A 57671-nucleotide genomic window follows, 5' to 3' on the forward strand; every position below is an offset into this window, starting at 1 on the left:
CCTCAGCCCTCATCTTTACTCGAACCCAGAGGTTACTCGAAGGGTGAGTACACGGACTTTTAGAGTATCAGTTCTCAATTGAGCTTCGAGAGCCTCAGCCCTCTTGAGCTAGATGCCAAACAAAAACCAGAATTATCTTTATCCTGAAGGCCGATGAGATTTTGTCTTTGTATTTGGGTAATCACGAAGTGACTGTGACAGGCACAGGTATTACTTCGACTTGCTGTTCTTTCAATTGTTTTTTGGTAAGATCACGGGTTAGCCATCCGCTTCTGCCTGCGGTTGCAATGGCGTAAGGAGTAATCCAAAACAATGTAAAAGCATAAAAGATACTGTAAGGATATGCCCAAAGTGACTCGGATAGACTATGCTTTTTTGCATAAAAGAAAGCCTGTATGCTCGAAAATACTAATATACTTACTAATGTAGAACTAAGGAATAATAATGGATATGTAAGAATAAAGAATACCATTAATGCTGCAGCCGGATACGCCATAATCATTTTTAACCACTGGTTTAATAGTAATATCCTGGTTCCGGTTTTAGCGCCTTCTCTAAAGTCGGTGAACGCAAATTTACTCATGGCTATATTCTCTCGAATGTTACTTCGCTCCCAACGAATAAACATTTTGGACAAATTTTTATACCGCTCAGGGATGTTGGTATATACATAAGCTTTACGCTGAAACAATACGTTATATCCTTGTTTTAAAATCATATTGGTCATGGCTCTATCCTCGCCAATTTTTGAGACCTGGCCCATAAAGGTTTGGCTAATCCAGTCTTCAAGACAATTAAAAACAGCTTCTCTACGATATGCAGATAAAGCACCCGGAGTACATAACACAGACCCTAACGAACTTTGCGCAGAACGTATAAATTCAAAACTAAAGGCAAAACTCACATTAAGCATTCTAGGTATTAATGCTTTTTCTCTATTTAAAACGCGAACATTTCCTGCCACCGCTCCGCAATTTTGATTGACTACAAAAGGCGATGCCATGATGCGCAGGGTATCCTTTTTAACAATAGAATCACTATCCACTGTGATAAATACGTCTCCCATGCCTAGATTAAATCCACGGTATAAAGCATGTCTTTTCCCCTTATTTTCTGGTTGTTGATATATGGAAACACGATTACCTAATTCATCTTTAGCCTTTTTCATCCATTGCCAGGTATCATCCTGACTACCATCATCGATAGAAATAATTTGAAGTTTTTCTGCAGGATAATCACTATCTGCCAGGCTGTGTAAGGTTTTATATACCAGCTCCCCTTCGTTATATGCAGGAACAATAACAGTACACAGAGGTAATTCTTTATTGGATATAGAACCGATCACTTTGTATCGCAAGTATAAAAACAAAATATAACCGATAAAACTAATCTTAATAGCCAATAATGAAATCCCAGTTATCATTAGGGTGATTCCCCAGGGCGTATTCATTCGTTCTAAATGAATCTCCTCAAAATACGGCTGTAAGAAATAGAACAAAGATGCTGCGCCAAAAAGCAGTACAAATGTTACGATTAAAATAAAAGATGATGATGCATTGGCAATCGATTTTTCTAAACGATTCCCTAATGTTGATGTAGTCGTTGTAAACAATGTATGTCCCTTCATGAATGTTTTCTTAATTTCCTCTTGCAGATATACCAATAGTGATACCATTTTTAAAATAATACTGAATCACAGGCTATTAGGGTAATCACAGAAATATGAAGGTGTGGATGTTTTACACACTTAGGGTGCAATTTCCCCACTTTTTTAGAAATTTATTGAGGTTTGAGAAGGTTCACCCGAGAGCGAAATTTGAAGATGATCAATGTGGATTTGCGTTTAACCCCAGGGTTCGAGAGCCTCACCCTTCGAATTCTTATCGAGGACTGAGGTTCTCGAATTCTTATCGAGGACTGAGGTTCTCGAAGTCCGGATATGGTAGTTACTGATTCAGGGTTCGAGGGCCTCACCCTTCGAATTCTCATCGAGGAGCCTCACCCTTCCTTATGTTTGTTAAGGGCTTAGGCCCTAAGAAAATAACAAATTCACGAAGTCAACGCCCCTAAATACATATCAATATACTTTTGCTGCTCTTTCTTTTTATACTGAATAATATATCGGGGGTGTGTTAGTGGAACGATTTCATCAAACAAATGATACGCATCGTTTAGATTTTTAAGGTATTGGTAGTTTTGGGTAGCTCCCAGGCAGAAGACTTTGCTGGTATTGATCCCAAAACCGATTTGTGTTTGTAAACTCTCTAAAATAAAAGGTGTGGTAGCCGTCAACAACTCAATTAGGTCATAATAATTGATATTGATGGTTCTACCCTTATCGGATGGTTTGGTAAACCCTAGCGGACAAACATTGCTGATAAAGAAATCCTGATAAAACTTCTTGGGACCGCTATACTTTGCAATCAAATTATACATAAAGGTAGCAGAAGGCTCATACGATTCTTCTTTGGTCCAAGTGAAACCAATCTCTTTAAGGTTTTTGGTATCGGTAAACGGAATCCCTGTAACCCCCGCCCCTGATTTACCGGGATTGATCCCCAAAATCAATTTACGTTTATGGGTATCATCAAAATATTGGTTATAAAACGCCGAAGAAACCTTGAGCACATAGGGATCCTGATACGGATTCATCACACTAACTGATGTTGCCAACCCATCTATGGTTTTATAAGCCAGGGATTTGTTGTAGTTGATGATTTTTGAGGCGAAGGTCATGATACTTATTCTTCTCCAAAAACATATTTTCGAATAATTGTTTGCGAAACGCGTTTAAGTTTTTTCTGATTCGTAGGATGAATTCCTGACATATTAAAATAATCAATCTCACTCCCAGATTTGTAATACCAGACCAAAGCATTACCTTCATCATCAAAGAAGACATAATTGGTATCTACTTCTATCTTTCTGAATTCCTTTAGCAGTTTTCTATCAATAGGAATAATCTTTGGATCATGATTTTTTGGGCAAATGGCTAATTCATAATGATCTCCTGTCCAAGTCATACAGTTCTTCTCGCTCTTTTCAATATTGCCTTGCTGCCAATCTATACCAAAATAGATTAAACCTATAACTATAATTAAAGCAATGGTTAAAATAATTGTTTTTATTGGTAATGTTGGTCCCTTTGATTCTCCACCAGATTCAGGTTGAACTCTATTGTATTTTTCTCTAAAATCTTCATATCCTTCATAACCCAAATATTGGCATAAATATTCAATAATTTCAGGTTGCGGTTCATCTATTACACCATCTTTATTCCTCAAGTACTTATCATAGTACCGTGTCAAGGTCTTATAACTAATAATTCTATCAGGATGATCTTCTTCTATCTTTTTCGAAATATGTGTTGCTAGACCTGTTTTTGATGTATTAGGTGTTTCTTTTTTCGCCTTTTCAAAAACCAATTTTACTATTTGGTCAATCATTTTTTTGATAATTAGAATCCTAAAGTTACAAATTTAAGATGGACATTATATGGACATATACAATGAAATAACCTTGTAAATAAAGGTGTCCATTCCTTGTACTTCAAGAGTCCATTGTCTGTCCATGACATTTTCTCAGATATTTATTTCATTTGCCTCATCGAATTGGTAATAATCCTTTTCTGTACAACTAGGACTAATGTACACTATCAATTCAAAACCGGAAATACAAGACGGGATTAGATAACTGTTTTAAGGAAGTACAATTAACTTTTTCTGTCTTCGATTTCCCAAACCACTTCCTAAACATAGAAGAGGCCTCTTCTGAATTTAAATGAGTTGCTGGTTGGCAATTATCCTCTGGGCTAAAACCCCAGACAGCAACCGCTATGTCAAATTTCAAAATTCAGAAGTCATGCGTAAAGCAATTTTAATATTAGGAATCATTTTATTTAATATGTCATTATTTTCATGTACAACCTCGGACCTTGCCGAAGAAATCGGTATCGAAGAATTCGCCACCGAAGGTGAAGACGGAGAAGTAATAGAAGAAGATGAAGGAAACTAGTCTACTTTTAGTTGGATTAAACTAAGATAATTTGATTAATTTAGAGGGATGAAGAATTATATATTTTCATCCCTTTTTTTTGTACTGCTTTTTGGTATTTCATGTAATGATCTAAATAGGGTTGCAAAAAAAAATCCTTCCTCCGATTCTTCATCCAAACATTATAAGATTAGTCGAAACAAAAAACTTTCCTTTAATGAACGCAAAGCCGCTCTGGACTCACTTATATTGGAAACCAGTGAAATAGATGATGACTCCTCTCTAATTGTGCAATTGGGGTATAAATCTTATCTATTTAATGCCGAAAGAAAATACGATAGTGCTCTAGTTTATGCACAGAAAATGTTTTCCAAATCTTCAATTATTTCTGACACTCTGAATATGGCAAAATCCCTATTCAAAATTGGCCTTTCCGAGTATTACAAAAACAATCTTTTGGAAGCCTACTCCATTTATAATAAGTCAGTAAATTTATTTTTAAAACTAGAAGATAGTTCTGAAGTAGGGAAAAAACTGTTAACCATGGCTGTAATACAAAAAAAGCTTGGTGATTTCCTTGGTAGTGAAGAAACTGCAATTAAAGCCTTGAAGTTTTTACAACACCCCCATGATCGCAAATACATTTTGGGATCATATCATAACCTTTCGATTACCTCAAAAGAACAAAAGAATTATGACGAAGCACTGGAATGGAATAAAAGAGCTTTAGACAGTGTCAATAAAAATACTTTAGAGGCAATAAAATATATTAATACGAAAGGGGTAATTCTCATAAAACAAGGCAAGTATAAAAAGGCTTTGGAGACCTTATCAGAAGCATATTCTAATCAAAGAATATTTGAGCCTAAATATAAAAATACAAGGGCTAGAGTTTTAGATAATATGGCATATGCTAAATCTAAACTAAATGACCCTAATGGATTAAATCAGTTAATTGAAGCGTTAAAACTAAGAAAAGAGACTAATGACTTCTCTGGTCAATTTGCAAGTTATATACATCTTGTATCACATCACAAAGATAGAAATCAAAATGAAGTTGCCCTTCAATATGCAGAAAACGCCTTTGAAATTGCAAAGGAAATAAAAGGTGCCGAAGCAAAATTAGAAGCTCTTTCTTATATATTAACACTAGCTAAAGAACCCAAAAAAGAATTCGTTTTAGAGTATCAAAGGCTTAATGACAGTATTAATACGTTTAGGCAAAAAATTAAAAACCAATTTGCTAAAATAAAGTATAAAACCGATGAAGCCCAAGAAACAGTCATTCGGCAAAATATTCAGATCGCTCAAAATAAATACGAAAAATCTAAAGACGAGAACCAAAAATTGGCTCTCACAATACTTTTATTGATAGTATCTAGTATTGGAATATTTATTAATTATCGTAACAAACAACAAACCAAAATTGCACGAATAGAAGAACGCCATAAAACTAACAGTCGATTATCCAAAAAACTACATGACGAGGTGGGCAATGATCTCTACTACCTCCTACTTCAATTGCAAAAGGTTTCAGGTTTTACAAGTGATCAGGAAAATCTTAAAATCCTAAAGGGTTTTGATACGGTTTATCATAAGCTTAGAGATTTTTCACGTGATCATAAAATCGAAACCGGAGAAGAATATGGTGATGAACTCCTCTCCCTCTTAGATTCCTATGGAGATGAAAATACCAAAGTTATTACTAGTGAACTAGAGACAAGCTTTTGGGCAGAAGTATCTCCACTTAAAAAAGAAGAGCTGTATTGGGTACTTAAAGAACTACTTACCAATATGAAAAAGCATAGCCAGGCAACTATAGTTGCTGTGACCTTTGCAAAAGAGAAGAAAAGGATTATTGTTAACTATATCGACAACGGAATTGGTATGAATCTTAAAAAACCAATTTCAAAAAATGGACTGCGCAATGTGGAAATCCGCATGAAAGACATAGGAGGAACCATTACTTTTGACTCAAAACCAGAAGAAGGTTTTAAAGCAAACATTGTTTTTACTCCATAATTTGAATCAAATATGTTTACAAAAATCTTGATAGCTGAAGATGAAGATAGCGATAATCTAGGCATTGTTTCTGCAGTAAGTGAGTTTACCAATACATCGGTAGACACCGCACAGTTCTGCGATAAAACTATCCTTAAAATAAAAGAAGCGATTCATAAAGGAAATCCGTATGATTTGTTGATTAGTGATCTTTCCTTTGCTTTAGACTATAAAAAACATACCATTACCACAGGAAAGCAATTAATTGAAGAAGTTAAAAAGATACAACCCACTATTAAGATCATAGTTTTTACAGGAGAAAAAAAACCTGCCATCATCAAATCTTTTTTTGCAAACCATAAGATCAATGGCTACGTATGCAAAGGATTGTATGGGCTACCCCAACTCACCAATGCTATCAATGCGGTAGATCAAGGCCACACCTATACTTGCCCTGTATCTAAAGATGCCTTGCATCAAAAAAATGTATTACAATTGGATACATACGAAGTACAACTTCTAAAACTACTGGCAAAAGGGTATAAACAAGATGAGATAAGTCAATATTTTATAGAAAACGATATTACGCCTAATAGTAGACGATCTATAGAAGATAAAATACGAAAACTACGAGATGATTTTAATGCCAAAACCAATATACAGCTGGTGTATACAGTTAATCAACTAGGTCTAATTGACTAGTTGACTTTTTATATAATATTTTCTATCCCTTGTGGTTTTCACGAGGGATTCTTTTTTGATCAAAGTAAGTTTGACCAATATTAATTTAAAATCTAATAAATATAGCAAAAGCACCAATTGGAACAACGGCAAGAACAGGGCAAACTTGTCCTGAATCAGGAATATGGAAAGTGGTGGGAACTCCAACTACAACTGCACCTATAGCTAAAGGAAACAAAATGCCTCCATATGACGGAAAAGCAGTTATTTGGAAACTTATCCAATATGCATAGTTAAATAAATTATAATTACTATAAAACTTGTTTGGGGTAACAAGTAGTATAGACCTTATAGGTTTCAAAACCTGTAAGGTCTTTTGTTTTGTTAAATAATTATGGTTCTGTGGAAATCCACAAGGGATTGGTTATCAATGGTAGTAAGTTTGGATTGTATTGATCAAAAAATTAATAAAATGAAAAGATATTATGTAAATGATAATCAACAAGCAAATGGAGATCATGAAGTACACCACGAAGCGTGCCCTTATCTTCCCTTAATTATTAGTAAAACAGATTTAGGATACCACTTAACCTGTAGTTCAGCTATAACAAAGGCAAAAAAAACTTATGCAATTTCAAATGGGTGTTACACTTGTTCCAATGAATGTCATACTAGCTAAAATTGAATAATATGAGTTTTCTAAAAAGTGCAGTTAATCAGGTAGGCCGTGACTTAGGAAAGGTTGTAAGTAATTCAATTTTTAAAGATAATCATGCCTCTCCTTATCGAAAAGTTTCAGGCAAAAGATCTAAAGTTCGAAGCTTCCAATACAATAAAACCGAATTTGAAAAAGCTATAGATTTTCAAACAGGTCATAGACCTAGTACATTAATAGTCAAAATATCAGGAGTTTATACGGTAATCAAAAATGAAGCTAATGACTTCTTAGCTGATGGTTATTTAGATACATCCGAATCGGATAGTTTGTTTGAAATGATGCAAAAGTTCAATTCTAAAGTAGATGATATTTGCGACATCTTGGAAATAGATGAAAAATACAATGATAAGGAAATAAATCAACTCACAAAAATTGTAGAAAAAACCAATATCCTTTTTAAAGAGGTTTTGCAGTTATCTGCCAAAGGATGTCAATTCAGAAAGATTGAACATTTGGAAGAAGCTAATAAAATTGAACTAATAAGTTTTATTAAATATGTCGGCTTATGTTTAATCTGGATGGGGAAATATGCAAGGGGTAAACAAAGATCTATTGTTAAAACTACAATTGCAAACATATTGGATATAATAACGTTCACATGGCCTTTTACGCGATCTTATCTACTATTAGAAAGTATTTTTACTTTTCCAAAAGAAAGTAATAGGCGAAAGACTTTAAAGAACGCTCACCTAAGACTTGCTGATCTAGAAGAGAAAAGAGCAAAAACATACTTAAGTATTTAACTTTAAATAATATTCAATGAAAAAACTAATCCTTATTTTCTTAGTGATAAACCTTCATACTTTCTGTTCCAATCCAAAGAAAAAAGAAATTAATCAAGTCAATATTGAAAATAATATTATAAATAATAGTGAAATAATAAATTTCAAAATTATTAATGAAGTTAAAGACATTCAATTTAAGAAAACTAGTATAGAGATAAGGCTAGAAGAAGCGGTTAATCTTGATATATTAACTATGATAGCTCTACAATTAAAGAAAGAAAGATCTTCTTTTAATAAATTATGGATCTTTTATTTCCTACCAGAGCATGAAATCGGTAATGGAGCTTGGGCAACTACCCATTTCCAACCGGAACTTGAAGTGAAAATATTAGGAGCTACAATGGAAAGTTCAGAAGAATTAAATTCAAAAACAACAACAGGGAGTATTATAGGCTCTTGGAAGGACAATGACGCAATGTTACCTAATAGAGTTTTTTTAGTAGATGAAGATAACACTCTCTTTATAAAAACAATTTATGCAAAAAGTAAGTATGCTGGTGAAGGGGGAGAATTAATTGAAAAAGTTAAAAGAAAAGATTACAACGGCCTTGTACGATATGATTATAAAAATAATCATGGAGAATATTACATCCTAGAAAATAATGGAAACCTAGGACTATATAATGATTCAGGAAAATTTAAAGAGTTAATAAAAGAAAATTGAAACGTGGAACTAAACAACCAACTTAAAGCCCTAGCCGATAAGATCGAGCAGCTTAAAGATCAAATAGAAACCGAAGAATCAACCAAACATGCATTTGTTTTGCCCTTTATCAACCTATTAGGTTATGACAGCTTTAATCCTACAGAAGTAGTGCCAGAATTTACAGCAGATCTTGGGTTAAAGAAAGGTGAAAAAGTGGATTATGCAATTTTTCATGACGGTAATCCAGTGATGATTATAGAATGTAAAAACTGGAAAGAGGATCTTAATGTACACAATTCTCAATTGTTTAGATATTTCCATGTTACAGAGACTTCTTTCGCATTGCTAACCAATGGTATCATTTATCGCTTTTATACCGACCTGGAAGAAACTAACAAAATGGATGAAAAACCATTTTTAGAATTTGATATCACTAACCTAAAAGAAAATATAATCAATGAGATTGCCAAATTTCACAAATCAAACTTTGATATTGATAAAATATTTGACAATGCCAGTGATCTTAAGTATTTAAAAGAAATCAAAAAACTGATCAACAACGAACTTCAAGAACCCTCGGCTGAATTCGTGAGAATATTTGCTTCAAAAGTATATTCTGGCCGGTTAACTGAACGTATTATGGAAGATTTTTCAGATTTGGTACACAAAGCATTCACACAAACCATAAGCGAAAGGGTAAATGATAGGTTAAATGCAGCGCTAAATAAAGAGGCAGAAAAACAACAAGAAGAAGAGTTTGAAGAGGAAGAAGTAATTAGTAAAGTAATCACCACAGAGGAAGAAATAGAAGCTTTTCGCATCGTGGTTGCAATTCTACGTCGTAAAGTATCAAAGGATCGAATTATGCATAGAGATACACAATCCTATTTTGGAATTCTGTTAGATGATAATAACAGAAAACCCATATGTAGACTTCATCTAGATGGCAACAAAAAGTATATTAGTCTTTTTGATCAAGACAAAAATACACACCGTGAACAGATTCACTCTGTAGATGATATTTATATGTTTGAAGAACAATTACTTCAAACTATAGATTACTACGAGCAAGAATAAAAAATATTTCTATGAAAAAGCTAATAATCCTATTCTTATTCATTTCTGCCTCATATCAATGCAACTCTCAAAGCACTGAAACAAGTCTTTATCTAAGAGAAGAACTAGTACGTCAACGAGACGATCTAATCAAACAAGTACAGCAAATACAAGCAAGAATAGATGCCATTGACACAAAACTTGGCAATAAAACACAATCAACAAATACCGTTCAATACTTTACCAAAAATGCTACATATAATGATGGTAGTTCTTCAAGATCCATAGAAAAACAAAGTAGCCAACAATATCAATCAAGATCAACAAGAACCTATCATCGGGGCCCTCGTGGTGGTTGCTATTATATAAACTCTAACGGTAATAAAACCTATGTAGCAAGAAGCATGTGTAATTAATCACTTTAAATCAATACATTTAAGTATCAGAAAATAAACCAAATGACTAAAAGATACTCTATTTTGCTATTTATTCTTTGTACATTATTATCGTTTACATATGATAATAAACTTCCAGAAGAGTTTTATGCCAAAGTTATTGGAGTAAAAGATGGCGATACTATAGAAGTACTCTATAAAAAAGAACCTATCGTTATACGATTAGAACACATAGATTGCCCTGAGAAAAAACAACCTTTTGGACAAAAAGCGAAGCAATTCACTTCTGATTTCTGCTTTGATAAAAAGGTAAAAGTAATTTCTAGAGGGAAATTTGATAGATACAGAAGACTTATTGCTGTGATTGAGTATAAAGATCAAGTCTTAAACAAGGAATTGGTGGCTAATGGATATGCATTGCATTTTAGAAAGTATTCAAAGGATACTACCTATCGTATTCTAGAAGACCAAGCTAGAATAAAGAAAAAAGGAATGTGGTCTCAAGAGAAATTGATAGAACCCTGGCTATTCAGAAAAAGAAAGACATCAAAGAATAAGAAAACAAATCAATAATATATATGCTAATAAAACTAAACCAACATGAAAACAATGTTTACAATACTGATAGTGCTTCTATCCTACTCTGCATATAGTCAAGAACAAAAGAAAGAAAAGAAAAAAGATGAAATACAGGTATATATCTGTAATAGCATGACAAGCAAAAAATATCATTACAAACAGGATTGCAAAGGACTAACCAAATGCAATGATAGCATTGCAAAAATAACTCTCCGAAAAGCTAAAAATATATTTGGGAGAACAGTTTGTGGTTATGAAACTCATCTTGAGAGTTCAGGTAAGCATAAAAATTAAACATAACAACATTTCCTCGACCAACAACACCTCAAACACCCTCCGCACAACCCCACAATCCTCCCCCACAACATTTTATCGATCATCGGCACCCTGGGCATCGTCCGCACGGGGTGGTGACCCTTCCGTGCACGATGTTTATCGATCAGCGGTATGGGGTGACCCGTCCGCGCATGGTAAAAAGAAACCCGCGCACCGGGGAGGGGTGTCCGCGCTGTGCGGAGACCCCAACCCTGTGCGCGGGTCAGTAATACTAGGTGTTTTACAAAATTACCTGCGTCGGTATCGGCTTATATAGCCCTTATAACGCTCGGGATCTTTTCTAAAGGCATATTTACCGGTGTCCTTAATCTCGTCCATCGCTTCTTTAAGGTGGGTAAAGGCACGATCACGTATTTCTTTAGCTTTTGAGTTGTCTAAGGTGGCACCGTTGGCCTTGGCCAGTAATTCGGCAAGACTATCAGACTTTTGCTCTGCGATATTAAGTAGCTTAAGATCGTATTTGATCTTTTCAAGTTCTGCCAGGTTTGATTTTCCTAATACACTAATATCCATAAGATCCTGGATCATATCAGCGTCTCTATCTCCATTAGCGATTTCGCGTACACGACTCAATAGATCAGGGCGTTTACGAAAAGCAAACCGCAAATCGGCCAATAGGTCGTTTCTAAATTCGTAGGCTTTAGGAGCCTCTTCTCTCCAGGATTTGGCAGCTTCTTCCTGGCTATAACGTTCCTTTGTCCATACCGCTTGTGCATACCGACATGCCCCTGTACGAACTGGCAGGTCTTCTACAAAAGTTTCCCAGTCTAGTCCTTTACTAATTAAAGCCTGTTTATCTTCTTGCACCCAGATAAATAGGTTTTCTGCTTCTTGCGTGGTAACATCTACCGGTTGTGCCGGTGCTTTTATTACCTCTTGTGACATGTTTTCTAATACGGCTAACTTTGTGTCAAAATTTTCTTTAGACATGGTATCATTGTTTTATTTTGTTAATAATATGCAATGATACAGGCTGCCAGTTTCATTTTTTGAAACTGGGATATAATTTATCCTTCGAATGACCTCAGGGTTCGAGAACCCCACCCTTCGAACTCTCATCGAGAGCCTCACCCTTCCAGCTCTCATCGAGGACTGAGGTTCTCGAAGTCCGGATATACTGGTTTCAGATTCAGGGTTCGAGAACCTCACCCTTCGAACTTGCATCGAGGACTGAGGCTCTCGAATTCTTATCGAGGACTGAGGTTCTCGAAGTCCGGATACTCACCCTTCAAACTCATCGAGGACTGAGGCTCTCGAAGTCCCCTTGTCACGATAAGCCATCGATAATCCAGGTAAAGTTTCTACTTCTCCTCTTATCAAGGCTTCTTTTTTTGCCCTTGACCAGCCTTGTATTTGTTTTTCCCTATAAAAAGCAGTATCAATACGATCATATTTTTCATAATATAATAGTCGTACCGGCAGTCTTTTCTTAGTGTGGTTTGCTCCTTGTCCATTTTGGTGTTGTTTTAATCTTCTATTAAGATCTTTGGTACTACCCGTATAATAACTACCATCACTACATTCTAAAACATACATATAACCTGTCATACTAAATTCTTTAAGAGTTGAGAATTTACAATAATACAAGTTACCAGTTTCATTTTTTGAAACCCGAGAATTTTAACTGAGGACTGAGGTCCTCGAAGTCCGTACACTCACCCTTCAAACTCATCGAGGACTGAGGCACTCGAAGTCCGTACACTCTGTCTTTACTTCACACTATTCCAGATATCGAGGTATATCTTCCAGGTATCCGCTTGTTTTTTCCAAACAATAACATATTTGCCTTTCCAAGTTGTTTTTTTTCCGTTTGCCTTTAGGGTTGCACCTTCATAGTATCCATAATCATAGGCTGTATCCTCAACGATTTGGATCTCATCGGGCATAATTTTATGATGCACTGTGCGTACTCCTTCGGGTAAGGTCCAGTACTCGACAATCGCAGTCTTTCCTTCAATAATTTTTGTGTTATTCGGAAATATTTTGGCATCTTTAGTGTAAGAATTTCCAATCAGATCGTATTCAGAATTCATGACATAATTCGAAAAGCTTTCCAGGTTTTTTAAAATTTTATTGATTTCCTCTTTATCTCCAATATACGTTTGTGCGCTTCCGAAATAACTCGTTAAAAGCATAAGTATCATTATCACTAGTGTTCTCATAGCATTCTCTTATTTTTTATTAAGTGATTTTCTGGTATATATTTTACCTACTATTTTCCAATCCCCATCAATCTTTAACAAATTCATATAGTCGATAAACATAAATGTAGGATATTCAATTTCCAGACGCGCATTAGCAACATTATCAGAAATATTAATGTAGGCAACCCGGGTTTTACGATTTTGTTTAGGTCCCGGTTTGATCACACTCTTAAAAAATTCTACAGCATTGGTTTCCCAATACTTTCCTTCCCGAATACCTCTCATGGTAGCATTGGGGTGAAAAGCTTTTTTGACGGTCTCAAAGTCATTGTTAGTTCCGCCATCTAAATAATAGGATACGGTTTGCTCAATTTTTTGATAATCTGATTGTTGGGCAGAAACTACCGCTGTAAAACTTAAAAACATTAGGACTATTAAAATTTGTTTTTTCATTAGACTCATTATTAATTATTAATTGGTTTTTTGAAGTGTTTCTATAATTTTTTGTGCAACTACTTTGGAAGCCGTAGGGTCCTGGCCTGTGATTAGTCTTTCATCTACGGTATAATAGCTATCCCATCCCTTTTTGGAGTATACAAAGTTTCCTCCGTTGTTATTGATAGTCTCTTCGATAGAAAATGGAAACTGCTGGTAATAAGCTGCCTTTTTGTTTTCAAATAGATCTGGAAACCCGTTAACTTTCTTCCCTTGATATATATAATTGCCATTTTTAGCTTTTAGATGTACAATACCCGCTGTACCATGGCATACTGCAGATATGACCCCTTGGTTAGCGTATATTTGGCTACTTATGTTTTGAATTGATATATTTTCGGGTACACCAAACATAGCTGCCCCTCCTCCGCTATAATACACCGCTTTGTAATCATCAGGATTAATATCTGTCGCTTTTTTGGTGGTTTTGAGTAAATTCATAAAAGCTGCATCATATACGTATTTCTTTTGAATGCTATCCGAGGTTTTGATATACCCTATTGGAATTGCTCCTCCTTTGGGGCTTACAAAATCTACATGATATCCGGCAGTTACTAATATATCATAGGCCAAAACAATTTCTGCAAAATGATTAGCCGTATTCATATCGGTATTGCCATACGTATGTTGGTTAGAGGTAATAATTAAAATGTTACCCAAAGCTGATTGTTGTACATCGCTCTTTAAAGAAGTACTGCATCCTGATATTAGAAATGTGAGACAAATAAGATTGATGATATTTCGCATACTGATTAAATTTTTCAGCAAATTGAAACATCTTGGGTAAAAATGATTTATGAATTATAAAATAGAAGTTCGGATTTATAAAACAGAACTATGACTGCGCATTCTTAAACTGTGCCGGTGTAACACCTGCTATCTTCTTGAAAGTTGTAAAGAAGGTCGATTTTGAATTGAATCCACACTCATAGCCAATAGCTTCGGTAGTATACTTACTTTTACCAGACAGCAATCGCTTTGCTTCTTCAATACGATATTCGTTTATAAATAAAGAAAAGCTCTTTCCCAGATTATCATTCAGGAATTGAGAAAGATAGTGTGGTGGCACTTGTAATTGCTTAGCGATATCGCTTAGTTTTATGTTGGAATTTTTATATAATTGTCGCTCTGTAACAAGATGATGTAGTTGTTTTTGAAAAGCAATAGCATCTACGTCTTCAATTTTTTTATTGGCATACTTTACCGGTTCTTCAAAAAACATGGTGTATTTTTTTCTTTTAAAAACCCAAAACAACACCAGTAGATAAAAAACAAATGAAAATGATACTGCGCCTACAATATATGAGGTATATGATCCAATATTATAACCCAACCAAATTAGTGTAATACCAATAAAAATACTGATCATCCAGACCTCTACATCTTTCAATTTTGAATCACGAACAAAAAGCTTTTTTAGTATAGGTTTTAGTAATATACCTGACAATAGGATATAGATGAGCCACTGCACATAGATTCCTTTAACAATAAACATGGCCCATATTCTTCGATATTCCCAATACGGATAGGCATAGCTTAAAGCAATCACAATAATTGCAACAGGTACAACATGAAGCCACCAGTTTTTTGAAGTCTTTTTTCTAAATGCAGCTATAAGGTATAGGTACAGGAATGGTCCAATGAGTACACAGGCCGAAAGTCCCGTCTGAATAAATATTTGAGATAGGTCATTATTAAAATAAAAAAATACAGACTTGATAATTCTTATACTAAGAACCAAAAGCAAAGCCGATAAAAAGTAATTGGATGTTTTTTTTTGCTTAGAGAAAAAGGCAAAATACAAGCTCAAAAATAATCCATTAAATCCGCCAAGAGCACTAAACAAAAAAATGAGTTGTTGCTGTAAGTCCATATCCCTATTTATCGGGTAAATATAAAAAGTATCTGAAATAAGTGGTGTACTTTTAGTATATAAAGATGGTTTGGTGAAAATATCTAGAATCTCCTCGCCCTTCGAACTCTTATCGAGGACTGAGGCACTCGAAGTCCGGATAAAGTAGATTCAGGGTTTGAGAGCCTCACCCTTTAAATTCTCATTGGGGGCTGATCCTCTAGAAGTCGGGCAATCTCAGGAATCGCTTAGTCGAAGCCCTTACATCTAAGCACTCTTATGCTTAGGAGTGTTATCACCGTTTTGAGTAAGACTTTTGGCCCAGGCGATAGCATCTTCAAGATTATCGAAGTTTTTAAAACTACTGCGCATGAATAATTTTTCTACCAGAGAAGCAATAAGTCCCTTTTGTGTATAACTAACGATCGCGTAAGCGCGCAATCGATAATTATTTCTAAAGAACTTGATCCAATCACTAGGTTTTACAGAATAAGAATGTACGCGATTACTAATGTATACTACGTTTTCGCCATTATGATCGTATAAATGCGTTAATTCTTCAACTATGGGTTGAGCATGATCATCCCAGGTGTATAGAACGCCTTCGTCGACCTCTGCAACTACAAATGTGTCAAATAAATAATAGGTGCCGCAAGAAAATTTGATCTCTTGTATAGCATCTTGATAAAACGGAGAGTCTTTAATATATCCCATAGTACGTGTACCTAAGCCATCCGAAACATCACCAACCGTGCGTTTTATCCGGAATAATTTTGAATATGTTGAAGATACTAATAAATTTATCAACAAGGGTTACGGGAAACCGTATGTTTAACCCGTTTTTTTAAATTGTACAAAAAACTATAACTATCACCTGCAGATTGCTTAGAACAACAAACCGTAAGGGCAAATTATATCGTTACTACACATGTTAAAACTTCGAAGTAGTCTCTGCAATTGTTGGTAAGTTGCTTTGTCAAACTCTTAATATAAAACAAGAAAAAGCCTCAATAACGATGAGTTATTGAGGCAAGTGTCTAATGATGTAACAATAAATTGGTTTTAAGAGTACGGCCTTTATTATTTACATAAAATAAACACATCTGGCAAATTCGCAGATTTGTTCAGGATCATTACAATCAGAATCTCTTACACATTCTAAACAACAACCAACCTGGCCATTGATCAAGTTTTGCTGAGATTTGTTAAGTTCAGCAACTCCATCTAACTTTAAAATGTCGTGTAACATGATATAATTATTTATTGATTAATATATCTTATAAACGTAGATTCGTGTCGTTTGTGTATGAATCAATTATAATTTAACAAAGCTTTTTGTTAATCTTATAATTGGCCTATATCTAAGCAATTAAAAACTTAAATAACGTGAGTTCGATATAAGAAAGTCTCGTTAAATTACAATTTCGTATCTAAAGCTTCTGGTTTAACGAGCATGTCTAAATAGCAATGATATAACTTGTTATGTCATTTTTAAAACTTCTTCTTTTTTTCATCTTACAGTATGTATTTAGTATAAAATATGAGTACATTGGTAAGATCAAATCAAATTATTATATGTAGGCATATGGTAGTATTAATTACAGGAGCAAGCAAAGGCATAGGACTTGCTCTGGCAAAACATTTTTTGGCTCATAAATATCAGGTATTTGGGACTAGCCGTACTGGTAAAATTTCAGATATTGAGCATGATCAGTTTACAGGTTTCCCTTTGGACCTATCGACAACTGAGAGTATCCATAAAGCAATTTCTTATATAAAAAACAAAGGAATATCTATAGATATACTTATTAATAATGCAGGCATTGGTCCTGATCTTAATGCTGTTGAACCCGAAGAAAGCACCTATAGAAAAACCTTTGAAGTCAATACCACTGGTACTTTGTTCTTTACCGAAATGATTATTCCATTCATTAATAAACAAGGAAAGATCATCAATATATCTTCAAAAATGGGTTCTATAGCCATGTGTACTTCGTCTGATTCTGTAGCTTACCGAATGTCGAAAGCGGCATTGAACATGTATTCAAAAATCTTAGCAAATAAACTTCAGGGTAAGCCTAAAGTTGCTATAGTACATCCGGGATGGGTGCGTACTATGATTTCTGGCGATGATACATTGGGTCGATTATCTACAGAAGAGTCTGCCAGAGGAATTTTTGATTTTGTGACCAGTAATTTTGAAAACGCTACGTTCTGGAATAATGAAAACCAATCCCTTATCCCATGGTAGTATTCCAAAACACATTCAGAAGTCAGTAATGCATAAGTTTTATGAAGAAGCATCAAGAGGACAGGGATACCCAAGAACTTACCGAGCATTTCTTCAGAAATGAATACGGAAAAATGGTGTCGGTGGTTACGCGTTACCTTGGTACTGATCATATAAAACTGCTGAAGATATTGTACAGGAGACGCTTTTAAAAGCAGTAGCATACTGGCAGCAAAACGGAATTCCTAAAAATCCACAAGCATGGTTGTATACCACTGCAAAAAATCACGCACTTAATGTTCTAAAAAGAAATACGTATAAAACACAGTATGCATCGTTACTAAAAAAACAAAACTTATCCTGGACATCAAAAGAAATAGATATTTCTGACGACCTGATCAAGGACGAACAGCTTAAAATGATGTTTGTATGTTGCCATTCATCTATTTCTGAAGAAACACAAATTAGCCTTATCCTTAAAATCCTATGCGGATTCAGTATTTCTGAAATCGCCAGTGCTTTTTTTTCTTCCGTAGATACGATCAATAAACGTTTAGTAAGAGGCCGAAAACAATTGCGCAATGCCGAGATTTCTTTCGAGATTACTAAATACAGTATCGAAGGTCTTGATATTGTCCTTAAAACAATTTACCTTTTATTTAATGAAGGGTATAGCCCATCGACACAAAATAAGGTTATACGTTATGATCTTTGCCTTGAAGCTATTCGACTGGCTGAACTTCTGGCACAACATAAAAGCATCCAACAAAAACAAGACGTTTATGCACTGCTTGCCTTAATGTACTTTAATGCTGCACGTTTTGAGGCAAGAAGTGAAAATGGTATGGTTATAGAAATGCATAAACAAAACCGAAAACGATGGAATCCATCTTTGATAAGTACTGGAATGTATTATCTCAATCAAACCACTCAATGCGAAACACTTTCGATATATCTTGTTTTGGCCACCATCTCTGCACATCATTGCATTGCTCCTAGTTTTGAGGCAACTAACTGGGCAGAAATTTTAGCATTATACGATAGCTTGCTGGAACTTCAGGATACCGCATTAGTGAGATTAAATCGAAGTATCCCATTGGCAATGGTAAAAGGTTATCCAGCCGCTATCGATGAATTGTTGAAACTCGAAAGTACTTCAGACATTGCCAATTACTACCTTTTTCATGCTACTCTGGCAGAGTTTTATAGCCATGAAAAGAAATCTGAAAGTGCCCGGAAAAGCCTGCATAAGGCAATTACATTATGTACTAATGCGAGAGATCAAAAACTACTAGAAAAAAAACTAAAAAATATTGTCCCTATTCTATAAACTTGATTGTTGTAAAGGTATACATCAAAAAAATCCAAACAATGAAAGAATTTATGTTATTCATTAGAAGTGAAGAGAAACCAAAGGCAGACTTATCTCCAGAACAATTACAACAGCATATCGAAAAAGTGGGAAGCTACATAAAACGCCTAACCGAAGAAGGAAAAATGAAATCTGCGCAGCCTCTAGAAATGGAAGGTCGAATACTATCGTATAAAGACGGAAAAATTATTGATGGTCCTTATAACGAAACCAAAGAAATTATCTCTGGGTATTACCATCTTATTGCAAAAGATCTGGATGAAGCTATTGAGATTACCAAGGCAGACCCCAGGTTCGTAGAAGGTATCTGGAGAATAGAGGTTCGACCCATCAAGAAAGTAGATGGAATTAATTAAAACACTGTTCTAAAGCAAAACAGTATATATGAATTATCTACATGTCAAGAAGTTGTAGAATTTGTCGAATTGGGCCTGGCAAAAATAACTTGTCAGGACCCAGAACGACATACTTCTTTCGAATTATATCGATCTTGAAGAATTAGACAATAATTTCAAAGAGTCCACTGCGAATGCATAACCAGAAATAGTTCCAAAAAGATTTTGTTGGATCTCGTTCTACAGTAATCCCTTCCTTTTTCACCATACCCTTATTTTCTTTTCCGCCAATAATCATATTAGCGATCGAACTTAATAAGGATTTTATTTTTTTAGTCTCCTGGTCATAGATTTCGACATCAAATTGTTTAAAGGACAGTTGCATTGCTCCGTTGGCTTTGGTACTATTCCCATCAAAATTGAAATACAATTTATCTAAAGCTCCTTTTGCTTTTACCCGCATTACGGGAGTTAAAAAAGAATTTAGCGATTTAGCAGGTACATTACTCAAAGAGCCTTTAATATTAAAAAAGTCTGTAGTATCTGCAATTTTAAAACTCCATTCTACCTTCATAGGCGCTTGATTCATAAAAGAAGAATGTATTTTTATGTGAACCGGTTTTGCATCTCTAGTGTTGCTCAATGGTCCACTATGTAGTGCTATTTTATGAAATTCCAGAACTCCGGGATCGGCATTACTATCAGGATGTTCTGTATAAATAATAGTACTATTAGAGACTGCGATAGAATCAATAGTCAAATGAGTATCCAACTTCCGCAGCATTTCACTGTAAAGAGGTTTTATGGTGGTATCATCATTTAATCTCTTATCCCGGTATATATCAAAGTGAAAACGATCCAGGGATATCATTTCTGAAGAGAAACCAATTTTATTTTGTTTGCTCAATACTATAGGTGATTTAATTTTTAACAGGGCCCCTTTCAAATTCATATAATCTCGTTCTGTCTGGATTACCAGATGAAATTTTTCTTTGGTTAGAAGGGGATCAATCTGTAAGTATTTAACTTCTAACATATCTGGTGCCAATTTAGTCTGGTGCGCAAATAATTTGTGGTAAGAATCAACAGGCAACTGCAAAGAGTCTAAACTAAATTTAAAATCAGATAAACCGAATGGAATTTGACCCCTTAAAGTTTCCCTATTCAAGACGAAATTCTTAATCTCTCCTTCTATATTGATACTTTCCAGAGGTACAAGAGTTGTATCTCGATGAAATATCTTAAAATGGCCATTTTTAATAATACTGTTGTCGATATTGATATCGATATCTCCTCCTTGTGCATTACTTTTATCGGATTTGATTGTAGATAAAGCGTTGTTCATCATAATATAGGGAGCATCTAAATCCAGTGATGAAGCCTTAATTGCATTATTCCTTAATAGTGCTATTGGATTGATCCCTGACAGCTCAACAAAACGAGCTGTAATATGCATCTTTTTCCCTTTAGAAAAATCAGGATTTTTAATGATCAAGGACATTCTTAATAAACTAAGGTCTACGTCTTGATACGAGAAATGAGTTTCCTCATCATTTATATTTTGAAATGTTTTTTTAACCTGATGCAAGCCAATTAAATAAATAATCCAATAAACCAAGAAAATTAGAGCAATGACTATCAATAAGCGAAGTGTAGTTTTTCTTGACATATATGTTAAGTTGGATTTTAAAAATACTGGATTTCAAGTGTTTTGATGCATCCAAACCATTAATTCATTGATCCAAATAAAAAAGTTTCAAGATTTTTTAATTACACTAAATGCTTCACTTTTAACAACTCCATTTTATCGTATTACCACTTTCTTTATAGTATTCAATTTCGAATTACTACCTCATATATAAAAATACTACTCTTTTATTTTCAATACGTTGCCTGGAATCCAATGTTTATATTCATCTGCATAGTATTGATACGTGCAGCTTGCCGGCGCCTGGTACACCCCGGGAATATCTGCTTTCAGATCTAAAGCAATTGTTTTAAACTCTGAAGGTTTAAATTCTCTCCAGTAGAACACCAGGTAATTTTCAAACACCTCATAATATGCTACTTCTTTACGTTCTACCAATTCCTTTAGTTGCCACGGTTGCGGTGTTGTTCCTGAAGGAATTCCAACAATTGCCATGGGCATTCCGACCCCTCTAATTGACTTATTATTTATTTCAACGGTCATCCTCACATTATCTCCTACACTGTATGATTGATCCAAAATAGTAGTTGTCAGCTCTAAATTACATTCTTTAGAAGTGTCTGGTACCGCACTATCCCATCGAATATTCATCTCATACGGAAATGTAATTTCAGGATCGCTAAATCCTACCGTTACAATTTGTTCTCCTTCTTTAATATACTTCTGCAACTCACCCATGACTATCTGGCCTTTTTCATTAGTTTGTAATTTTTCAGTTAGTTTTTTACCATTAATCGTAAGCTGTATCGTTTGATATTTCTGAAGCAGTTTATTCTTTTGATTTTTGGTATACTCGATCAATGCTTTAAGTGCAGTCGCCGTAGCTTGTGTTGATCCAAATCTTCCATCTTTTCGCTTACTCACCAAGTATTCTATTCCCTTTGAGATTAACACCTCATTATTTTCTTGTGCTTTCATCAATGCCAAAACAGTGAAAGCAGCCGTTTCTATATGTTTAGAGTCTCCATAAGAACGTGTAATAGTATTTTCAACAGGCAACCCTTTGAAACCAAATTCTTCAATATTTTGGATAAGGATATCTAACAGGCGCTTACCATTCTCTGGTCTGTTAAGGTTATAACTTGTAGCAACCAGTAATGCCATTTGATAGGCATCATTACTCTGTAATGCCTTGGTATAAGTAGCATTATATTCCTTTTCTAATGAAATATTGATCCCGGCTTCACTAATTGCATACACGATGTAAGCATCAGCAACCTCTTTTGGTGAACTGGCAAAACTATCATATCCCTGCTTGCTCTTTTTAAATCCTCCTTTACCATCTCTGCGACTCATCAACCAATCCACGGTTCTATTAATCATTTTTTGATCAACTTCAGGATATATTTCTTTCATTTCAGTAAACTCTAACACTCCGTAAGCGGTCAGTGTTTCATGTGGCGGAGTTTTTCCAAACCATTCGAATCCTCCTGCCTTCGTTTCAAAGCCTATAAGTCTTTTATACCCTTCTTCAATATATTTTATGGCTTTGGCAGTAATTTCTGGATTATTTTTACCAGTTTCTTTAAGATATTTAAGTACTAGTATGTTTGGGTATGTACTTGACGATGTTTGTTCAAAACATCCATAGGGTTGTCTAATTAAGGATTCAACTCCATTCATAACATCGCCAACGATGTCTGTATAAATTGTAAAATCTGCCGTAAGACTGTTCTTGACAATATGATTCACCTCAAAGCTATACGAGTCATTTTTTGATCCTGAAATAGAAACCTGAGTTGGAAAATATGGACTTATAACTTCAACTTCTTTTGTCACCCTGTCCTTATAATTTCCTCCCGCAGCAGCGACTACAATTTCATTCTTTTTGTACAGTTCTTTTGGAATTACCCTTACATGTAAACGTTTTGTGCTATTAGGTAGTATTTCAATGCTTGAAGGTATTGGTTCTACCAAGGTTATACCTTTGGGAAGTGAAAGACCCAGTGAAGTTTCCATTGTTTTAGAAGACTCATTTTTGATAATTATTGGTAAGGCAACGGTATCGTGAAGCACCATATAATTTGGGGCTTTAAAGTCAATCGACAGTAACTTTTTGGTACTATATGTCTTTTCTTTGTGGCCCACCAAACCATTGTAGCCTATACCTTCGGCAATGATTTTGAACGAAGTAATGGCATCAGAATTGTAAAAAGATAAGGTAGCTTCTCCTTTTTCATCTGTTTGTACTACTGGATTCCAATATATGGTGTTTCTAAAATCTGATCGTTCTTCGGGAATCAGTTTACTATCGTATACGGGAATATAAAATTTACGAGGTGTGTAATTTGTTAATGAGCGTCGCTTATAAATATGGTGATAGACATAATTGTTGAACTTTGCATCGTTCAATTTCTTTTTTCCCCAGTTATTAAGGTGTCTTTTATTTTTAGAAGATATCACAATTATCCCGTTAGCCCCTTGACATCCGTATAACGCAGTAGCTGCAGCATCTTTCAAGACAGTTATAGATTCAATTCTACCGGGATTTAACTCTTTAATAGCCTCTGCAGGTACCAAAACCCCATCTACTACATAAAGTGGTTGATTATTACCCGATAGACTACTTGCACCACGTATATTTATTTTTGAAGTATTGCCATAAATCCCGTCTGCATTGGTTATTTGTATTCCTGAAACTCTTCCTTGTAATATTTGTGCTATATCAGGCGCGTCTTGAATAGCCTCAGATTTTATTGTTATCATGCTTCCTGAAGCCATTTTCTTTTCCTGAACTCCAAAGCCCATCACTATAACCTCTTCCAGGGCAGCACTATTTTCTTCCATCGCTATTGAAGTTACTTTGGCATTCTTTTTAATTGTCTTTTTAAGAGGTCGTTCCATTCCAGAAAACTCCCTAATACGAATACCCTCTTTAAGAACATCACTTCTATGTATTCGTTTTTCGTCTATATCGTATCCTTTTTCGACTGTAGTATCAACAATTCGCAATGCCTTTTGATCATCGGTATACGCAATAAGTATGTACGAACTTGATGATCCCAGCTTACAAGCAAAACTTCCTTCATTGTTGGTATCCATTACCATGACCTTATTGCCGTGTTCATCAAATATTAGTATATGCGCTTTTACCGGTTTTCCTTTTTTGTCGACTACCATCCCTTTATGAATTGCTTCGCGTTCGGGCATGTACAGAGCAGATTCTTGGTTCACCTTTGTGGTATATAAGTAATCTCTCCAGCCGTGTGTAAGCATTACATAATCCAATGCCTTGATTGCTTTGGGTTCTTTTGGGTCGAAATAAAATACCGGATTATGTATTTTTCCTTTTAGCTCTGATGACATTAAAAAATAAGACTCGATATGATCTTGTTTGTCATCTGCAAACGAGAGTAGCTTATTATCGGCTACGGACACTGATAAATTTGCCGGAATTGGTGTTCCCTGGCGATTCGAAGTTTTTATTTTAATCTCTATTTTTTCTCTGGTTTCATAGTCGTTTTTATCTGTGGTTATTTCGATATTTAGTTTTTTGTCGGGATTAAGGAATACCAGTCGCTCTGCTATGGGTATATGAACAGCATCGTATATTGTAAATCGGGTAATCCCGATTGGAAAATCAGAAGTTGGCACCACAACGGTTTCTTGATCCTTGGAAATATTTTGTGACCACAATAATTTTGTTGGACTTGAAACTTCTAGTCTTAAAGCTCTTTTTATTGTTGAAAATAGACGAACATTTGCGTTCAGTCTATCTATAAGTACCGAAAAACGTGTTCCATCTTTGTATACGATAGGAAGTTCTATTTTCTTTTCTGAAATAAACGGAGCAGTAACCTGTGCATAGTAAGTTGTATTAGTATTAGGTAGGGGTTCCAGATCAAAACTTCCCATCCCATCATGATGGCTACTAAATGATGTTACCACTATTCCTCTTTGATTTATGATATTGCCTGAAACATCAACTGGTTTACCAAACTCATTAACAGCTTTAAATGCCACCATATTAGTTGTCCCAGCTATAATTTTTCCACTTTCAGGAAAAAACTGAAGATCAATAGTGTCCAAAACAACAGGAATACTGCGAGATATAGATTCTTTAGCGTCATTGTAAGGAAGTAATACCGTAAGTACTACGTCGATAGTATTTAAATCATCTGGCAAGGTAAAAACTGGCTTAGCTTTTCCCTGATCATTAGTCGATGTCGTTCCAGAATATATTCTTTTGCCCTTCACTGCAACCTCATAGGTGATCTCTTTGTTAGCTATGGGAATATTTTTAAGATCCTTTGCTTCAAAATTGGCAATCACATTTGAAGATTTACCATATCCTTCTTTTTCAAACTTTAGTGTAAGCAAGGCATCAGGCCGTATTATTTTCTGGAGGGTTATCTTTTTAGTAAAATAGGTACTCTCACCATAATTTCGCATCCAATTGGTGTACATCTTTAGGGTATAGATCCCTCCTACCCAATCTTGTTTTGTATCAAAATTGCCATAAGCGTATCCTTGGTTGATACCTATTTTCAGTTTTTTTACCACTGCTCCTTTTGGGGAAATAAGTTCAGCATACATAGCCTCACTTATTGTAGTAATTGTATGAGCTTCATCAACAATATAGGATTTAAACCAGATAGTTTCTCCGGGAAAATAAAAGGGGCGATCGGTCTGAGTATAAATATCTTCAATGAGCCTGTTATTATTCTCATAAGTAATAAAAGAAAACAACGCAGCACATAGTACCGATATTAGCATTATATTTTGGGCTTTGAGTATATATTTTTTCATGATATTATAGTTTTATCTTTATGTTCATTCCAATTTCACTGGTAATTGGGGTATTAAAAAACTGAAGGCCCTGGCTCGACGCCTGATCGAATAGGGAACTATAAGGTGATGCTCCCTTATACTTGGTATAGGTAAACAAATTATTACCATAGATACCCACATCAATAGTTCGTATAAAGTGTCTGTTTTCATTCTTTTTAATACTATAGGAAAGATTAATGGATTTTAAGTTGATATAGCTTCCATCAACAATGGCATCTTCGGCTACACCGGCAAAACCATACCTAACAAATCTATTTTCTGAAATTGGATTGGCGGGATTTGCAAAATCGACAGGAATAGTATTTGGCTGTCCTTGCTGATTCACTCCGTCAAACAAAAACCCTGTAATCAAACGTTCATTTGCAGATTGTTGCGATGTTCCCAGGTAATTCAATACATTTTGAGTACCATTCCACACATCGCCTCCTCTCTGATAATCTACCAGAAAACTGAATTGTAACTTTTTCCAATAAAAACTATTAGAAAAACCAATAGAGAAATCAGGAATTGGATTTCCAATAATTTTTGGATTGGCAGCTACCAATGGAAATCCCTGGCCATCTATAATGATATTATTTTGATCATCCCGTTCGTATGCAGAACCAACTAATACCCCTGCAGGTTGACCTGGAATCAGATTTTTGGAAATTGTAGAGAATCCCGCAATAGGAATACGTTGTTGGTTAGTATAAATTCTTTTTACATGATTTCTATATCTGGTGAAGACTATTCCTGGTATATAAGAAAAATTGTTGTGTCTATAAATGGATACATCCAAACTCCCCTCGAATCCATAAGTATGAATTTTGGCACTATTCTGGAGCTGAAAACTACCTTGATTAACCACCGGAAACACACTTTTATCGTTTGTATTGTGATAATAGGTTAGACCAAGAGTTACATGACCACCAAAAACATGAAAACCTAATTCTGTACTTAATGAATAATTTGTTTTTTCCTCTAATTGAAGCTCATTGTTTACAAATAAATCATCATTCGAGACGAATCCTTGAATTTGCTCTGGAGTAATATCTAAACTATTATGACTTTGATTTGCATAATATAAAGGAGCTTCTTTTACATCCAACGAAGCACTTGCCGAAACCTTAAATACAGAAAGCCAGTAAGTATCAAGAAGATTTTGTAAATCAATATCTAACTGTAAGTTAGGTAAAAACCATTTATCATTTTGTATTGAAGAACTGTATGAAGTATTGCCGATACTAAGCGTAGTCTCCCAGTCTGGGACTTCATATTTGAATCTATTGATAAGTAGAAAAGTATGTCTATTAATGGTTTGATCAATTGTATTCGTAACCGATGGATTGGTAAATGAAAACGAATCGAAACCGGCTTTCTCTGATAAACTGTATTTTAAACTTCTATTAATGTAATTAATGGAGGAAGTAAATTGAATGTCTGATCTATCTCTTTTCTTATTTACGGTAAGCGTAGCAACCGCATTAGACGTGTTATTTCTGAGTTTTTTATCACTGCTAAAACCATTGGTAAATCCAGTAGTTCCCGGTAGTAGTCCAAATTGTTGTTTGTTCTGGTGATAGGTATGGTTAAATTTGGTGAGTAAGGTAAACTCTCTTGATATCTTACTAATATTCTGAATACTTGCAACAAAAATATCATTTGTAGCCTGATTTCGATTGAACTCTAACAACCATAAGGGATTATTAAAATTACCAAGTGCAAAGCTACGTTGTATGCCTGACTCAAGTAGTGCTCCTTGATTATTCTCAAAACTGTTTGGGGTAGCCCAATTAGTGAACAAGATTGTATTTAAAAAACCATTGAGGTTGGGCTGATTATCAACATTATTTGAATATTTGATAAACGTATCCCACTTCACGACCTTATCGGCGTTAGATGGATTATTATACCGCAGCTCCACTTCATGAAACCTACTACTCTCTCTATCAAAAATATCCTGAATCCTGTTGTCGTTATATTGTAATCCTAAAAAATCTTCATCTGTAGTTATATTAAAAAATATAGAGTTAGCAGTTTTGACAGCAGTTTCAAATACATTGTTATCATAGGCAATAGCATTTTTACTACTCCCGTTGCCAATAGGCACTAATCTTCCATTTTGATCATAAGGATATTGACTTTCATCAAATTCTAAGCTACTTAACCGTGGACCATAAGAGAAGATCGTACCGGTTTCAGGTCCTAGAAAAGTGTTTTGACCATTTAGTGGCTGCCCCTGACTGTAGAGGTTTTGCAGTTGTGGTAAATTCTGTTGCTTTATAAATCGTATTCCGGTTTTAGAAGTAGCACCAAACTCATAAAATATATCTGGTGCAAAATAAGTAAGCTGTACCTTGTTTTTTTCTTTCTGAATATCAATAGCTTTGATTCTGTGATATTGAAAGTAAGTTGCTTTTTTGTTATACTTATACTTGCTGCCATCTAGTGTTGGCACGGTAAATCTTGTAATTTTTTTTGGTTCTATAGCATTTGCATATGCATCGCTAACTATATGTAATACTGGTTCTTTTTTCTTAAATGTGATGATATCGTTGTTGTCAAACATTTCAGGGGTTACCAGTATTTCCTTACTATCAAAACCAACATAACTGAAGACCAACACATCACCAACATTACAATTAATACTGTACTTACCATCAAAATCGGTTTGAGTACCCTTGACTGTCCCTTTAATTATAATATTCACCCCTGGAAGTGGCAATCCACTATTATCGTTTAAAACCCCTGTTAATGTACCTTCCTGTGAGAAGAGCGATATAGAAAATAAAATTGTTGTTACTTGTACAAGTAAGAAAAATGAATTGTTTTTCATGGTTGATGGTTTTATTGATACTTAAAAGTAGTAGCTCCTCTTAGGAAATAAAACCCGCACTTAGGGAAACCATCTTTTGGATGAGGGAATGGTATATAAAATATCCTAAAAGATGAGTATTAATCTTAAAGTTTAATTAAAGCCTTATATTATCCTTCGATATGTATTTATATTGCTATTCAAATTTCGAATTTAGTTCACAGAATATCATCAATCAAATTATTTCAAAATGAAAAAACTTCTTGGCTTTTTATTGCTTATCAGCTTAGTTATTTCTTGTAAAGACAGGTCAAACACAGTCATTAAAACTCCAGACAAAACTAAAATGGTAGAGACAGGTCTGATACCTGTTGTTTATATCGAAGGAGATTCTACATGGACCATCGAAGAACGAATGAAACACTATGGCGTGCCCGGTGTGAGTATCGCTGTGATTAATAATAACAAAATAGAATGGGTAAAAACTTATGGTGTAATTGATAAGGAAACCAAGGAACCCGTTAATAAACAAACACTATTTCAAGCAGGCTCAATAAGTAAACCGGTAGCAGCTTATGGTGCACTTAAATTAGTAGAACAAAATAAAATTGATATCGATAAGGATGTAAATACCTATCTGGAGTCCTGGAAAATACCAGATAGTGAGTTTACCAAAGAAAAAAAAGTAGCTCTAAAGCATCTTATGAGTCATTCTGGAGGAGTTACAGTGCATGGTTTTTTGGGATATAGTCAAGATCTTCCGGTTCCTTCACTTATAGAAGTATTGAATGGAACACCACCTGCAAATTCTCCTCCTATTATTGTAGACAAAGTTCCCGAAGAGAGTTCGCGATACTCTGGAGGTGGATACACCATCATGCAACAAATGATGATCGATATCGAAAAGAAACCTTTTCCGGAACTGATGGAAGAACTCATACTAAAACCGTTGCAAATGAATAACAGCACTTATGATCAACCTCTAAAAGATGAGCAATTAGCCATGGCAGCGACAGGATATTTACCTAATGGTGATATGACCAAAGGGAAACGACATACTTATCCCGAAATGGCTGCTGCAGGTTTATGGACCACAGCCGAGGATCTAGCAAAGTTTGCTGTTGATATACAACAAAGCTTACAAGGCAAAGGAGCAGTACTATCAAAGAATATGGTTACCAAAATGCTAACTCCCTTTGTAGATGATTATGTTGGTTTGGGGATTTTTATAAACCAAAAGAAGGATGAGATTTACTTCGGTCATGGTGGTTGGGATGAAGGATTTTCTAGTGAATTGATAGCTCATAAAGAAAAGGGATATGGTGTTGTAGTTTTGACTAATTCTAACCATCCAAAATTTATATCAGAGCTTATTAGATCAGTAGCACTTGCATACCAATGGGATGATTTTGTCGCTACATACCCCAGGCAAAATACAGAAATTACAGAGCTCGAAGAACTAGAAGGCGAATATCGTCTCTATAAAGATCGTTATACTAAGATTTATAATAAAGGCAATCAACTTTTTAAAGAAAGTCTTGGCGAAGAAGCTGTTGAATTAATTAAAATTACCGATTCAACCTTTGTGGGCAGAGATAACGACCAAATCATCCAGTTTAAAGATATTTCAGAAACTGGTCAAATGAGTGTTTTAGTATTGAACCCTGATTCTTACAAAGTAGAAGCAACACTAGCACAAATTATGGATGATGAAAAACTTCCTATTCAATTTCTTGAATCCGGAAATTTTAATGAAGGTTTAAAAGCCTATCAGGAACTTCAGAAAACAGATCCAAAAGACCCTGCTATTCAGGAATGGAATCTGAATAGATTGGGATATCAAATGATGAATGTTGAAAATTTAAAATTGGCCCAGGATATCTTTAAAGTAAATACAATCCTTTATCCTCGAAGTGCAAACGTATATGATAGCTATGCTGAGGCCAGTATGAAATTGGGCGAACTGAATGTAGCCATGACTAATTATAAAAAGTCTATAAAACTTGATCCTAAGAATATGAATGCCACAAAAATGATTGAAGAGATGCAAAGGAAGAAAGAAAACAAAGCGCTATAAATGACTATAGAAAATTCAACTGCCACGGATATATTCAAAATTTTAGAATTATATGACCATGCAATTTCATATCAATCAAAAATGGGTGCTGTGCAATGGCCAAAATTCACTAAAGAAGATATCAAAAAAGAGGTAGATGCTGCCCAGCAATGGAAAATAGTAATTGATGATCAAATTGCCTGCGTCTGGATGACCACTTTTAATGATCCTTATATTTGGGAGCACAAAAATAGGGATCCATCTGTCTACATTCATCGCATTGCTACTCATCCTACATTTAGAGGGCAACATTTTGTAAAGCATATTATCGACTGGGCACTTACGTTTGCAAAGAAGCAACAGAAGAGTTTTATTCGTATGGATACTGCAGGACATAATGAGAAACTCATTTCTTACTATACCTGTTGTGGTTTTACATTTCTTGGTTCAGAACCGCTTAATGACACTGCAAATCTTCCTGACCATTACCACAATACGCCTGTTTGTCTATTTGAAATGGAGGTTTAGACTTTAGTGTTGGGATAATTTTAGAACCTTTTGGTTAGGAAGAACACCATTGAAAACTGATTATAAAACGAAAGTTAACCTTCCAATGTATGTTTTTTCAGAAATGCATCTACCTCTTTGATAGAGGGGTTTTTTAAAAAATCATCACCATAGATAATTGTGGGAAATTTAAGTTTTCCGTCATAAAGGGCTCTAACTATTTGTGCTGCTTTTGTATCGGTTTCTACATTATAATCATCAAATTCTATCCAAATAGACTGTAGATAGTTTCGAAGGATAGCAGATTTTGGACACCAGTTTGCTCCATATAATTTTAATCTATATTCAGACATTTGTTTCTTTCGGCTTTACTAATTTAATTAATACCGGGTGAATATGTTCAGCTTTAAGAACGAAGAACGGAGTTGCAGACATTAGCAAAATAGAAACGGCTAAGAAGATCTGATAGTTATTGGTACTTATAAGTTCGTACTCCAAACCGCTTTGTGCCAAAACGAATGAAAACTCTCCTATTTGGGCAATAGAAAAACCAACTGCCAAAGCCGTTTTCCATTCTAACTTCATTACTTTGACAGCCAATATCCCCGCTGCAGCCTTTACCAATAATGTAAAAAAGAACCAAAATATAATCCATCCCAGGTCGGTAATAAAAATTTTATAGTCTAATAACATACCCATCGAAATAAAGAAAAAGCTCATAAACACATATCTGAAAGGCAAAAAACAAGAAATCGCCATGTGACTATAATTAGTCTCTGCAATGATTAATCCTGCAATAAAAGCTCCGAGTGCGAGCGAAAGCCCCATCTCCTCTGTTAAAAGAGCAATCCCAGTAACAATAAAAACTACAGCTATTAGAAATACTTCCTGACTTTGTATCTTCATGACAGTTTTAAGAAAAAACGGAATCACAAAGCGGGCAAGCAAATAGGAAATACCACCCATTAATACAAGTTTACCCAACAACCATAGCATAGCTTCTACCGGACTACTGTCTCCTGCGCCTGCCAAAATAGGCGTAAATAGCATAAGCGGTACGATCATTATATCTTGAAAAAGAAGTACAGCTAGAATAAATTTCCCATACGAAGTAGTAATTTTATTACTGTCTTGAAGCACCTTAACCACGATAGCAGTACTACTTAGTGCATATAAAAATCCCCAGAAAATACTTTCTTCAATAGAGGGTCGCATTAACAACCAAATTAGTCCTGCAGTAAGAAGAATGGTAAAAAATACTTGTGAAGCCCCTCCTATGAGCACATAATTCTTAATACGTTTTAAATTACTAAAAGAAAATTCAAGTCCTACAGTAAACAGTAATAAAATGATACCAATCTCGGCATATACTTCAACTTCTTCCATATCGGCAAAATATGTACTGGTATTTGGACTTAGTAACACCCCTGTAATGAGATAACCAATGATGTATCGAATCTTTAAAAATTTGCAAATGACAATTACAGCGGTAGCGACTCCGAAAATCGCAAAAATATTAATGAGTATATGATGTTGCATGAATGATGATTTAAAAACGTGATGTATTTCTAGTATTTTTTACATTATATTACCTTAAGAACACATTTACTCCCTCTCCTTCATTGTTTTGACCATACTATGGTTGATATTTTAGTTTCTGAATCATTTCTGTAGTTAACGCATCAGAGTAAACACCATAAGCATCTACAAGCAATCCTTTAATTTTATAAGCTTTGGACGAGATAGCAAAAAGAATAGACGAATCTGAAGGGTCTGTGTTCCCTTCAAAACGGTACATCTTGTCGATTTCAAAATCGTCTACAAGCAACCTTATATCTAAAGGTTTACATTCAATACAGTCACTTTTAAGATTGAAATCCTCTGTATATCCTGCTTTTTGAAGTTCAGAAATTGCCTGGGATAAGGTGTCAAAATGTTTTTTCATAATTATGTACTAAATTTCATCTTAAATTGTGAATGGTTTATTATAAAATCATAGGGTCTTCTAGATCACATTTATACAATCATAGGCACCTCCATTAAAAGAAGCTCTGTTTTATGATTTGCTTGAATTTCAAAAGATGCAACATCCCACAGACCATATCCATCTCTTTTTTGTAATACTTGACCGTTGATAGTAACGCTTCCTTCTAAGACGAAGGCATATACCCCATTATCAGGTTTCTTTAAAGTATACTCTAAAGATGTACCTGTATCGAGAGTACCAAGATGAAACCAAGCATTCTGATATATCCATACTCCTTCATCCTCTGAATTTGGAGATAAAATTTGTTGTAATTTGTTTTTCCTGTCTTCCGGATGTAAGGATATTTGATCGTATCGCGGAGTAACATTTTCTTTGTTAGGAATAATCCAGATTTGTAAAAACCGTACTTCCTCATCACTATTTGCATTCATTTCACTATGCTGAATACCACTTCCTGCACTCATGACCTGGATATCTTCTTCACGAATCACTTCACTTCTTCCCGTACTATCCATATGCTTAAGAGCTCCTGATAGCGGGATAGATATAATTTCCATATTACCATGAGAGTGTGCACCAAAACCCCTACCTGCAGCGACAATATCATCATTTAACACTCTTAACGCTCCGAAATTCATTCTTTTTGGCTCATAATAGTTAGCAAAACTAAAAGTATGCCTTGAATGTAACCAACCATGATTTGCTTCTCCTCTCGAATCTGATGTATGCAAAATAGAATTAACTTCTTTTGTACCCATAGCTTTATGAACTTAGTTTTTAGTTGTAATAATAAGAGTAAAACAGCAATCAATATACAATCTTTACCTAGAATAATTTTCTAAATTTTTACAAAAAATACTTAAATTTAAAGAATTCCTCGAGGCTCTGGTTTGGAGTTTCCTATTCACCTTTCCTTAGGAGAGAACAGAACTGCTATTTTTGGTAGTTCTGGGTGGAGGGAAAATATAAAATTCGGTATTTAGCCACTTCCCGAAAAGCCAAAATGAGACCGGCAAAACACCTCTATGGCCCTGCCTCGCGGACAATCGGCTTCAAATTTTTTTTGTGTGTAATGATCTGCCATGCAAGTAAAAAATACCTTCATTTAACTATAAACGGATCATGTTTCACTTAAATCCCTTTTATGCCAGAAAGCTTCATCACGAAGTTCTAATGCATAAAAAAGGTTAAATTAGAGAGGCTTAAATCAAGTTCAAATAAAATAAATAACCATGAAACGAGTTAGTATTATGAAGACTATTAATGACGTTATACATCTTAAGAACATAATTCGCTGTGTTAGTATTAAACTTATATCAAATTGAGGCATTATCAAGTTAAGGCATGTTTTTGAAATCCATCAAACTGTTATGAAAAAAAGATCGAAAATATTAGGCTTTACGTTGCTATCACTAGCCTTATTTTGTAAGTGCGACAGCGACGATACTCCAAACCCCAATCCCAATCCAGGCGGTGAGCCTGTTGAAGCCACTACCACGCTTATAAATACACTAAGTATTCCCTGGGAACTAACTTGGGGCCCCGATAATTTTTTATGGGTTACCGAGCGTAGTGGAAAAATAAGTAGGATTAACCCCGATACAGGAGAACAAGATGAAATATTAGTCATCGATGAAGTAGAACAAGTACAGGAAAGTGGTTTACTGGGACTGGTACATCATCCTGATTTTAGTTCCAATCCTTACATTTATGTAGTATACACCTACAATGGGCAAAATGGATTACTAGAAAAAGTAGTGCGCTTCAGCTATATTAATGAGTCCTTGGTAGACGAGACAACACTTCTGGATAATATTCCGGCGAATAGGATTCATAATGGTTCTCGTCTTCTTGTTACTTCAGATTTAAAGTTATTAATGACCACAGGTGATGCGGGCAATACTAATCTTTCACAAGATATTAATTCTTTGGGAGGCAAAATTCTTAGAATGAACTTAGATGGAAGTATTCCAAATGATAATCCAATTGCAGGAAGCTACATTTACAGCTATGGGCATAGAAACGCCCAAGGACTGACACTACATCCCAATGGTAACCTCTATAGTTCGGAGCATGGACCAAGTTCTGATGATGAGATAAATCGTATTGAAATCGGTAAAAACTATGGCTGGCCAGACGTTAGAGGAGTAATCGACACTCCTAGCGAAGAAACCTTTGCTGCCGGAACAGAAGTTGTTGAATCTATTTATCAATGGACTCCCACTATTGCTCCATCAGATTTGGTGTTCTATACCAGTGACAGAATTCCGCAATGGACGAATAAACTACTCTTGACCGTCTTAAAAAATCAACAGATCATTGCTCTTACGCTAAATGATAACGGCACGGCAATTATAGAAGAAAAAATATTCTTTAATCAAGCTTTCGGTCGTTTAAGAGATATCGCTGTATCTCCTACAGGACGAGTATTTATTGCTACTAATGGAAATTCATATGGTGATACTACTAATACCCATAGCATTATAGAAATCAATAGAATTGAAGAGTAGTCAATAGATTTTTTCTGATTAATGCCTTTTACTTAGTTAATACAGCTCCCTTAAAGACAATGACTTGCCATTCTTAACCGGTTTACCTGCAAAGCAAGCTTAAACCAGGGCTTCATAACACTATTATCACTTTCTTAATACTATTCTCCAATAAATCTGCCAACGTGTCTTAATGCATAAGGTTTAGAATACTGCCTTTGGAAGATTTTGAGATCATCACGGTTATGTTTTAATGTCTATTACTTATTTCATGTCCCGTTGATCAAGGGTTTTGATCATTTTTTCCATTATAAATTGTGAATGCACTATCATTTCAACGGATAGTGTTAATACACATACTATAAATCATGTACTTTTAAAAGAAAGGGTTGTTTTATCAATCTCTTTGAATATTAACTTAAAAATGAAAGATGAAAAAGAAAGAAACCAACACATTGTATGACGCTAGCATTACTGAAAGTGACAAGCAAGCCTTAGGAGATAAAGTTCAAAATGTTCGCAATGACGGAGGACGTGACGATTTCTTAAGAAATCGTGAAAAACCAGTAGATTTTGCAGGAGAAGATCTAGACGTACCAGGCAGAACGCTACCAAAGGATAGTAAAAACAAATTGAAAGACGAAGAAAACCAATTGTATAGTCAAGGTGGATCTGGCAATGAAAATTTAGAACAATCTTCAGACTTTTAGTTCTTAGTGCAATACTAACAAATGTTCAGCCTGAAACAAAAGAATCATTTTTGATAATAGGCTGATATATAAATCTTAATTAACAATTTAAAAAACAAAAAATGCCATTTTTAACACATAAAACTGCTAAGGAAAATATTGATATCTATTTTGAAGATTATGGGTCAGGTAAACCTGTAATTCTTATTCACGGTTGGCCGTTAAGTCATAGAGCATGGGAACAACAGGTTTGGGCCATTGTAGAAGCTGGATTTAGATGTATTACCTATGACCGCAGAGGTTTTGGAGATTCAACAGCACCATGGAACGGATATGACTATTCAAGCTTAGCATCGGATCTACATCAAATAATTACACAATTAGAGCTCGAAGAATGTACAATCGTCGGCTTTTCTATGGGTGGTGGCGAGGTTGTTCGTTATCTAACTGATTATGGAGCCGATAAGATTAGTAAAGCTGCCTTGATAAGCTCGATAATTCCGTTAGTACCACAAAAGGATGATAATCCAAATGGGGTGCCTCAAAAAGATCTTGAAGACATCATGGATGCCTTGGAAACTGATCGCGTAGGATTCTTGAAAAATTTTCATAAGAATTTTTATAACTATGATGACCATAAAGATACCATAAGTGAATCACAGCTTCATTATGATTGGTCAATAGCTTCTTTTGCTTCACCTAGAGCAACTATAGAGGCAGCAAAATCCTGGGCAGAGACAGATTTTAGAGAAGAACTTAACAATGTTACGGTACCCACATTAATAGTGCATGGAAATGCCGATAACATAGTACCTATAAAAACCTCTGCAGAACAAGCGGCAAAAGGTATTTCAAACAATACTTATGAGATCATCGACAATGGTCCGCACGGTCTTAATCTTACGCATAGTAAGCAATTAAATAAAATTCTTATCGACTTTTTGAAACGTTAAGGTAAAGTTTCAAATATTGTAACCATGAAACAATTGGGGCTGTCTCTAAAGGATCAGAAAACGTCATTACGATCCGCCTTTGAGCGGAGAAGTAATCTGTTTATCAGTAACTTAAATTTAACAGATTCCTTCGCTTCTCTCGGAATGACGACTTTCTAGACAGCCTCTTATTTATATGCCTTTGCTTACTGGTTTGGTATAAGATTTCTTGTTTTGGCTTCATAATCTGTATATCCTTCCTTACCCGCCGTATAAAAAGTGTTTTCATCCCAGTCTGCCATCGCTTTATCCTCGCGAAATCGTCCAACTAAATCAGGGTTGGAAATAAATAATTTTCCAAATGAAACCAAATCAGCATCTCCATCACGTATAACTTTTTCGGCTTTCTCTTTATCAAATCCAGAGTTAATCATTAAAGTTCCTTTATACTTAGGGCGATATCGCTTCGCTATATGTTCTTCAGCATAAGGAACATCAGACACATCATTAAAAGGCTCGGACAAGTGAATATATGCCAAATCATATTCTTTATCCAATCGCTCTATAATATAGTCAAATGTAGGAATGGTCTCTTCATCCAATGTGGTTCCAAAAATATTGTGTAAAGATGGATTAAAGCGGGCTCCTATTCTATTTTCGGGAACAACTTGTTTTACGGCTTCTAATACTTCAAAAAATAATCTGGCTCGATTCTCACGACTTCCTCCGTATTGGTCTTCTCTTGTATTACTTGTTCTATTAAAAAATTGATGAAAAAGATATCCATTAGAAGAATGTATTTCAACGCCATCAAAACCAGCTTCAATGGCATTTTTTGCAGCCTGTTTAAAATCATTAACGGTTATTTTAATCTCTTCAAGAGACATAGCCTTCGGAACTACGGTGTCTTTAAATCCATCTTCTGTATAGGCTTGTGCATTTGGATTAATAGCAGAAGGTGCTAAAGGTAGGTCCCCATCATGAAAATCGGGATGCGATATGCGGCCTACGTGCCATAATTGGATAAATATTCGACCACCTGCATCATGAACAGCTTTGGTTACTTTTTTCCATCCATCTACCTGTTCCTGGGAATGAATTCCTGCGGTATTGATATAACCCACAGCTCTTTTTGAAACCTGTGATCCTTCTGTGATAATCAACCCTGCAGTAGTACGCTGGGCGTAATACTCGGCGTGCAGTTCTGTAGCTGCATTGTCATCGTTTACTGCTCGATTGCGTGTCATCGGAGCCATTACAACCCTATTCGGTAATTCTAAATCACCTATAGTGTGGGGTGTTAACAATTTCATATTTTTCATAGCTATTTTGTTTAATTTTCAATCTATTCTTTATCCAAAATCATTTTCTAGATGTGTTTCTAATTCTTCAGACTTTTCATATCAATAACAAATCTATATTTAACATCATTATTTGTGACGCGATCAAAAGCATTGTTTATTTCTTGCATATCAATCATTTCAACATCACAAATAATATCATTCTCTCCGCAAAAATCGAGCATTTCCTGGGTCTCTTTAATTCCTCCTATTAACGATCCTGCAACTCTTTTTCTTCCCATGATCAGATTTCCTCCATTCATAGGTTCTAAAGGTTCAATAGCGCCAACCATTACCATAGTACTATCTCGTTTCAGCAATTTTAAATATGGATTGATATTATGCTTAACCGGAACTGTATTCAACAAAAAATCAAAAGAATTTGCATGTTTTTTCATCTCATCATCTTTTGTAGAAATCAATACTGAATCTGCACCCAGTCTTTTTGCGTCATTTGCCTTTCCTGGTGAAGTGGTTATCATAAAAGTTTCTGCACCCATTGCATGAGCGAATTTGATCCCCATATGTCCCAAACCCCCTAGACCAATAACGCCTACTTTGTCTCCTTTTTTAATATTCCAGTGGCTTAAAGGAGAGTACGTTGTAATACCCGCACACAATAATGGCGCAACTGCTTTTACGTCGAGGTTTTCGGGTACTCTAAGAACAAAGTCTTTTTTAACAATAATATCGGTAGAGTACCCTCCAAAAGTTTGCTTTTCGGTATGCTTATTTTTACCGTTATACGTACCCACCATACCTTTTTCACAAAATTGTTCTAAATCATCTTTGCAGGCGCTACATTGTTGACACGAGTCTACCATACAGCCTACTCCTACTAAATCTCCTTTTTTAAAGTTTTCAACGTTGTTACCAACTTTTAACACTCTTCCGATAATTTCGTGACCGGGTACTAAAGGATACTTGGTGTTATTCCAATCATTTTTTGCAGCGTGAATATCACTATGACAAACTCCGCAATATAAAATATCGATATGCACATCATCATCAAGAATTTCTCTTCTTTCTATCGACATTGGTTTAAGATTTTCTTTTTCACCTTCAGTTCCGTATGCTTTTACTTCTATCATGCTTTCTATCAATTTTATCAATATTTACTCGATGGTTATAAAATACATTTTTGTATCATAAATTTCTATAGTCTTCCCAACGATTTTTACCTGTATAATTCAAAGATATTATACAAAGTAAAAACAATGCAGATAAATTAATGTGCTTATATACCATTTGTCTTAACTCATTTCTGTTTGAAATTGAAGAATAATTGTATCCCATAAAAATTCTGTTAATACTTCAAACTTCATCGCAAATCATGTTTTGTATTCTTTAAAAATTATATCTTTAGGGTGACTATGGAGACAATAGAAATAAAAAAATTTGATGAGTTACTAGAGACCTTCGAAAGTCAAAAGGCAGGTCAAAATTTTGTATATAGAGGAGCTTCAAAAACCTCATATGAGCTCATTACCTCATTAGGGCGTTGTGAATCTGCCATGGGTAAACCCATTGAGCAATTAGAAGAAAGACTCATAAAGCTTTTTAAGGAATCTTCAATACCTTATCTTGAGCATAAACCAAATAATGAATTAGAATGGCTGGCGGTGGCACAACACTATGGGTTACCGACACGATTATTGGATTGGAGTTATAATCCATTGGTATCAACCTATTTTGCTGTTGAATCAAATCCAGATCATGATAGTGCTATATATATTCTTTCTGGATGTTCTACAATACAAGATCCTGATAAAACCAGTCCTTACAAGCTTGATAAAGTTTATAAATACAGACCCCCCTATATTTCTGCAAGAATACAAAATCAAGCAGGTTTGTTTACTGTTCATCATACTCCTGATATCCCCTTTGAGCATGACAAAGTAAAAAAAGTGATTATTCCGAAACTATTAAAGTCTACGATCAAAAAAACCCTGTTTAAATACGGTGTTAATCAGCGATTATTATATCCAGGTTTGGAAGGAGTTGCCAGGGATTTGAAATGGCTCGAAACAAAGATGTACTAACCAAAGCTCTTTTTTATTTATAACCCAAGTGATATTTATTTTTTTGTTATCCAAAAAATTATTTGGATAAATTACGGGTTTTCCGTAGTTTAGGGCACCCCTTATTTAAAATTGATCGCTTATGCACAAAATTACTTTGGAGCAACAATTCAATGCTCGACAATTAGATCTAAAGTATAAAGATATTTGGAATCGTGGTATTCATTTATTTACCATAGACGATAAAAATCGTGATTTTCAATATAGTATTTTCTACATTGATCTCTTATTTGCAGAGGTTATTTATAATAAACTAACAGGAGAAATTCTTACGATAAAAAGTTTTAGTGATAAGGCAAAGATTATGTTTTATCTAAGAGAAGATTTTTCTTAATTCGTTGCGGCAACATTTGGTTTTCGGCTTCCTAATCAAGGTTATTTATTCCTATACCAAATGTTGAGGACCAAACCTCCTATGACCAACAAGGTACCTACTAGGCTTAAAAACGGATATACATCGGTGAACAAGAAAACACCGGCTATCATAGTAAAGATGACTTCTACATATTTTAAAGATACAATCTTATGGGTCGCCTGAGATTGAAAAGCTTTGGTCATGAATAATTGTCCGAAATATCCAAAAACTCCTAAACTAAGTAGCAAAAACCACTCTATGCCAACAGGAGTAGTCCAGTTGAATATCGATAATATAGCACCTACTGCCACAGAAATCCACATAAAGTAATTCACAATAACGACCGGATGATCCCTATGACCTATTTTGTTTATTAAAACGTATACGACCCCGCTAAATAATGCAGATCCTAATACTAGAAGTAACCCAATAGTATCAATGTTCGTATCAAAGCCTTTGATCATTAACACTCCACCAAAAGCCATCAAAAAAAATAACCACTGTATTGGTTTTACTCGTTGCCTTAAGAAAAATACTGCGAGAATTGTTGCAAAGATTGGTGATATATAACGTAAAGATACTGCAGAACCTATTGGTAAATAATGTACAGACATAAAGAACAATGCCATAGAGGTTACCCCTGCAAGCCCTCTATAAATCAATAAGTTTATTTGATTCCCAAAAATTGGAATTTTATGCCATAATAAAAAGCTCATTGTAAAAAACAGAGACCCAAAGGCTCGAAAAAGAACTAATTGTCCCCCGCCAAAATGTGTCAAATATTTTACAAGCAGGTTCATTCCTGTAAAAGACGCTGCGCTTAAAAGCATGAAGTATATGGCTTTTTTCATTTATCGGATTATCATCAAAGATTTAACCTAAATACTTTAGCCAATTTATTTGCTTGTTCCTTAGGAATACCGGCTTTGCTAGCATACTGATTCCAATTGGTAACAACATCTGTAATTTGCTGAATAGCTTCTTTACTGTTTTTATAACTAATTTTATCTCCCATTGCAATCAAGTCCTGCATGTTAAAATCATCTCGCTTACCATTTAATGACATTTGATGCATACTGGTCCAGATTCCGATCGGATTGTAAGAATAGGTTACGTCATAAGCGGGAGAAAGTTTCCAGACTCCGTGTTTATCCATTAAAAATGAAATATTCTTAGTATGATCATCTTGATTACGGGCAATAACATTAAACAACATTCTTTTGTATAATTGTATAGCATCGGTATGCGGAAGTCGAAGTCGTCGCATGATCTCGAAAGCATTTTCATAAGAATATGCTCCTGGAGATTTATAATCAAAATGCGCCAAAGAACATAATGTTTGCATATGAACCTTTTGATTGTCACCCACTCGATCAAAACGTTTTGTCATGAAATGCGCACGATTATGTTCTTCAAAAAGTAAGGATTTTTCCATGTTTATCCCACAATCCAATGCCATGAGATAATAAGCATACTCAATTCTGCCATAGCCAAGTGGATCCCCTAATGACGTATCATTTACTCCGTCAAACTTAAAAATATAATGATCGTATCCTTTTGGAGCTTTAGCTTGTCCAGATCTGATTTCTTGCGTTTCCGGATTATAGGCTATAATTGCCTTGGCTCTTTGCCCTCCTGCAGACGTTCCTACTTTGATCAATTCATTAAGATGTTCGGTCTCAGAAAGGTTGAGTTGAAGTTTTTCTCGAGTATTAAGTATCTTCTCTGCTAATTCTGCCAGTTTATCCACATCGAGCGATGTAGTCTCTTTATGTCCTATATTCTTTGCCGGTTGAAATTCAAGAGCACCCATTCCTCTTGTTCCGATATAACATAATCGGTCCAAGGGAGTAAATTCTGATTTAGGAATATTGTTAAGTACCAACCATTGATCAATAAGACGGTTTCCGAAGTCATCGGGCAAAACATCAGACAACATTCCAGGCAATCCTTTAAAGGTTTCCTGATTCAGATTAGGGAAGCTATATATTTTTCTATCTGAAGATCGTATGGGCATGTGTATGGGAGAAACATCCAGGTTTTTATTAAGAAATGAAGGAAAAAACTCAAAAGATGCAAAGTTTCTGGTGCTATCCCAACTTAATGCCCCCAATTCTTCTTCCCAAAGCATAATTTTGATTACGTCTACCATGTCGGATTTTCATTTTGATCTTTAGAACTGCGTGATGCTCGTTCTCGTTCTTTTCCTTTAAGCTTTAGCAATTCTATTGGGCTTATTCCGGGGTCGGGAAGAAAGGCATCTAACGAATCAAGATCCCCAAATGCTCTTAAGATTTGAATAAATGTAAGCAATGTCGTAGTTTTTCCAGATTCAAAATTCTTAATGGTCTGTACATGAACTCCTGCCCTTTTGGACAGTTCTTCTTGGGTGATGTTTAAATTAAGTCTCCGTTGCTTTACCCTTTGGGTAATTTCCAACAGCACTTGTTCGTCAGAAAGATTATTTAAACTCATTTCTATAAAGGTTTTAAAGCACAACAAAGTATACTTTATACAGTAATTTTAAAAAATACGTATAATAATATATACTTTAAATACTTTGATATGTAAATATAATTAAAGTATATTATACTATACTATAATTAACTTAAAAATTTTTAAAATATAAACTAATATACTTTAAAAAAGATAAAAGGAGCAAAAAATATTGTTTTATCTTAAGAAATAGAAAAAGGAGAGAATGTTGAAAATAAACATGAATTCTTTAACATGAATTAAAACTTTGAATAAATAAATATAAAGTATTGATTATCAATCTATTTATTATTTAAAAAAACACTCTTTTAAATCCTAAAAACATTATGAAAAGAAAAAAATTCGCACACAATATAGCTCTTTGGTACAATAATAGTCATTGTTATAAATTTATTTTATTACTTTAGTTTTTCAACCCCTAATTTATATCATGAAAAAGCTGTTCCCCCTACTGCTGCTTTTTTTGACGCAAACTGTTTTGGGTCAATACTATACTGTACTGGATTCTGTACAAAAATCGCCTATTTCATATGCTACTATCTCTTTCGGTAATGGTAATGGTACTTTTGCGGATGCTGATGGTAAATTTCAGTTTTCTAAAAAATGGTACCCCGATATCGATTCTTTATACATATCGGCATTAGGACATAAAGAAGCAGCCCTGGCAACCAAATCCTTACCAGAACAAATATTGCTGGTTCAAGATATAGCAGAGCTAAAAGAGGTTATTATTACTGCAGAAAAGAAGAGAAAGTATAAAACAAAACGATTGGCAGCAGAAGTGCATAATGACTATTTTAGATGTTGGTTGCCAACCGTAGAATCTGAAATAGCTGTTTTTTTTCCGAAAAACTCTCAAAAACCAACAAAAATAGCTTCTGTATATTTACCCGTAAAGGTTGAATCTTCAAACAGAAATGCTTCAAGAGAACAATCTTTTTCTACCTTATTTAAGATGCAGTTTTATAGTAATAATAATGGGTTTCCTGGCGAGCGCTTACCTTACGAAGACATCATCTTCAATGTTACTGATAAGGATAAACCTAATTTTGAACTGGACGTTTCAGAATATAAAGTATACATTCCTAAAGAAGGTATCTTCGTTTCTGTGCAGGTACTCGGATATGCTGATAAACAGGGAAGACTTCAACAAACTAAAAAATATCACGAGGTAGAAACCAGAAAAGGTATCATCAAAGTTTCAACAACGTTTAGACCTTTATTACCCTTTACCAATAAAATAAATGGTTTTAAGACTTTTACCCGTAGGATTTTCTACAAAAACAGAACTTGGCAACGTTTTGATCGAGAATACAGCAAAAATAATAATCTGATCAAGAATAATGATACTAATTATGGGATAGGATTAAAGTTGAATTTGTACGAGGAAGAATAACAAGGAAGGGAACTAATCAAGAAAGGATCTTCTTTTTTGATTAAACTGTACCGCGGCTTCATGTTTAATGTCATGTTCGATTTTGTTTTCTACATATCCCACAGCATCTGAGATCGTCAAGTAATAATGATCAACTCCTAACTTATCTGTAAACCCAGACCGTTTAAGGAAATCTCTTACAGGACCTATTGTCCCAACCATGAGTAATTGAATTTTCAAATTATCGAGATATTGATATGTGTCTTCTAAAATATGCAACCCTGTACTATCAATATCATGCATATTGGTATTGTCGAGAATTAAAAATTTTGGAAGTTCCTTGCGATCTGAAATAAATTGCTGAATTGTATCTTTAAAATAGCTTGCATTTCCAAAATATAATTGATTATCGAAGCGAATAATTAAATACTCTTTTGATTGTACCGCGTTGGGAAATCGATTGATATTACGGTAATAGGTTGTTCCTGGTATATTTACCAGCTCGGCTATATGTGGACGAGAACTGTAATATTGAAGGAATATAAAAGAAAGGATTACTCCTATAAAAATACCCTTTTCCACACCAAATATCAAAGTTCCAAAAAATGTAATGATCATTACTATAAAATCTCGTCTTTTAAGCTTGAATAAATACTTGGCTTCTCTAAAGTTAATTAATCCAAATATCGAGACTAATATTATTGCCGCAAGAACTGCTTTTGGTATGTAGTAAAAGAAAGAGGTAAGGAATAAAAGCGATAACACCACCATAATTACAGTTATTATTGATGATATTGTAGTCTTGCCTCCTGCTTCATCATTAATCGCTGTTCTGCTATAACTCCCTGAGGAAGGTACTGCCTGAAAAAAAGCCCCGATTACTTTTGCTATTCCCAATGCAAATAGTTCCTGATTGGGTCGAAGTATATGATCGCGGTTTTTCATTTCCATAGATTTTGCAATACCAATACTGCCTACATACCCAATAAAAGTTACCGTAAGAACTGACGGGATAAGCGTTACCATAGTATTATAATCCATTTCTGGAATCTTAAAGAAAGGTAATCCTTCTGGAACATCTGCGATAATAGCTACCCCCTTTTTATTAAGTTTTAAGAGGTAGGTAGCGATAGTTGTAATAACAAGAACAGTTAGCGCACCGGGAAATGAGCGTTTCCATTTTTTTAAAATTATAATTGTAACCATAGAGAACACACAAATTCCAAAGGTTATCCAATTGGATTCCATAAAATGAATTAGTGCATACCAAACCGTGTTATGTGTATATTTAAAATTAGGAATATCAAAACCCAGGCTTTCTTCTAGTTGAGAAACAATAATAATTATTGCAGCTGCAGAAATAAATCCGGAAATTACAGGTTGAGAAATTAGATTCACCAAAAATCCCATCCTCAAAATGCTAAGCAGGATTTGTAATAACCCAATGAGTAAACTGGCAAATAGAACTAGTTCTATAAACTTATCTGTAAAAGGATCTGCTAGCTGTCCAACACCACTCATTACCAATATAGCCGTTACCGCCACGGGACCAATACTTAATTGTCTTGAAGTACCAAAAATAGCGTACAATACCAAAGGAACTAAACATGTGTATAAACCATAAATTGGAGGAACCCCCATAAGTAAAGCATAAGCAATAGCCTGAGGAATCAATATTACTCCTACTGTAATACCAGCAATTGCATCCTTTTTAAAAACAGCGGCATCGTACTTTTTATTAGTAAAGAGCTCAAGAACGGGAATTATTTTATGAAGCGTTTTGACCTTGTCGATATTTTAAGTTGATCATGTAAATCTACAACAGTTCGCAATTTATGCCAAAAGAATTTCTAATTGTCAAATTTATGTAAAGGTTTTACTTATTTTTGATAGCATTCAACTAAATCGAATGAATGAAACCTTACTTCTAGTCCTTCTCGCTGCAATAGGATTTATTGCAGGGGTTATCAATACTCTTGCTGGTGGTGGATCATTACTCACCTTACCGATGCTAATTTTTATGGGTTTACCCCCAGCTGTTGCTAATGGTACAAATCGTATAGGGATTTTTATACAAAGTATTACCTCTATTGCCGGTTTTACAAGCAAAGGAATTAAGCCTTCTATTTTTGGATTATATTTAGGAATTTCATCTTTGGCTGGATCCTTAATTGGTGCTCAAATTGCAGTTGATATCAAGGGAGAAACTTTCAATAGGATTCTAGCTGTCATCATGCTGATTGTGGTATTTTTTATGGTATTTAAACCAAAAATAAACATCGCAGATCTTTTAGAAAGAACTCAAGGTAAATATTTGTGGCTTTCTATTTTGACCTTTTTCTTCATTGGGATTTATGGAGGATTTATTCAGGCTGGTGTAGGTATTTTTATTCTTTTAGCATTAACTTCTATTAATTACATGAGCCTTGTCAAGTCTAATGCCGTGAAGGTTTTAGTAGTATTCATATATACTATTGGAGCACTTGCAATTTTTATCTATAATCAACAAATTGATTATTTATATGGTATTGTGCTTGCTACAGGAAATGCAACAGGAGGATGGATTGCTAGCAGATGGGCAGTAAAGAAAGGTGACGGCTTGGTCAAAGTATTTCTGGTTATTATGGTAGTAGCCATGGCGATTAAACTGTGGTTAGATAGTTAGATTTCAGGAATAAAAAAAACTTACAGTTCTAGACGAGTAACTTTTTGAACGATTATTCTTATCTTTCTGCTACTAACAAACACATAATCGTCTAAAAATGAAACTTAACATCCCCTGTTTCTTATTAATTTGTTTCCTCTTAGTAAACTGTAAGTCACAAAAAAAAGAAGGTCCCGAAGTAGATAATGAATCGGTTAATGAGACGCCTGAAGAAGTCGTTGAAAAAAAAGAAAGTGATATCAGTATCGATCCCATTGAGCATGCTACCGCTATTATAAAATGGAAAGAAAAAACGATTTACATTGATCCAAATGGTGGGCCTAAAGCATTTGAAGGTAAAAAACTGCCCAACATCGTTCTAATTACAGATATACATGGAGACCACATGAATATCGATACTCTGGACAGCCTAAATCTTTCTAAAGCTGAAATAGTAGTTCCTCAAGCGGTGGCAGAAAGACTTCCTGCTAGTTATACAGAACGTCTTGTGATCATTAATAATGGAGAAACAAAGGAAGTGCAAGGTATATCTATTGAAGCAATCCCCATGTATAACCTTCGAGAAGAAGCATTAAAATTTCATGAAAAAGGCCGCGGAAACGGATATGTAATTACACTAGGTAAAGAAAGAATCTACTTTTCTGGAGACACCGAGGATATTCCGGAAATGAGAAATCTAAAATACATTGACAAGGCTTTTGTTTGTATGAATCTCCCATATACTATGACTGTAGAAAGTGCGGCAGATGCAGTGCTCGAATTTAAACCAAAACAAGTGTATCCATATCATTACAGAGGGCCTGAAGGACTGAGTGATGTAAATAAATTTAACGAACTCGTCTCAAAAGATTCTGATATTGAAGTGATACAACTTGATTGGTATCCTGGTATTCCATAAAAGTAAAACTGTACAAGTACACTTATATTTTCTTCACACGAACGGCAATCATGCCTTTGGGCCCTTTTTCAAGCTCAAAGGAAACGTTGTCGTTTTCTACAACGTCTTGCATTAAACCATTAACGTGTACAAAATAACGCTCCTGGGTTTCATCATCGTTAATGAACCCATACCCTTTTGAGTCATTATAAAAGGCGATTTTACCTCTTCTAACAGGATCAAAAGGTACTTTTTCGCTTTTTGGAATACCTATTTCAATATTTTCTGCTTTGATCTTTTTCTTTTTTGAAGGATCTGGCGGAGTGTCTGTAGGAAAACCATTTTCATCAACGTAAGCGATCATGCTATCCAAACCACTTCCTTTATTGGAGTTTGCTTTTCGTTCTTCCTTCTTTTTTTGCTTCTCTTCTCGCTTTTTTTGTTTTTTCTTTTCTTTTTCTATTTTGCTAAATGTCTGTTGTGATTTTGCCATTCGTCGTTTTCTAGTTTTTAATTAAGGCTATTTTTTATCGTCATTGTCATCGAAATACTAAACGAATGATCAGGAAAGGGCAATTTGTAAGATTGATTTACCGAATACTCTACATAGCTGCTACAATAACAGGTAACAGTTTACTTCTTAAAGTTTAAAAAATCTACTGAAATCTATACAAAGATAAGCGTTCCATTTCGATTTTTAAAATTACTATATAAATTGATGATTTTTCAATAGATTTTACCCATACACTTAAGAAATTCTTAATTTCGTCTGGATAAATTCTTGATATCTAAATTTGCATGACCTTAATTCTCAAAAACCAATCACTACACCGCCATTTTGCGGTGTATAAACCGTATGGATATCTCAGTCAATTTGTAAATAATGGTCAAAAACAAAACTCTAAAAAACTACTTGGCGAATTATCTAATTTTCCGGAAGGTACTATGGCTATAGGACGATTAGATGAAAAATCTGAAGGACTATTACTTTTAACAACAGATGGTAAAGTGAGTAATCATATTTGTAGTCGTAAAATTGAAAAAGAATATTATGTCCAGATTGATGGAATCATAACCTTTGAAGCCATACAGCAATTGGCAAAAGGAGTAGAAATTGGTTTTGAAGGAAAAAAATATACAACTGCACCTTGTAAAGTCTTCAAGTTAGATAGTATCCCAAACTTTCCTCAACGATCAAAAAAGATACGTGACGACAGGCACGGCCCAACCGGTTGGATCTCGATTACGTTACAAGAGGGGAAATTTCGCCAAGTGCGCAAGATGACATCCGCAGTTGGTTTTCCCACATTAAGATTAGTTAGAATACGAGTTGGAACTATTCATCTAAATGACATGAAAGTTGGAGAAGTGCGAGAATTGAATGCTCTTTAGGTTATAATATTATTCATTCAATAATTTCTGGAACTCTTCTAAATATCGCCCTACATGATAGCCATCTGCCAAACCATGATGCACATGCACCGACACGGGTAAGGTAAGTTTTCCTTCAACCTTGGTATACTTTCCGAAAGAAATTTTAGGTACACTATCTATAAATTGAAAATGTCTGGCGTGTGAAAGTCCGGTAAAGTTATACCATGGAATAGAAGAATAGTGAACTGTATCTATTCGTTTAGCATTATCAGTATGTCGTAGCCCTTTACTGTTTTTAACCTCTTCAATCTCTTTTTCAGATTCTGAAACAAACGTTTCAAAATTATCATAGTACTCCATGAATGAAAACCCAAAGGTATGATCTTCCCGGCCTATTGTAGGTGATGCATGAATTTTATCATATAAAAACACACTACCATTTTCGATACGATACCTAAAAGCCTCAACACTATTGGCAGCTGATAATGATTTATGTAAATAGAATAGGAAATAAGGATATCCTAAATCCTTTATTTTCTGATACCCTTTTGTGAAATCCAAATTAGTAGTGATACCAAAGAAGGGTTCATCAAAACCACCAAAGAACTCAAAATGCTCTTTTCGATTCCAGGTATTCAGATCTAATTTAGTTCTCATTACTTACAATATCTCTAGCAGCTCACTTGCTTTGGTAAAACTTTTAAAATTCGGATGGCTAATTTCTTCATCGACCATTTCGTGCGCCCAAGTCGTATGAAATGGAATATGAAATGCATGTGCACCTATATTTAACACAGGAAGAATGTCTGATTTTAAAGAATTACCTACCATCAAAAACTCGTGTTCTGCTATATCCAAGTGACTTACCAGCTTTCTGTACTGCTTTTCAGTTTTATCTGATACAATTTCTATATGATGAAAGTGTTTTTCTAGACCAGATTTGATTAATTTACGCTCTTGGTCCAATAAATCCCCTTTGGTGGCCATCACCAATCGATATCGTTGAGATAATTCACCTAGAGTAGAATCGATCCCATCGATTAGCTCTATAGGTTCCTGGAGCATTTGTTTTCCTTTTTCTATAAGTTTTTCTACCAATGCTATCTTCATGTCACCATTAGAAATGGTAATAGCTGCTTCAATCAATGAAAGTGTAAACGGTTTAATACCATATCCATATAACGGTAGATTTTTCATTTCTACATCAAAAAGTAACCTACTGGCTTCTTCTCTCGACATAAATTCTTCAAGAAGATCACAAAGCTCATCCTCTGCGCTTCTAAATAATGTTTCATTTACCCAGAGGGTGTCATCGGCATCGAATGCAATTACTTTAATCTTTTTTAATGGCATTTATTTTATTATTTGAGAAAAAGTTCAGTTGAACATACTAACTCTAACAGCAAAGCGTACTTAGCTACTCACTTACAAATCATTACCTCACTAATTTTTTGTACTTAATACGTTTTGGCATCAAATCACCGCCTAAACGTTTCTTTTTATTTTCTTCATAATCAGAGAAACTACCTTCAAAGAAATATACCTGAGAATCTCCTTCAAAAGCTAGAATATGAGTACAGATACGATCCAGGAACCACCGATCATGTGAGATTACCACCGCGCATCCCGCAAAATTTTCAAGACCTTCTTCTAAAGCTCTTAATGTGTTGACATCTAGATCATTAGTGGGTTCATCTAAAAGTAATACATTACCTTCTTCTTTAAGTGTCATAGCTAGGTGTAACCTGTTACGTTCACCTCCAGAAAGTGTTGACACTTTTTTATTCTGCTCACTTCCACTGAAATTGAAACGGCTTAGATAAGCTCTTGAATTTACTTGTCGCCCACCCATCATGATCAACTCTTGCTCGTCACTAAAATTTTGCCAAATCGTTTTCTCCGGATCTATATTACTATGACTTTGATCTACATACGCTATTTTTGCAGTGTCACCTACAATAAAACTTCCTTTATCCGGCTGCTCTTCTCCCATGATCATTTTGAAGATTGTAGTTTTACCTGCACCATTCGGACCGATAATTCCAACAATCCCCGCCTGTGGTAATTTGAAATTCAGGTCTTCATATAATAGCTTATCCCCAAAAGCTTTGCTTACGCCTTGGGCTTCAATAACATTAGTACCTAATCTTGGACCATTAGGGATATAAATTTCGAGTTTCTCGTCAATCTGCTTTTGATCCTGACTTAATAATTTGTCATAATTGCTTAAACGAGCTTTTTGCTTAGCCTGACGTCCTTTAGGCGCCATACGAACCCACTCTAGTTCTCGTTCTAGTGTCCTTTGGCGTTTGGATGCCTGTTTTTGCTCTTGTGCAAGACGTTTAGATTTTTGATCTAACCAAGAGGAATAATTTCCTTTCCACGGGATACCTTCTCCTCTATCCAATTCTAAGATCCAACCCGCAACATTGTCTAAGAAGTACCTGTCGTGTGTAACGGCGATAACCGTCCCTTTGTATTGTTGTAAATGATGCTCTAACCAATGTACTGATTCGGCATCAAGATGGTTAGTTGGCTCATCCAAAAGTAATACATCGGGTTGCTGAAGCAGAAGACGACAGAGTGCAACTCTTCTTCGCTCTCCACCAGATAGTACTCCTATTTTCTTATCGGATTCTGGTGTGCGCAACGCATCCATCGCTATTTCTAATTTGGTATCCAGTTCCCAGGCGTTGCTCGCATCGATTTGATCCTGAAGATTAGCCTGCTTGTCCATAAGTTCCTGCATTTTATCAGGGTTCTCATAGACTTCGGGTAAACCAAACATATCATTGATTTTGTTGTATTCGTCAAGAACTGCGACAGTCTCTGCCACACCTTCTTTTACAACTTCAAGCACGGTTTTTTCAGGATCCAATTGAGGTTCTTGCTCTAATAAACCCACCGAGTATCCTGAAGCAAATACAACATCTCCCTGATAGTTTTTATCAACACCTGCAATGATTTTAAGTAAAGTGGATTTACCAGAACCATTTAAACCTAGAATTCCGATTTTAGCTCCATAAAAAAAGCTTAAATATATATTTTTAAGTACCGGAGTATTTGCATTTTTGTAAGTTTTACTAACTCCAGACATGGAGAAGATAACTTTTTTGTCATCTGACATAAGCCCCTAAGATTATTTTAAGTTAGATTATTATTCATTATGAAAAGATTAAACTCTTCCTTTTAAAGCATTAAATACCCATGCAATGGCAAAAAAACCAACACCAACAGCCGCAAAACCATATCCTGACACATCTCTGTATCTAAATGCTCCTAATCCTATAAGTGCCAGTCCAACGACTATCATAATGAATGTAGCCCAGGCCAGCACAGTATTTTTATTCATTCCCATAAATTGTTATTTAGTTCTTATGTTAACCATGTGTTAAACATGAATAGGATGCAAATATCGGTATTTTATCGTCAAAAAATATGTTTTTACAGAAGTGTTAAGATATTAAAATAGCTTATTATCTGTCTTACAGTTAATTAAAAATTAACTTTTATTAAAACAAATATTTGAATACTTAAAATTCAATTATATGATATTTCGTCAGAAATTTAGAATTAATCAATCCGCCTGTTAAACTAAACTCTACAAAGAAAAACATAAAACTTTTTTAAATATATTCTAATCCTTCATAAACAACCCGTTTTTTGTATTTTCGTGCAAACAATACACACAAAATGGACATAAACTTCAATAAAAACGAAGATCATAATAAACTATTGGTATCTGAATTGAAGCAGAAACTAGCCAAGGTAAAATTAGGAGGCGGTGAAGAAAGAATAGGAAAGTTGCACGCAAAAGGCAAAATGACCGCCAGAGAGAGAATTGATTATTTATTAGATAAGAATTCAAAATACATTGAGATAGGAGCTTTTGCTGGCGAAGACATGTATCATGAACATGGAGGTTGCCCTAGTGGAGGTGTTGTTGTGAAGATCGGCTTTGTAAGTGGCAAACAATGTATTGTCGTTGCCAATGACGCTACCGTAAAGGCTGGTGCTTGGTTCCCCATAACCGGAAAGAAAAATCTTAGAGCTCAAGAATTATCTATCGAAAATAGACTTCCTATCATATATCTTGTTGATAGTGCTGGCGTATACCTTCCTATGCAAGATGAAATATTTCCTGATAAAGAACATTTCGGAAGGATTTTTCGTAATAATGCGGTAATGAGCAGTATGGGAATCACGCAAATATCAGCAGTAATGGGTAGTTGTGTTGCCGGAGGCGCATATTTGCCTATCATGAGCGACGAGGCGCTGATCGTAAATAAAACCGGAAGTATTTTCTTGGCGGGAAGCTATCTGGTGAAAGCGGCTATAGGAGAAACTATTGACAATGAAACACTTGGTGGCGCTACTACTCATTGCGAAATATCTGGAGTCACAGATTATAAAGCAAAAGATGACAAAGATGCGCTAGATACTATCAAAAACATTATGTCAAAAATTGGTGATTTTGATACAGCAGGTTTTAACCGTTCTAAACCTTCTAAACCCACAGAAAACCCGCAAGAAATATATGGAATCTTACCAAAAGCTCGTAATGAACAATATGATATGATGGAAATCATCAAAAGGTTAGTAGATGATTCTGATTTTGAGGAATACAAAGCCGGCTATGGGCAAACTATTTTAACCGGATATGCCCGTATTGATGGGTGGGCAGTGGGTATTGTTGCTAATCAGCGTAAAATTGTAAAGACCAAAAAAGGCGAAATGCAATTTGGCGGAGTAATTTATTCTGATTCCGCAGATAAAGCAACACGATTTATTGCGAATTGTAATCAGAAAAAAATACCATTGGTATTCTTACAAGATGTAACCGGTTTTATGGTAGGTAGCAAAAGTGAACACGGAGGAATCATAAAAGATGGTGCCAAAATGGTTAATGCGGTAAGTAATAGTGTTGTACCCAAGTTTACTATTGTAGTCGGTAATTCTTACGGAGCTGGTAATTATGCAATGTGCGGTAAAGCTTATGACCCTAGACTCATATATGCATGGCCAAGTGCAGAATTAGCCGTTATGGGAGGGGCCCAGGCTGCCAAAGTATTATTACAGATAGAAACTGCCTCTCTAAAAAACAAAGGAGAAACATTATCTGAAGAAGATGAAAAGGCATTATATGATAAAATAAAGGCCAGGTACGATCGTCAGATCTCACCGTATTATGCAGCAGCTCGAATTTGGACAGATGGAATCATAGACCCTATGGAAACTAGAAATGTGATTTCTATGGGTATTGAAGCTGCCAACCACGCTCCTATCGAAAAGAAATTTAATTTAGGAGTGATTCAGGCGTAATGCTACCATTTGCCCGTTTTATAAATAGAACATTTCAAAGACTGAGTTCTCCAGCTCACATGCAGAACTCAGTCTAATAAAGCTTATTTATTAATTACGTTTAGGGATAGTTATCAATTCTGTTTGTCTTTCATTGACATATCGAAATCCTTCTCTCCCCCAAAAACCAGCTTCTTCCAGCATAATACGAACGTCTTTTTTCCATTCTGGAATAGGTACTGTAGTATTCAATTCAATAGCGTATACTGTATTTTGATAAAGTGGATAATCTCCTGTTCCCGGAACTCCTCCCTGTGAATCCCACATCCCAATTGTAGGCCCTGCAGAATGTCCATATAGTCCTAATGGATGTGTATAAATAGAGGGGTTCAGACCTTCTGCTTTCCCTTGTTCTAGTGATTTCAAAAGGATCTCATTTCCAGTCTTGCCAGTTTCAAAATTTGAAGTAAAAATATCCTGAACACGATTTCCATCTGCAAAGGCCTGTACCAAAAACTCTGGAGGAGAAGTTTCATCATTCTTTAATATATAAGCATGTTGCTGACAGTCAGTATTTAATCTCAAATAAGTAATACCAAAATCACAATGAATTAAGTCTCCCGGTCTGATTATCTTATCTTTTGGTCTATCAGAAAAAGAAACGATATGACTTTGTAAAGCCTCCCCTGTGCGTTGTATATCAACAGTTGGGTGAAACCAAGTCCTCAAGCCCATATCGGTTACTTTTTGTCGTAACCACCAAACTACATCATCTGTTGTTGTGGTTCCTGGTTGTATGACGGAGGTGCTAAATGCTTCTTCAATAATATCATGAGTGATTTGCACTAGCTCCTTATAAATCTCCATCTCTTGTTCGGTGCGAGTTTCGATCCAAGCGATTGCAAGTTTTTCTGCTGAAGTTACTTTAGGTTTAAATTCATCAGGAAGCACATTCATAAATGCCTCATAATCGGTTTTTACAATTCCATCTAGGATACCATAATGTTCAGAGAAATTAATTGCAATAGTTTTTGGATTCCTTTTTGAAATGATATCAATCAGTGCTTTCCATTGGTTAGGTTCCTTCTCTTTATCCCAAGCAGAATCAATACTCTTGCCCACATTATACCTTGCCACGGCTAGTTTCTCTATAGTATTTTTTTCTTTATTTCTATAAAAAACTAAAATTGTTCTTCTTCTGGCATTTAGCCATGTTGAGGGTAGCATTGTTTTTAGTACCGGATCCTCATTATATTCACGAGAAATCACAATCCACATATCAAACCCTGTTCGATCCATTAGTTGGGGCAAAAGGTTATTGAAGCGATCTTCGAGCACCATATCGATTGCGGCTGCTCTTTCTCTTTGTTGAAGGATTTGAGACTTTGAAGTGTAACTAACTAATAATAAGAAAAGTAAGATATGTTTCATGATAAGGGCATGTAAGGATGACTTGTGTTTCTATTGAAAACTAAATGTATCATAAAAAATAGACACCTGCAAAACAATATAGATGTCTTATACATATGAGTACTTTAAGTGACTCTTCATATGTTTTTTCAGGTTATAAATTGAGACCCTGAACTAACTCTAGGGTTTTAGATCTCTGAACTTTACCATTTTCTGTTTCGATAAACTGAGGAAGAAAAAAAATCTCTTTAGGGATTTCATATTTGGTAAGGATTTGAAGACTGTTTAACCCTTCTCGCAATGCCAATTTGAAAACATGGTTATAATCTCTTTCTATAATTAAAACCAATTTGTCTCCTAATAGATCATCTGGAATACTGGTAATAAAAAAACGATGGCTAATTAACAATTGTAATTTTGTTTCAATTTCTTCAGGATATAATTTTACCCCTCCGCTATTAATTACATTATCATAGCGTCCTTTCCATCGAAACTTTTTATAAGTTTTGAGTTCAACGACATCATTGGTAATAATTATCTCATCATTAAGCTGTGGCGCCTTAATAACCAAACAACTTCTATTATCAACGCCTAAGGTGATATTTGGTAATGCCTTAAAAAAAGTAGCGTCCTTTTTATCCTTTTTTTTTGGATTAATTCTTCTTGCCGCTATATGAGAAACAGTTTCGGTCATTCCATAGGTCTCAAAAATCTTAGTTTTAACACCTTGTACTAGTTGTTTTAGGTTTTCTGAAACAGGTCCTCCACCCACAATTAGTTTTTTTATTAAATGAAGCCTATTAAGAGAATTATCTAATTGCAATGG

General features: G+C 35.0%; 57 protein-coding genes and 1 pseudogene (1 of these 58 running past the window's edge). 26 read left to right on the forward strand and 32 right to left on the reverse strand.

Going from position 1 to position 57671, the window contains the following annotated elements; all coding sequences use genetic code 11:
• Positions 1-181 precede the first annotated feature (181 nt).
• The 3 genes from ACFSJT_RS18570 to ACFSJT_RS18580 all read right to left on the reverse strand — a co-directional run bounded on the left by ACFSJT_RS18570 (position 182) and on the right by ACFSJT_RS18580 (position 3446).
• A complete protein-coding gene (locus tag ACFSJT_RS18570; RefSeq protein WP_378321837.1) occupies positions 182-1627 on the reverse strand; it encodes a glycosyltransferase family 2 protein in 1446 nt (481 codons plus the stop codon).
• A gap of 422 nt (positions 1628-2049) precedes the next feature.
• Positions 2050-2736 carry a uracil-DNA glycosylase family protein gene (locus tag ACFSJT_RS18575; protein WP_378321838.1) on the reverse strand — a complete coding sequence of 229 codons (687 nt, stop codon included), beginning with the start codon at positions 2734-2736 and terminating at the stop codon, positions 2050-2052.
• Positions 2737-2741: 5 nt separating this feature from the next.
• A complete protein-coding gene (locus ACFSJT_RS18580; RefSeq protein ID WP_378321839.1) occupies positions 2742-3446 on the reverse strand; it encodes a hypothetical protein in 705 nt (234 codons plus the stop codon).
• Positions 3447-3861: 415 nt separating this feature from the next.
• Here ACFSJT_RS18580 and ACFSJT_RS18585 point away from each other — a divergent pair, with 415 nt between their 5' ends.
• From ACFSJT_RS18585 to ACFSJT_RS18595, 3 genes are read left to right on the forward strand one after another with little or no spacing between them, the layout of a single operon-like run.
• Complete coding sequence (locus ACFSJT_RS18585) at positions 3862-4014, forward strand: hypothetical protein (RefSeq protein ID WP_378321840.1); 153 nt, start codon at positions 3862-3864, stop codon at positions 4012-4014.
• A gap of 48 nt (positions 4015-4062) precedes the next feature.
• Positions 4063-6015: a tetratricopeptide repeat-containing sensor histidine kinase gene (locus ACFSJT_RS18590; RefSeq protein ID WP_378321841.1), complete on the forward strand. Its 1953-nt coding sequence runs from the start codon at positions 4063-4065 to the stop codon at positions 6013-6015.
• A 12-nt stretch (positions 6016-6027) separates the two neighbouring features.
• Positions 6028-6696 (forward strand): response regulator, encoded by a 669-nt coding sequence (locus ACFSJT_RS18595; protein ID WP_378321842.1) that lies wholly within the window; start codon positions 6028-6030, stop codon positions 6694-6696.
• Between the two features lie 85 nt (positions 6697-6781).
• On the opposite strand, the gene ACFSJT_RS18600 is transcribed toward ACFSJT_RS18595, so the two are convergent.
• Complete coding sequence (locus ACFSJT_RS18600) at positions 6782-7036, reverse strand: hypothetical protein (RefSeq protein ID WP_378321843.1); 255 nt, start codon at positions 7034-7036, stop codon at positions 6782-6784.
• A gap of 329 nt (positions 7037-7365) precedes the next feature.
• Between ACFSJT_RS18600 and ACFSJT_RS18605 the strand changes: the two genes are divergently transcribed.
• From ACFSJT_RS18605 to ACFSJT_RS18630, 6 genes are read left to right on the forward strand one after another with little or no spacing between them, the layout of a single operon-like run.
• A complete protein-coding gene (locus ACFSJT_RS18605) occupies positions 7366-8136 on the forward strand; it encodes a hypothetical protein (protein ID WP_378321844.1) in 771 nt (256 codons plus the stop codon).
• A gap of 16 nt (positions 8137-8152) precedes the next feature.
• Positions 8153-8842: a hypothetical protein gene (locus tag ACFSJT_RS18610; RefSeq protein ID WP_378321845.1), complete on the forward strand. Its 690-nt coding sequence runs from the start codon at positions 8153-8155 to the stop codon at positions 8840-8842.
• A gap of 3 nt (positions 8843-8845) precedes the next feature.
• Entirely contained in the window at positions 8846-9901 is a 1056-nt protein-coding gene (locus ACFSJT_RS18615; RefSeq protein WP_378321846.1) for a type I restriction endonuclease, read from the forward strand.
• 11 nt (positions 9902-9912) lie between these two features.
• Positions 9913-10296 (forward strand): hypothetical protein, encoded by a 384-nt coding sequence (locus ACFSJT_RS18620; protein WP_378321847.1) that lies wholly within the window; start codon positions 9913-9915, stop codon positions 10294-10296.
• A 42-nt stretch (positions 10297-10338) separates the two neighbouring features.
• Positions 10339-10848: a thermonuclease family protein gene (locus ACFSJT_RS18625; RefSeq protein WP_378321848.1), complete on the forward strand. Its 510-nt coding sequence runs from the start codon at positions 10339-10341 to the stop codon at positions 10846-10848.
• 27 nt (positions 10849-10875) lie between these two features.
• Entirely contained in the window at positions 10876-11148 is a 273-nt protein-coding gene (locus ACFSJT_RS18630; RefSeq protein WP_378321849.1) for a hypothetical protein, read from the forward strand.
• A 270-nt stretch (positions 11149-11418) separates the two neighbouring features.
• On the opposite strand, the gene ACFSJT_RS18635 is transcribed toward ACFSJT_RS18630, so the two are convergent.
• The 8 genes from ACFSJT_RS18635 to ACFSJT_RS18670 form a co-directional block, all read right to left on the reverse strand.
• Positions 11419-12120 carry a hypothetical protein gene (locus ACFSJT_RS18635; protein WP_378321850.1) on the reverse strand — a complete coding sequence of 234 codons (702 nt, stop codon included), beginning with the start codon at positions 12118-12120 and terminating at the stop codon, positions 11419-11421.
• Between the two features lie 291 nt (positions 12121-12411).
• Entirely contained in the window at positions 12412-12738 is a 327-nt protein-coding gene (locus ACFSJT_RS18640; RefSeq protein WP_378321851.1) for a GIY-YIG nuclease family protein, read from the reverse strand.
• A 161-nt stretch (positions 12739-12899) separates the two neighbouring features.
• On the reverse strand, positions 12900-13352 hold the full coding sequence (locus ACFSJT_RS18645; protein WP_378321852.1) for a YybH family protein: 453 nt from the start codon (positions 13350-13352) through the stop codon (positions 12900-12902).
• A gap of 9 nt (positions 13353-13361) precedes the next feature.
• Positions 13362-13787, reverse strand: coding sequence for a nuclear transport factor 2 family protein (locus ACFSJT_RS18650; RefSeq protein WP_378321853.1), 426 nt, complete (start codon positions 13785-13787; stop codon positions 13362-13364).
• Positions 13788-13805: 18 nt separating this feature from the next.
• The gene (locus ACFSJT_RS18655; protein WP_378321854.1) at positions 13806-14576 is read right to left on the reverse strand and encodes a type 1 glutamine amidotransferase domain-containing protein; all 771 of its coding nucleotides are present in this window, start codon (positions 14574-14576) and stop codon (positions 13806-13808) included.
• Positions 14577-14664: 88 nt separating this feature from the next.
• Positions 14665-15702 carry a helix-turn-helix domain-containing protein gene (locus ACFSJT_RS18660; RefSeq protein WP_378321855.1) on the reverse strand — a complete coding sequence of 346 codons (1038 nt, stop codon included), beginning with the start codon at positions 15700-15702 and terminating at the stop codon, positions 14665-14667.
• 246 nt (positions 15703-15948) lie between these two features.
• Entirely contained in the window at positions 15949-16395 is a 447-nt protein-coding gene (locus tag ACFSJT_RS18665) for a hypothetical protein (RefSeq protein WP_378321856.1), read from the reverse strand.
• A gap of 370 nt (positions 16396-16765) precedes the next feature.
• Positions 16766-16930, reverse strand: a complete 165-nt coding sequence (locus ACFSJT_RS18670; RefSeq protein ID WP_378321857.1) for a hypothetical protein — start codon at positions 16928-16930, stop codon at positions 16766-16768.
• A gap of 336 nt (positions 16931-17266) precedes the next feature.
• Here ACFSJT_RS18670 and ACFSJT_RS18675 point away from each other — a divergent pair, with 336 nt between their 5' ends.
• From ACFSJT_RS18675 to ACFSJT_RS18695, 5 genes and pseudogenes are all read left to right on the forward strand, one after another.
• Positions 17267-17932, forward strand: coding sequence for an SDR family NAD(P)-dependent oxidoreductase (locus tag ACFSJT_RS18675; RefSeq protein WP_378321858.1), 666 nt, complete (start codon positions 17267-17269; stop codon positions 17930-17932).
• Between the two features lie 41 nt (positions 17933-17973).
• Positions 17974-18123 (forward strand): hypothetical protein, encoded by a 150-nt coding sequence (locus ACFSJT_RS18680; protein ID WP_378321859.1) that lies wholly within the window; start codon positions 17974-17976, stop codon positions 18121-18123.
• Positions 18102-18164 (forward strand): annotated as a pseudogene (locus ACFSJT_RS18685) (hypothetical protein); the annotation flags it as partial. The gene ACFSJT_RS18680 and the pseudogene ACFSJT_RS18685, both read left to right, overlap by 22 nt.
• Positions 18165-18176: 12 nt before the next feature.
• A complete protein-coding gene (locus ACFSJT_RS18690; RefSeq protein ID WP_378321860.1) occupies positions 18177-19241 on the forward strand; it encodes an RNA polymerase sigma factor in 1065 nt (354 codons plus the stop codon).
• 41 nt (positions 19242-19282) lie between these two features.
• On the forward strand, positions 19283-19639 hold the full coding sequence (locus tag ACFSJT_RS18695; protein WP_378321861.1) for a YciI family protein: 357 nt from the start codon (positions 19283-19285) through the stop codon (positions 19637-19639).
• A gap of 142 nt (positions 19640-19781) precedes the next feature.
• Here ACFSJT_RS18695 and ACFSJT_RS18700 read toward each other — a convergent pair whose 3' ends face one another.
• The 3 genes from ACFSJT_RS18700 to ACFSJT_RS18710 all read right to left on the reverse strand — a co-directional run bounded on the left by ACFSJT_RS18700 (position 19782) and on the right by ACFSJT_RS18710 (position 28932).
• On the reverse strand, positions 19782-21287 hold the full coding sequence (locus tag ACFSJT_RS18700; protein WP_378321862.1) for a hypothetical protein: 1506 nt from the start codon (positions 21285-21287) through the stop codon (positions 19782-19784).
• A 198-nt stretch (positions 21288-21485) separates the two neighbouring features.
• Positions 21486-26075 (reverse strand): TonB-dependent receptor plug domain-containing protein, encoded by a 4590-nt coding sequence (locus tag ACFSJT_RS18705; RefSeq protein WP_378321863.1) that lies wholly within the window; start codon positions 26073-26075, stop codon positions 21486-21488.
• 4 nt (positions 26076-26079) lie between these two features.
• On the reverse strand, positions 26080-28932 hold the full coding sequence (locus ACFSJT_RS18710) for a carboxypeptidase-like regulatory domain-containing protein (RefSeq protein ID WP_378321864.1): 2853 nt from the start codon (positions 28930-28932) through the stop codon (positions 26080-26082).
• A gap of 229 nt (positions 28933-29161) precedes the next feature.
• Between ACFSJT_RS18710 and ACFSJT_RS18715 the strand changes: the two genes are divergently transcribed.
• Together ACFSJT_RS18715 and ACFSJT_RS18720 are read left to right on the forward strand one after the other, a co-directional pair.
• Positions 29162-30988, forward strand: coding sequence for a serine hydrolase (locus ACFSJT_RS18715; RefSeq protein WP_378321865.1), 1827 nt, complete (start codon positions 29162-29164; stop codon positions 30986-30988).
• Positions 30989-31495, forward strand: coding sequence for a GNAT family N-acetyltransferase (locus ACFSJT_RS18720; protein ID WP_378321866.1), 507 nt, complete (start codon positions 30989-30991; stop codon positions 31493-31495).
• Positions 31496-31569: 74 nt separating this feature from the next.
• On the opposite strand, the gene ACFSJT_RS18725 is transcribed toward ACFSJT_RS18720, so the two are convergent.
• The 4 genes from ACFSJT_RS18725 to ACFSJT_RS18740 form a co-directional block, all read right to left on the reverse strand.
• Complete coding sequence (locus ACFSJT_RS18725; RefSeq protein ID WP_378321867.1) at positions 31570-31827, reverse strand: glutaredoxin family protein; 258 nt, start codon at positions 31825-31827, stop codon at positions 31570-31572.
• Positions 31820-33013: a cation:proton antiporter gene (locus ACFSJT_RS18730; RefSeq protein WP_378321868.1), complete on the reverse strand. Its 1194-nt coding sequence runs from the start codon at positions 33011-33013 to the stop codon at positions 31820-31822. The genes ACFSJT_RS18725 and ACFSJT_RS18730 overlap by 8 nt, the downstream gene beginning before the upstream one ends.
• A 97-nt stretch (positions 33014-33110) precedes the next feature.
• The gene (locus ACFSJT_RS18735) at positions 33111-33419 is read right to left on the reverse strand and encodes a phosphoribosylpyrophosphate synthetase (RefSeq protein WP_378321869.1); all 309 of its coding nucleotides are present in this window, start codon (positions 33417-33419) and stop codon (positions 33111-33113) included.
• Positions 33420-33490: 71 nt separating this feature from the next.
• A complete protein-coding gene (locus tag ACFSJT_RS18740) occupies positions 33491-34219 on the reverse strand; it encodes a pirin family protein (RefSeq protein WP_378321870.1) in 729 nt (242 codons plus the stop codon).
• A gap of 612 nt (positions 34220-34831) precedes the next feature.
• On the opposite strand from ACFSJT_RS18740, the gene ACFSJT_RS18745 reads away from it, so the two are divergent.
• From ACFSJT_RS18745 to ACFSJT_RS18755, 3 genes are all read left to right on the forward strand, one after another.
• The gene (locus ACFSJT_RS18745) at positions 34832-35971 is read left to right on the forward strand and encodes a PQQ-dependent sugar dehydrogenase (RefSeq protein ID WP_378321871.1); all 1140 of its coding nucleotides are present in this window, start codon (positions 34832-34834) and stop codon (positions 35969-35971) included.
• Between the two features lie 410 nt (positions 35972-36381).
• On the forward strand, positions 36382-36660 hold the full coding sequence (locus tag ACFSJT_RS18750) for a hypothetical protein (RefSeq protein ID WP_378321872.1): 279 nt from the start codon (positions 36382-36384) through the stop codon (positions 36658-36660).
• Between the two features lie 101 nt (positions 36661-36761).
• Entirely contained in the window at positions 36762-37592 is an 831-nt protein-coding gene (locus tag ACFSJT_RS18755; protein ID WP_378321873.1) for an alpha/beta fold hydrolase, read from the forward strand.
• 185 nt (positions 37593-37777) lie between these two features.
• Here ACFSJT_RS18755 and ACFSJT_RS18760 read toward each other — a convergent pair whose 3' ends face one another.
• Together ACFSJT_RS18760 and ACFSJT_RS18765 are read right to left on the reverse strand one after the other, a co-directional pair.
• Positions 37778-38893 carry an alkene reductase gene (locus ACFSJT_RS18760; protein WP_378321874.1) on the reverse strand — a complete coding sequence of 372 codons (1116 nt, stop codon included), beginning with the start codon at positions 38891-38893 and terminating at the stop codon, positions 37778-37780.
• Positions 38894-38952: 59 nt separating this feature from the next.
• Positions 38953-40002, reverse strand: coding sequence for an NAD(P)-dependent alcohol dehydrogenase (locus tag ACFSJT_RS18765; RefSeq protein ID WP_378321875.1), 1050 nt, complete (start codon positions 40000-40002; stop codon positions 38953-38955).
• Between the two features lie 282 nt (positions 40003-40284).
• Between ACFSJT_RS18765 and ACFSJT_RS18770 the strand changes: the two genes are divergently transcribed.
• Together ACFSJT_RS18770 and ACFSJT_RS18775 are read left to right on the forward strand one after the other, a co-directional pair.
• Positions 40285-40953, forward strand: a complete 669-nt coding sequence (locus ACFSJT_RS18770) for an FRG domain-containing protein (protein ID WP_378321876.1) — start codon at positions 40285-40287, stop codon at positions 40951-40953.
• 121 nt (positions 40954-41074) lie between these two features.
• The gene (locus ACFSJT_RS18775) at positions 41075-41326 is read left to right on the forward strand and encodes a hypothetical protein (RefSeq protein ID WP_378321877.1); all 252 of its coding nucleotides are present in this window, start codon (positions 41075-41077) and stop codon (positions 41324-41326) included.
• Between the two features lie 41 nt (positions 41327-41367).
• On the opposite strand, the gene ACFSJT_RS18780 is transcribed toward ACFSJT_RS18775, so the two are convergent.
• From ACFSJT_RS18780 to ACFSJT_RS18790, 3 genes are read right to left on the reverse strand one after another with little or no spacing between them, the layout of a single operon-like run.
• Entirely contained in the window at positions 41368-42198 is an 831-nt protein-coding gene (locus ACFSJT_RS18780) for a DMT family transporter (RefSeq protein WP_378321878.1), read from the reverse strand.
• 14 nt (positions 42199-42212) lie between these two features.
• On the reverse strand, positions 42213-43499 hold the full coding sequence (locus ACFSJT_RS18785; RefSeq protein WP_378321879.1) for a type II toxin-antitoxin system HipA family toxin: 1287 nt from the start codon (positions 43497-43499) through the stop codon (positions 42213-42215).
• Complete coding sequence (locus ACFSJT_RS18790) at positions 43493-43822, reverse strand: helix-turn-helix transcriptional regulator (protein WP_378321880.1); 330 nt, start codon at positions 43820-43822, stop codon at positions 43493-43495. Before ACFSJT_RS18790 ends, ACFSJT_RS18785 begins: the two co-directional genes overlap by 7 nt.
• 451 nt (positions 43823-44273) lie before the next feature.
• On the opposite strand from ACFSJT_RS18790, the gene ACFSJT_RS18795 reads away from it, so the two are divergent.
• A complete protein-coding gene (locus tag ACFSJT_RS18795) occupies positions 44274-45239 on the forward strand; it encodes a peptidase associated/transthyretin-like domain-containing protein (protein WP_378321881.1) in 966 nt (321 codons plus the stop codon).
• Between the two features lie 12 nt (positions 45240-45251).
• Here ACFSJT_RS18795 and ACFSJT_RS18800 read toward each other — a convergent pair whose 3' ends face one another.
• On the reverse strand, positions 45252-47012 hold the full coding sequence (locus ACFSJT_RS18800; RefSeq protein ID WP_378321898.1) for a SulP family inorganic anion transporter: 1761 nt from the start codon (positions 47010-47012) through the stop codon (positions 45252-45254).
• 115 nt (positions 47013-47127) lie between these two features.
• Between ACFSJT_RS18800 and ACFSJT_RS18805 the strand changes: the two genes are divergently transcribed.
• Positions 47128-47883, forward strand: a complete 756-nt coding sequence (locus ACFSJT_RS18805) for a sulfite exporter TauE/SafE family protein (RefSeq protein WP_378321882.1) — start codon at positions 47128-47130, stop codon at positions 47881-47883.
• 97 nt (positions 47884-47980) lie between these two features.
• A complete protein-coding gene (locus ACFSJT_RS18810; RefSeq protein WP_378321883.1) occupies positions 47981-48781 on the forward strand; it encodes an MBL fold metallo-hydrolase in 801 nt (266 codons plus the stop codon).
• A gap of 22 nt (positions 48782-48803) precedes the next feature.
• On the opposite strand, the gene ACFSJT_RS18815 is transcribed toward ACFSJT_RS18810, so the two are convergent.
• Positions 48804-49253 carry a cold-shock protein gene (locus ACFSJT_RS18815; RefSeq protein ID WP_378321884.1) on the reverse strand — a complete coding sequence of 150 codons (450 nt, stop codon included), beginning with the start codon at positions 49251-49253 and terminating at the stop codon, positions 48804-48806.
• Positions 49254-49558: 305 nt separating this feature from the next.
• Between ACFSJT_RS18815 and ACFSJT_RS18820 the strand changes: the two genes are divergently transcribed.
• On the forward strand, positions 49559-50152 hold the full coding sequence (locus ACFSJT_RS18820; protein WP_378321885.1) for a pseudouridine synthase: 594 nt from the start codon (positions 49559-49561) through the stop codon (positions 50150-50152).
• A 9-nt stretch (positions 50153-50161) separates the two neighbouring features.
• Here the strand turns inward: ACFSJT_RS18820 and ACFSJT_RS18825 are convergent, their stop codons facing one another.
• The 4 genes from ACFSJT_RS18825 to ACFSJT_RS18840 all read right to left on the reverse strand — a co-directional run bounded on the left by ACFSJT_RS18825 (position 50162) and on the right by ACFSJT_RS18840 (position 53492).
• Entirely contained in the window at positions 50162-50791 is a 630-nt protein-coding gene (locus tag ACFSJT_RS18825) for a CatA-like O-acetyltransferase (protein ID WP_378321886.1), read from the reverse strand.
• A gap of 3 nt (positions 50792-50794) precedes the next feature.
• Complete coding sequence (locus tag ACFSJT_RS18830) at positions 50795-51487, reverse strand: HAD family hydrolase (RefSeq protein ID WP_378321887.1); 693 nt, start codon at positions 51485-51487, stop codon at positions 50795-50797.
• Between the two features lie 82 nt (positions 51488-51569).
• Positions 51570-53261 carry an energy-dependent translational throttle protein EttA gene (gene ettA / locus ACFSJT_RS18835; RefSeq protein ID WP_378321888.1) on the reverse strand — a complete coding sequence of 564 codons (1692 nt, stop codon included), beginning with the start codon at positions 53259-53261 and terminating at the stop codon, positions 51570-51572.
• Positions 53262-53309: 48 nt separating this feature from the next.
• Positions 53310-53492, reverse strand: a complete 183-nt coding sequence (locus ACFSJT_RS18840; protein ID WP_378321889.1) for a CAL67264 family membrane protein — start codon at positions 53490-53492, stop codon at positions 53310-53312.
• Positions 53493-53827: 335 nt separating this feature from the next.
• On the opposite strand from ACFSJT_RS18840, the gene ACFSJT_RS18845 reads away from it, so the two are divergent.
• Complete coding sequence (locus tag ACFSJT_RS18845; protein ID WP_378321890.1) at positions 53828-55456, forward strand: acyl-CoA carboxylase subunit beta; 1629 nt, start codon at positions 53828-53830, stop codon at positions 55454-55456.
• Positions 55457-55546: 90 nt separating this feature from the next.
• On the opposite strand, the gene ACFSJT_RS18850 is transcribed toward ACFSJT_RS18845, so the two are convergent.
• Together ACFSJT_RS18850 and ACFSJT_RS18855 are read right to left on the reverse strand one after the other, a co-directional pair.
• The gene (locus ACFSJT_RS18850; protein ID WP_378321891.1) at positions 55547-56866 is read right to left on the reverse strand and encodes a M24 family metallopeptidase; all 1320 of its coding nucleotides are present in this window, start codon (positions 56864-56866) and stop codon (positions 55547-55549) included.
• 133 nt (positions 56867-56999) lie between these two features.
• On the reverse strand, positions 57000-57671 hold the 3' portion of the coding sequence (locus ACFSJT_RS18855) for an AMP-binding protein (protein ID WP_378321892.1). The gene runs 435 nt beyond the window's last position; only the last 672 of its 1107 coding nucleotides appear in the window; the start codon falls outside the window, past its right edge; it ends in the stop codon at positions 57000-57002.

Source organism: Aquimarina celericrescens, assembly GCF_042682765.1.
GTDB classification, from domain to species: domain Bacteria; phylum Bacteroidota; class Bacteroidia; order Flavobacteriales; family Flavobacteriaceae; genus Aquimarina; species Aquimarina celericrescens.

Bases quoted from the DNA above. Each gene is read 5' to 3' on its own strand.
- ACFSJT_RS18570 (WP_378321837.1), bottom strand. From the start codon at position 1,627: ATGAAGGGACATACATTGTTTACAACGACTACATCAACATTAGGGAAT.
- ACFSJT_RS18575 (WP_378321838.1), bottom strand. From the start codon at position 2,736: ATGACCTTCGCCTCAAAAATCATCAACTACAACAAATCCCTGGCTTAT.
- ACFSJT_RS18580 (WP_378321839.1), bottom strand. From the start codon at position 3,446: ATGATTGACCAAATAGTAAAATTGGTTTTTGAAAAGGCGAAAAAAGAA.
- ACFSJT_RS18585 (WP_378321840.1), top strand. From the start codon at position 3,862: ATGCGTAAAGCAATTTTAATATTAGGAATCATTTTATTTAATATGTCA.
- ACFSJT_RS18590 (WP_378321841.1), top strand. From the start codon at position 4,063: ATGAAGAATTATATATTTTCATCCCTTTTTTTTGTACTGCTTTTTGGT.
- ACFSJT_RS18595 (WP_378321842.1), top strand. From the start codon at position 6,028: ATGTTTACAAAAATCTTGATAGCTGAAGATGAAGATAGCGATAATCTA.
- ACFSJT_RS18605 (WP_378321844.1), top strand. From the start codon at position 7,366: ATGAGTTTTCTAAAAAGTGCAGTTAATCAGGTAGGCCGTGACTTAGGA.
- ACFSJT_RS18610 (WP_378321845.1), top strand. From the start codon at position 8,153: ATGAAAAAACTAATCCTTATTTTCTTAGTGATAAACCTTCATACTTTC.
- ACFSJT_RS18620 (WP_378321847.1), top strand. From the start codon at position 9,913: ATGAAAAAGCTAATAATCCTATTCTTATTCATTTCTGCCTCATATCAA.
- ACFSJT_RS18625 (WP_378321848.1), top strand. From the start codon at position 10,339: ATGACTAAAAGATACTCTATTTTGCTATTTATTCTTTGTACATTATTA.
- ACFSJT_RS18630 (WP_378321849.1), top strand. From the start codon at position 10,876: ATGAAAACAATGTTTACAATACTGATAGTGCTTCTATCCTACTCTGCA.
- ACFSJT_RS18635 (WP_378321850.1), bottom strand. From the start codon at position 12,120: ATGTCTAAAGAAAATTTTGACACAAAGTTAGCCGTATTAGAAAACATG.
- ACFSJT_RS18640 (WP_378321851.1), bottom strand. From the start codon at position 12,738: ATGACAGGTTATATGTATGTTTTAGAATGTAGTGATGGTAGTTATTAT.
- ACFSJT_RS18645 (WP_378321852.1), bottom strand. From the start codon at position 13,352: ATGAGAACACTAGTGATAATGATACTTATGCTTTTAACGAGTTATTTC.
- ACFSJT_RS18650 (WP_378321853.1), bottom strand. From the start codon at position 13,787: ATGAAAAAACAAATTTTAATAGTCCTAATGTTTTTAAGTTTTACAGCG.
- ACFSJT_RS18655 (WP_378321854.1), bottom strand. From the start codon at position 14,576: ATGCGAAATATCATCAATCTTATTTGTCTCACATTTCTAATATCAGGA.
- ACFSJT_RS18660 (WP_378321855.1), bottom strand. From the start codon at position 15,702: ATGGACTTACAGCAACAACTCATTTTTTTGTTTAGTGCTCTTGGCGGA.
- ACFSJT_RS18665 (WP_378321856.1), bottom strand. From the start codon at position 16,395: ATGGGATATATTAAAGACTCTCCGTTTTATCAAGATGCTATACAAGAG.
- ACFSJT_RS18670 (WP_378321857.1), bottom strand. From the start codon at position 16,930: ATGTTACACGACATTTTAAAGTTAGATGGAGTTGCTGAACTTAACAAA.
- ACFSJT_RS18675 (WP_378321858.1), top strand. From the start codon at position 17,267: ATGGTAGTATTAATTACAGGAGCAAGCAAAGGCATAGGACTTGCTCTG.
- ACFSJT_RS18680 (WP_378321859.1), top strand. From the start codon at position 17,974: ATGAAGAAGCATCAAGAGGACAGGGATACCCAAGAACTTACCGAGCAT.
- ACFSJT_RS18695 (WP_378321861.1), top strand. From the start codon at position 19,283: ATGAAAGAATTTATGTTATTCATTAGAAGTGAAGAGAAACCAAAGGCA.
- ACFSJT_RS18700 (WP_378321862.1), bottom strand. From the start codon at position 21,287: ATGTCAAGAAAAACTACACTTCGCTTATTGATAGTCATTGCTCTAATT.
- ACFSJT_RS18705 (WP_378321863.1), bottom strand. From the start codon at position 26,075: ATGAAAAAATATATACTCAAAGCCCAAAATATAATGCTAATATCGGTA.
- ACFSJT_RS18710 (WP_378321864.1), bottom strand. From the start codon at position 28,932: ATGAAAAACAATTCATTTTTCTTACTTGTACAAGTAACAACAATTTTA.
- ACFSJT_RS18715 (WP_378321865.1), top strand. From the start codon at position 29,162: ATGAAAAAACTTCTTGGCTTTTTATTGCTTATCAGCTTAGTTATTTCT.
- ACFSJT_RS18720 (WP_378321866.1), top strand. From the start codon at position 30,989: ATGACTATAGAAAATTCAACTGCCACGGATATATTCAAAATTTTAGAA.
- ACFSJT_RS18725 (WP_378321867.1), bottom strand. From the start codon at position 31,827: ATGTCTGAATATAGATTAAAATTATATGGAGCAAACTGGTGTCCAAAA.
- ACFSJT_RS18730 (WP_378321868.1), bottom strand. From the start codon at position 33,013: ATGCAACATCATATACTCATTAATATTTTTGCGATTTTCGGAGTCGCT.
- ACFSJT_RS18735 (WP_378321869.1), bottom strand. From the start codon at position 33,419: ATGAAAAAACATTTTGACACCTTATCCCAGGCAATTTCTGAACTTCAA.
- ACFSJT_RS18740 (WP_378321870.1), bottom strand. From the start codon at position 34,219: ATGGGTACAAAAGAAGTTAATTCTATTTTGCATACATCAGATTCGAGA.
- ACFSJT_RS18745 (WP_378321871.1), top strand. From the start codon at position 34,832: ATGAAAAAAAGATCGAAAATATTAGGCTTTACGTTGCTATCACTAGCC.
- ACFSJT_RS18750 (WP_378321872.1), top strand. From the start codon at position 36,382: ATGAAAAAGAAAGAAACCAACACATTGTATGACGCTAGCATTACTGAA.
- ACFSJT_RS18755 (WP_378321873.1), top strand. From the start codon at position 36,762: ATGCCATTTTTAACACATAAAACTGCTAAGGAAAATATTGATATCTAT.
- ACFSJT_RS18760 (WP_378321874.1), bottom strand. From the start codon at position 38,893: ATGAAAAATATGAAATTGTTAACACCCCACACTATAGGTGATTTAGAA.
- ACFSJT_RS18765 (WP_378321875.1), bottom strand. From the start codon at position 40,002: ATGATAGAAGTAAAAGCATACGGAACTGAAGGTGAAAAAGAAAATCTT.
- ACFSJT_RS18770 (WP_378321876.1), top strand. From the start codon at position 40,285: ATGGAGACAATAGAAATAAAAAAATTTGATGAGTTACTAGAGACCTTC.
- ACFSJT_RS18775 (WP_378321877.1), top strand. From the start codon at position 41,075: ATGCACAAAATTACTTTGGAGCAACAATTCAATGCTCGACAATTAGAT.
- ACFSJT_RS18780 (WP_378321878.1), bottom strand. From the start codon at position 42,198: ATGAAAAAAGCCATATACTTCATGCTTTTAAGCGCAGCGTCTTTTACA.
- ACFSJT_RS18785 (WP_378321879.1), bottom strand. From the start codon at position 43,499: ATGGTAGACGTAATCAAAATTATGCTTTGGGAAGAAGAATTGGGGGCA.
- ACFSJT_RS18790 (WP_378321880.1), bottom strand. From the start codon at position 43,822: ATGAGTTTAAATAATCTTTCTGACGAACAAGTGCTGTTGGAAATTACC.
- ACFSJT_RS18795 (WP_378321881.1), top strand. From the start codon at position 44,274: ATGAAAAAGCTGTTCCCCCTACTGCTGCTTTTTTTGACGCAAACTGTT.
- ACFSJT_RS18805 (WP_378321882.1), top strand. From the start codon at position 47,128: ATGAATGAAACCTTACTTCTAGTCCTTCTCGCTGCAATAGGATTTATT.
- ACFSJT_RS18810 (WP_378321883.1), top strand. From the start codon at position 47,981: ATGAAACTTAACATCCCCTGTTTCTTATTAATTTGTTTCCTCTTAGTA.
- ACFSJT_RS18815 (WP_378321884.1), bottom strand. From the start codon at position 49,253: ATGGCAAAATCACAACAGACATTTAGCAAAATAGAAAAAGAAAAGAAA.
- ACFSJT_RS18820 (WP_378321885.1), top strand. From the start codon at position 49,559: ATGACCTTAATTCTCAAAAACCAATCACTACACCGCCATTTTGCGGTG.
- ACFSJT_RS18825 (WP_378321886.1), bottom strand. From the start codon at position 50,791: ATGAGAACTAAATTAGATCTGAATACCTGGAATCGAAAAGAGCATTTT.
- ACFSJT_RS18830 (WP_378321887.1), bottom strand. From the start codon at position 51,487: ATGCCATTAAAAAAGATTAAAGTAATTGCATTCGATGCCGATGACACC.
- ettA (WP_378321888.1), bottom strand. From the start codon at position 53,261: ATGTCAGATGACAAAAAAGTTATCTTCTCCATGTCTGGAGTTAGTAAA.
- ACFSJT_RS18840 (WP_378321889.1), bottom strand. From the start codon at position 53,492: ATGGGAATGAATAAAAATACTGTGCTGGCCTGGGCTACATTCATTATG.
- ACFSJT_RS18845 (WP_378321890.1), top strand. From the start codon at position 53,828: ATGGACATAAACTTCAATAAAAACGAAGATCATAATAAACTATTGGTA.
- ACFSJT_RS18850 (WP_378321891.1), bottom strand. From the start codon at position 56,866: ATGAAACATATCTTACTTTTCTTATTATTAGTTAGTTACACTTCAAAG.